We start from the raw sequence: 57671 nt of genomic DNA, 5'->3' as shown, positions 1-57671 counted from the left end.
GTTGGCCCTGCTGATGGGAAAATCGCCAGTGCGCAATCTTCTTTAGCAGCAGCGCTAGACGAGCAAAAGGCAGACCGCTGGGTTAAACACCCGATCAAGTCTGGTTCTCAGTACTTTGAGTGGACCTTCACAGCTAACCACAAGACTCGCGATTGGAAATATTACATTACTCAACCCGACTGGAATCCAAACCAGCCTTTGGCTCGCAGCTCTTTTGACTTAACGCCATTCTGTGTTGTTGAAGGCAATATGGAACAGCCACCGATGCAAGTAAGCCACTTGTGTAATGTGCCAGAGCGCGAAGGCTATCAAGTGATCCTTGCGGTATGGGATGTAGGTGACACTGCAGCGGCTTTCTACAACGTTATCGATGTGAAGTTTGATGGCGACGGCCCTATCATTCCTGATTGGGATCAAGGTGGTCAAATCAACCCAACACAAGACCTGAATGTTGGTGACGCTGTTTACACTCGTGTATTCGACCAATCTGGTGAGAATGCTTCATACAGCACTGAGCTTGTGATTCAAAGTTCAGAGCAAGGCAAAGCCAATAACTGGTCTTACGCGCTTGCTTCTAAGATCAACCAAGAGCAGACGCAAATCAAAGCAGGCCAATTGAACGACCAAGGCGATTTCGCCCCCGTTTACGGCACTAACCCTGTTTATATAAAAGCAGGCTCTGGCTTTAACAGTGTAGAAATCGGCTACAAGATTGATACTCCAGAACCCGAGCATGAGCTTGAAGTAACGGGCTTAGAATCAGAGTATATTATCGATGAGAGCCAACCTACTCATCTTGATCTTACGTTAGCGGCAACAGGTGATATCCAAGCTGAGCTTACCGTGTACAACCACCATCGTGAAGCACTTGCATCTCAGAAATCGGTTCTAACAGACGGACAAGTTGAAGATGTTCAACTGACTCTTTCTAAGTCTGAAGCTGGCCACCACATGCTTGTGGTTGTGACGAAAGATGACCAAGGCAACTTAGTGGATCAGAACACACTTGATTTCCATCTAATGGACGAGCAAACACCGCCACCAGCAGGCGATTACGACTTTGTGTTCCCAGAAAGCATTGAATCTTACACTGCAGGAACAAAGGTTCTGAGCAGCGATGGTGGTGTTTATCAGTGTAAAGAGTTCCCATACTCTGGTTACTGTGTTCAATGGGCTCCAACAGCAACTCAGTACGAACCAGGTGTAGGTTCACACTGGCAAGATGCTTGGAACAAAGTGGACTAATTGTTAGCGAGTTACTTACTTTCAAGTATGTGAGCTTGTGTAATTAGCCAAACAAAAACGGATGCTCAGAGCATCCGTTTTCTTATTCAGCAACAGCAGAAATGGGGTTATCAAAGTAGATAGTGGTCTGCCAACAGAGCCACAAACAAGATCATGAGATGATAGATGGAGAACTTAAAGGTTTTCATGGCCATATTGGGTTCATCACGATATTTAAGTATCCAAGCGTGATAAACAAACCCGCCGTTGAGCACCAATGAAGCGCTAAGATATATCCAGCTGCTCATGCCAACCAATACAGGCAATATACACACGATGCTAAGCAACAAGGTATACAGAAGAATAGACGTCTTGGTGTATTCGATTCCGTGAGTCACAGGCAACATGGGGATGTTCACTTTGGCATACTCGTCACGACGATGAATTGCCAACGCCCAGAAATGAGGAGGTGTCCAAATAAAGATGATCATCACCAACAACCAAGCATTTGAATGCAGCTCGTTGGTGACTGCCGTCCAGCCCAATAACGGTGGCATTGCGCCAGCTATCCCTGCAATTACGATGTTCTGTGGCGTCGCTCGCTTCAAGTACATGGTATAGATGACCGCATAGCCCAATAAGCTTGCAAAGGTTAACCAAGCCGTGAGTTGATTGACCCACACCACTAACGTAGCGAACCCAAATAAGCCGATACCTGCTGCAAAGCTGAATACGCGCACACTGCTGAGCTCACCGGATGGTAAAGGACGTCGATTTGTTCGAGACATCTGGCCGTCGATCTTTTTATCGATCAAATGGTTAAACGCAGCCGCTGAACCTGCCATTAACCCTATCCCAATCATTCCGAACAGAGTTTGTTGCAAAGGTAATCCATTCGGCACGGCCAAACACATCCCAACCAATGCCGTCAGTAACATCAAAGCAACCACTTTAGGCTTTGTCAGCGTTAAATAAACCTTCCAAGTGGCTTTGTTTTTTTCAGCCTTTTCTTTACTTAACGTTATGTCATTGTTGGCGGTCACCTTATGAGTTAAGGCTGCGTCTTGAGCCACCACTTCATACTGTGTTGACGTTCTACTGACCATGATTACCTCCTTGTAATACACTGTTCTTCACCAAGCTCTCACTCGGTTTGCGTTGCCACACCACAAAATTGGTTACAACCATGCTGATGAGCAACATTGCTGCGACTAGGTTATGCAAAACCGCAACTGAGATTGGCAAGTGAAACCATACATTACTGATCCCAAGGCTGATTTGAGTACACAGCACTATTGCCACAATCACGCTCAACTTTTGGTGAGGTGCTTGGCCAAACTTCCATAACTGGTACACAACCATCAGCACCGTTAATGTCGCCACAATAGCCCCGAACCTGTGCATGACATGGATGGTGAGCCTCGCGGGATACTCCAACACGCCAAACTCATAGTTATCGTGTCCGTGTTGAGCAAAATCGAACGCATTTTTGAAATCGAGGTAGCTCATCCAGTTACCTTCACAAATAGGCAGTTGGGTACACACCAAAGCGGCATAGTTTGACGATGTCCAACCACCAAGCAGTATCTGCCCAATCACAATGAGTAACCCAAAGAGCGCCCAAACTTTAAGTGTTGGAGAATAAGAAGCCTCGCCAAAACGGCTTTGGAATTGAGACAAGCGACAGTAGAGCAGACACAACAGTGACAGCAACGTAAAGCCCCCCATCAAATGCGCCATAACCACAACGGGCATCAACTTGAGAGTCACCGTCCACATTCCAAGCAAGGCCTGAAAGATCACAGTGGCTGAGATAAGCAGTGGAAGACCAACTGGTGTGATGTTCTTTTTAATACACCAAGCTACAACGACAAAGATGAGCAGTCCTAACGTTCCTGCAAAGTAGCGATGTATCATCTCTATCCAAGCTTTGTCTGCTTCGAGAGCTCGCTCAGGAAATTGCAGATTGGCTTGATTCACCGCTTGGGCATCAGAAGGAACCGTGATCTTCCCATAACACCCAGGCCAATCAGGACAACCAAGACCAGCATCAGACAAACGTGTATAAGCGCCGAGAACAATCACGGTAAGGGTTAACAAGATAGTCGCTCGCATCACGAGCATCAGTAAATCAGGGGCTTTATTCTGCATCACTTATCTCCCTATACTTATTCCCTTTCGCTTCTTACACTCAAGCACTCGCGCCATCAACTACCCAACTCGTGACAGCTTGAGTAGCTTTCTTAGATCATGAATCATGCCTTTGGATTGCCCGACTAACTGCGACGGTTCCGAAACGCTTTTGTACTCCATAACCAGCTGACCTAGCGGGTCAATAATGACAATGGAAGCCGGCGCAAACTCGGTGCTTAACTGATCGCCACCAGCTAACAAAGACAAATCCGGCTTATCAAGCGAGCCCGTTAACGAGTTACCTTCCGATACAAAAACTACGGCGGTCACGCGCTCTTTGTTTTTACCTAACGCCAAGTAGCTTTGATTCAAATAATGGAGCTGTTGTTCACACAAGCTTTCGCACTCCATCGGTGCGATATAACCCACAACCCAACCCTCTCCTGCCATGGGTACCGTTACGCCGAAATCCGCTAGTGTGGTTCTTGGTTCGACCAATTCGCCGGAGTTAGTGACACCTGAGGTGTACCAATTCTGGTCCAACACGGTTTTGGCAATAATCGCAGGCAAAGCAAAAATCAAAACTAATCCGATTAATACCAGACGCCCCTTAGTTCTTCGGTTTTTAAGCTCGGCCATGTTTGCATCGGTACTTTCCCTGTTCATTTGTGCTTGAGATTTATCCATCTTTCTTCCTTGTTGTAGGCGCTGCCTTTCAATCGCTATTTCAAGTGCCTACTTCTTATTGATGTGGCTATTTTTCTTAAAATATTGGAACCCAATCAACAACATCAAAAACAGAAGTACAGCAGCCATTACAAACCATTGAAACGAGTAACCAAAGTGCTTCTCAGATTTCATCGCCGTCGGTCGCCATAACAACTCATAAGGCCAGGAATCTAAGCTCTGAGGTTGGAAGACAAAAGGCAGCACTTCTTGCCCTGTGTACTTTGATAACGCTGCTATGTTTAGGTTTTGGATTCTATTCGGTGTCGTATTTTCTAAACCCAACTCATGACTTAAAGGATTAACCGAGCGTGTATACATGCGCCCTGACATTTTGGTTGGTACAGTGATGCTTCCTAATTGCGGTAGTTCTCTTCTGTCATTACTTGCCGGAACAAACCCAAGATCGATCAACAACTGTTTTTCAGCCACTAAGGACTGGTTTTCATCTTCAAGACGAACCTTACCCAACATGTAAATCACATACCCTACCGTTCCTTGGTTTATCTGGTTGTCTAACAAGAGTAACAAACCACTCGTATTGACTAATTCAACATCAGCCTTTAGCCCGTTTAGGGTTTGAGGATTTAATGACTCTTGAGAAGATAAACCCAGCTCTCGCAACTCAGAAATAACGACACCTAAAGGTTGTGACGATAGCTGTGCTCTCTCAGCTAATTGCTGTTCATAACGTAATTTCTCGTTACCACGATCGAGTTGCCATAAACCTAACTTGATTAAAGCGCCGACTGAAACCACAGTTAAAACAACCGCTATCCAAAAACCTTTACTGCGGAACTTGTGTTCATCATCAATCAATCGGTTTGGAGTTGTCACTATGGCGTCATCTACCTATGTACTGTTATTTAAAGTCGTATTGGTCGCTTTGCTGTTTTTTATCGCTTTCAATTTGATGAAAGGTCTAATCCAAATCGCCTCTGGTAAACACAATGGAAAAAGGCTCAGTCACTTCTTGGGTCGTCGTGTGATGTGGTCAGCCGTTGTCGTGCTACTTTTATTACTTGCTTTGGGAGCAGGAGTGATAACTCCTAACCCTCGCCCCTATTAATCCCCTGTAGGCTCCACCTTTAAAGCACATAGACAAATACAAACAGGCCCAACCAAACCACATCAACAAAGTGCCAATACCAACTGCCCGCTTGGAACGCAAAGTGGTCTTTCGGAGTGAAGTGGTCTTTCGCAACCCTTGCCAACAACACGATCAAAAAGATCGTTCCTAAACAGACATGTAAACCATGAAACCCAGTCAGCAAGAAGAAGGTATTGCCGTAGATGCCAGACTGAAGTGTCAGCCCCATCTCTTGATAAGCATGAAGATACTCTTCAACTTGGAAGAACAAGAAGAAGCCAGCCAGAACAATGGTTATCTCCAACCAGACGATCAAAGCCATACGCTTATTTTGCTCAAGACTGATATGTGCCATGTGCAGCGTCACAGAGGAAAGCAGCAGAATAATGGTGTTCTTAAGCGGGATACCTTGCCAAGGCATGGCTTGTGTCGTCACACCATCAGGGGTAGTCGTTAGTGGCCATATTGATTGGAACATCGGCCACAATACTTCATGGGTCATTTCATTATTACCCGCACCACCAATCCAAGGCACAGAAATCATGCGTGCATAGAAAAGCGCGCCAAAGAAAGCGCCGAAGAACATGATTTCGGAGAAAATAAACCAGCTCATTCCTTGTCTAAAAGAACGAGATATCTGCTCAGAATAGAGACCACTCAATGATTCTGTGATCACATTGCTAAACCAACCTGCAAGCATGTAAAGCAGCACAGCAAACCCGACTAACAACACCGCTTTGCCAAATACTCCACCTGCGGCGTCGGTTCCCATGTTTTGCACCGTCAAGCCAGCGCCAACCGCGACCAAAAACAGTGCTACAGCACCCACTAATGGCCAGTGACTTTGATGTGGAACGAAATAAACTTCCTTTTTAGAACTCATCGCTCAACTCCTTATGTTGATACTGGTTCTGTAAATCCCTAGTTACTTGCGAGTACGTTAGGCTCAGATTTATTGGCCGCTGCACCCACCTCATTCGTGATATTGAATAACGTGTAAGAGAGCGTAAGCGTATGTATCGATTCTGGAATATCTGGCTCAATGTAAAATATCAATCCCATTTCGGCACTCTTGTGCCCGTCCAATGGCTGTTGATTAAAGCAAAAGCATTCCATCTTATTGAAATAAGTTGCCCCCATACCTGGAGAAACCGATGGTACGGCTTGGCCAACCAATGAAGATCCAGAAAGGTTTTTGGCAATGTAGTTAGTTTGCACCACCTCACCAGGATGAACCTCTAACACTCGAACCTCAGGCGAAAACTGCCATGGCATATCTGGCTTGATGTGGGACATGAATTCAACTCGGACCGTACGAGAATAGTCAGGCTGCATTCCCTGAGGTTGAACTGCGGAAACGGTATTGGTTTTACCATTGATCCCTAAGGCCTCACACATCACATCGTAGAGCGGCACCAAAGCGAAACCGAAGCCAAACATCGCAACCACGCTCAACACCAAGTAGCCCGTCAGCTTTTTGGTCGATCGCTTATTAGACAGGCGCTTTGGTTGTTTTTTATCTTGATTAGGATCGCTTTGCTTATCACTCATGGTTCTGTCCTCTAATCCACTTTAGGTGGATGAGTAAAGGTGTGGTGAGGCGCAGGGCTTGGTACTGTCCATTCAAGACCTTCAGCTCTATCCCAAGGCTTGCTTGGTGCAGGCTCTCCCCCTCTTACGCACTTAATCGCTAGCCATAAGAAAATCAGCTGAGACAATCCAAAGGCAAAGCCACCAATCGACACGACTTGGTTAACATCAGCAAACTGAATGGCGTAATCTGGAATACGACGCGGCATACCCGCTAACCCTAAAAAGTGCATAGGAAAGAACAGTACATTGACTGAAATCACCGACGTCCAGAAATGCCACAGGCTGAGCTTGTGGTCGTACATATGTCCGGTCCACTTAGGTAGCCAATAATAGGCGGCAGCCATAATCGAGAACACGGCACCTGTTACCAAAACATAATGGAAGTGAGCCACAACAAAATAAGTATCGTGATATTGGAAATCAGCTGGCACGATAGCGAGCATCAATCCAGATAACCCACCAATCGTAAACAGAACAATAAAGGCAATCGCAAACAGCATTGGGGTTTCAAAGGTCAAAGCCCCCCGCCACATGGTCGCCACCCAGTTGAAGACTTTCACACCGGTCGGCACCGCTATCAACATGGTGCAATACATGAAAAACAGTTCAGCAAATACTGGCATACCCGTGGTGAACATGTGGTGTGCCCAAACCAAGAATGACAACAGTGCGATACTACAGGTCGCATAAACCATCGAGTGATAACCAAACAGGCGCTTACCACTGAATGCAGGGATGATGGCTGAGACAATACCAAAAGACGGCAAGATCATGATGTACACTTCGGGATGCCCAAAGAACCAGAATATGTGCTGGAACATCACCGGGTCCCCACCACCGGCGGCATCAAAGAAGCTGGTCCCAAAGTATTTGTCAGTCAGTACCATGGTCACCGCACCCGCGAGCACGGGCATCACGGCTATCAGCAAGAAAGCGGTAATTAACCATGTCCATACGAACATCGGTAGCTTGAACCAAGTCATACCCGGCGCGCGCATGTTCACTATGGTTACGATCACGTTAATCGCCCCCATGATCGAACTGATCCCCATAATATGGACTGAGAATACGAATAGCGCGGTACTGTCTGGGCCATAAGTTGTCGAGAGTGGCGCGTAGAAGGTCCAACCAAAGCTCGGGCCGCCTCCTTCTGTAAACAAAGATCCGATTAAGATTAGAAACGCAAAAGGCAAGATCCAGAAACTGAGGTTGTTCATTCTCGGCAACGCCATATCTGGAGCACCGATCATCATCGGAATCATCCAGTTAGCCAAACCCGTAAATGCAGGCATCACGGCACCGAATACCATGATTAAACCATGGACAGTAGTCATCTGATTGAAGAAATCTGGCTCAACAAGTTGTAAACCCGGTTGGAACAGCTCAGCACGGATCACCATCGCCATTGCTCCGCCCGTTAAGAACATTGCAAAGCTGAACCACAAATAAAGTGTACCAATGTCTTTATGATTGGTTGAATACAGCCAACGAGCCCAGCCTTTAGGTGTCGCATGTGAGTCGTGATCATCAACAGGCAAATCATTATTGCCCAAGGTGCCTTCCGCAGAATGGCTCAGTACTTGATCTTCTGCTGGAGCCGATTTCACCGGCTTATTGATTGGTGAACTCATAACTGATCCTTAGCATCATTTTGTGCATCATCCGTTGAGCTTTCAGAGCCGCCTTCTTGCTTCGCCTTATAAGCGTTGATATCTGAGGCCTGAACAATATCGCCGGTATCATTACCCCAAGCATTTCGTTGATAAGTTACTACCGCTGCGATCTCTTTCTCAGTTAACTGATTATCGAACGCTTGCATCGCCGTACCGCCACGACCATAAACAATGGTGTCGATGTGAACATCCACATCACCAAGGGCAATAGGACTTCCTTTGATGGCAGGGAATGCTCCGGAAATGCCCTCACCGTTTGCTTGGTGACAAACCGCACATCGAGTTTTGTAAACCTCTTCACCGATGGTATTCAACTCCGCCAAGGAAAGTGACGCACCTAATGCTTCTTTCGCGGCTTGTTGTTCAGCTATCGCTAACTCTTTCTGCTCTGCTAGCCATGTGTCAAACTCGGCTTCTTCCATGGCATGTACCACTATCGGCATGAAACCATGAGCGCGGCCACACAACTCTGCACACTGCCCGCGGTAGACACCGGGCTCATCTATCTTTGTCCAAGCCTCATTGATAAAACCTGGAATGGTATCTTTCTTAACGGCGAATGCTGGCACCCACCATGAGTGAATCACATCGTCAGAAGTCATCAAGAAACGGACTTTACGATCAACAGGCAGTACAAGTGGCTTATCAACTTCTAGCAAGTAATGCGCGCCTTTCACTTCAATGCCTTCAATCTCTTTATCACTGGTCGCTAAAAGGCTGAAAAATTCGACGTCTTCACCAAAATAGCTGTAATGCCATTTCCATTGTGATCCAGTGATTTTAACGGTCAGATCTGATTGGGAGGTATCTTCCATCGCTATCAAAGTTTTGGTGGCGGGTATCGCCATAGCGATGAGGATGATAATAGGGATGATGGTCCAAAGAATTTCGACTTTCGTGCTTTCGTGAAAATGTGCAGCAACTGCGCCCTTCGATTTCCTGTGCCTCAAAATCGAATAAAACATCACACCAAAAACAACAAAGGCAATTGCACAGCAGATGTAGAAGATCAGCATATGAAGTTCATACACCTTACCACTGATCTCAGTGACGCCTTGAGTCATGTTGTAATCACTGCTTGCGTACACTAAAGGCGATACTAAAAGCACAACAAAACTCTTCAAAAGCCACGCTAGCCTAACCAGTAATCTTTTCAAAAGATCTCTCCTTATCCTTCCAAATTGGATACTTGCGACCTAAATGTCGTTGCGAGCTGGACAACATTCATTGTTATTCCGGCTACACATGAAAAGGCTGAATCTCAATCTACAACTCACATGGAACTAGCCTGTGATCAGGCTACTGACCTCATATAACCTAAGAACTAATACGGTTCAAAAGCGTTGGAGGTTTCCATAAAAGATTCAAAACGGCGAATTTGTTAAATTTTGTTATATTTATGTAAAAGGCTAGTTAGTGATATCCAATTGTTCAAGGTAAGTTTACTTACTAAACAGTCAATTATTTGAAGTGGCTTAATCTACGTGCCCTCTTGCCGTTGGAATTTATTTTATATCGAGTTTTACGATTGCTTTCATGGAAATGATAATCAATATCACTTAAATTAAATCAACAGTAAGTCATACAGACATTAAAAGGTTTAGTGATTATGCAAGATGCAATGAATTGGTTAGCGAGAGACCCAGACCCAAGAACTCGTGAAGAACTTCAACACCTCATCGATGAGGGAATGCACAACGAACTTGAAGACCGTTTTACCCAACGATTAGAGTTCGGAACGGCAGGACTTAGAGGTAAAGTTGGATGCGGGCCAAATCGAATGAATCGTTTAGTCATACAGGAAACCGCAACCGGGCTCGGCCACTACTTAATCGAACATGTCGCTAATGCGACCATTCGCGGTGTGGTCGTCGGTTATGACGGCCGTTTAGATTCCAAGCAGTTCGCGATTGATACCGCTTCCGTGCTCACGGCTTTAGGTATTAAGGTTTATCTAACCTCGAATGTCGCAGCGACCCCTATCGTTGCCTTTGGTATTGAGCACTTCAACGCCGCAGCTGCCGTTGTGGTGACGGCCAGCCACAACCCGCCGGAATACAATGGTTTTAAAGTGTACTGGGAGAATGGCGCTCAAATCATTCCTCCTCACGATGCAGGCATTGCCGCTGAAATCGATATCGCATCAACTAAGCCGCTCCCTTTAATGAGCTTAAGTGATGCTGAAACACAAGGTAAGTTGGTTTGGTTGACTGAAGGCTATTATCAAACGTACCGCGCTGCGATCAATCAGAGCCCATACGTGAGTAAAGAGATCGAATCGGCGAACACCACCATCACCTATACCGCAATGCATGGTGTCGGCGCACAAATGGCTGAGGATCTACTTCACGATTCTGGTTTCCATAAGGTTTTCAGCGTTGCAGAACAAAGAGAGCCCGATGGTAACTTCCCGACCGTCAACTTCCCGAATCCGGAAGAAAAAGGTGCGATGGATCTGGTGGTTAACTTAGCAAAAAGTGTCGATGCCGACATTGCTTGTGCCAACGATCCAGATGCAGACCGATTTGCTGTTGCAGTGAGAACAGATGACGCCTCATACAAAATGCTAACAGGTGACCAAGTCGGCGTGCTATTCGCTCATTATCTACTCTCAAAGCCGCATACCAAAAACCAATTAGTTGGTAACAGTATCGTATCTTCAACATTGCTTGAAAAAGTAGCTCAATCCCACGGGGCGACTTATTTCCAAACGCTGACAGGCTTTAAATGGTTAGCGAATATTGGCATGCAATTAGAAGATGAGCAGAACGAGTTCTTGTTCGCCTATGAAGAAGCGTTAGGCTACACAATTGGTACTCAGGTACGAGACAAAGATGGGCTGTCTGCTATCGTCGTGTTTGCTCAATTGGTTGAGGAGTTAAAATCTCAAGGCCGAACCGTTTGGGATCTTCTCGCTCAGATTTCATTTGAACATGGGGTTCACACCAACGCTCAACGAAGTATTGCCCTTAACCCAGACTCACCATCGATTGGTTCTAAGCTCCGCTCAGCACAGCCTAAAGCAATCAACGGTGTCGCTATCTCTGTGATTGAAGACCTGCAGTCGTCTTTACGCTTCGTCATTGGGGGCAATACTGAAGCCATCAACCTGCCCGCGAGTGACGTACTCATTTATCATCTAAAGGACGGCTCACGCATCATCGTAAGACCTTCAGGCACAGAGCCAAAAGTGAAGGTCTATTATGAAACGGTGACAAAGTTTGAAGGGACAGAAACCTATGAAGACACTCGCCTGCGCGGTGAGCAGTACATGGAGAAACTGATTGAGCAGCACCAACAAGAGTTGAATTCATAGCGATTTAGCGCGTTCAACATGTAACGGTTAAATATAAAAATGGACGCTCGAAGCGTCCATTTTTGTCTCAGCGGCTAACCACGAGAAGATGTCTGATTTGAGTCGTCTACGAAGTAAAGAAAGAAGACAACATCCAGATAGCTAACACGATGAAAACTCCGCCCATGACTTTCTGTTGATAGGTACGAAACTTCGCGTTTTCTACGAGAGATTTACCAATCGTACCCACTAACGCCACCAGCAAAAAGTTAAACGTTAAGCCGAGAACATTCAGTAATAAACCCAGAACGAGCATCTGCTCACCAGAAGTCGCTTCAATATTCGTCGACACGAACTGAGGCAGAAACATCACAAAGAAAACCAACGCTTTAGGATTAAGCAGGTTACTGATTAGCGCTCTTTGATAGTAGGCTTTTGCTGCAAAGTTATCGCTTAACTCAGGCGCGTTACCCTGTTCTGTTCGAAGGCAATCCCACCCCATTTTCAATAAGTAGGTTCCGCCTAAGAGGTGAAGGGCTTTTAGAGCGACGGGGCTCATTGCGATCAATGCTGAAACACCCATCGCTGCCAATACTGTCAGGATGATTCCGGAAGTTGCGTTACCTAAACTTGCGAACACACCTACCTTGCGGCCATAGCTCATACTTGAGCTCGCGATAAGTAACATATCAGGGCCAGGTAAAAGAAGAAGTGCAACAACGGCTGTCAGGTAAACAGGTAAGATGGCTAAGTCGATCATGGGTTTCAGTATTGATAAAAACGGAGGCGGATTTTATATCAATTACCAACACCCTTCCAGATGCAATTAGTTGTAAGGTGGTAAATTGTACGAATTAAAAACTAACTTTAACCATTCAAACCAATTTATTAACTAAACATAGAGTATTAATTAACTCGCTACCCACTCAATCTCAATCAATGTCGTTTCACCACACTTTAGACGGCCAAGGAAGATATCACCTCGATGGACCTCACCAACACCTTTAGGTGTGCCTGTCATTACAACATCACCATCGAGCAAAGTCGTGTAAGAAGATAACTCTTCGAGAATAGTTTGTGGAGAGTAAAGCATCTGCTCTACGTGTCCTTTTTGGACGCGAACACAGTTAATAAATAGCTCTAGATTTAAGTCAGAGAGATCTAAGTTATCAATGGGTACAAAACGGCTCAAGACAGCGGAACCATCAAACGCCTTGGCGCGCTCCCAAGGTAGGCCTTTCGCTTTTAAGCTACTTTGTAATTCACGTTTGGTGAGATCTAGTCCTAAACCCACAGCGGAGTACTGGCTATTTTCAACGATAAAACAGATTTCTGCTTCGTAGTGCAGCGCTTCTTGATGAAAAGAAGATAGAGATGACGTAACACTGGTGCTCGGTTTATTGAAAACCACCATAGAGTCTGGGATTGCGTTATTGAGTTCTTCGATGTGATCGACATAGTTACGCCCAACACACAGCACCTTGGTGGGGGTTGCTGTTCGTTTCGAATTCATCAACTGTTCCTGATCGACAACACTGCTCATAGTTTATCCCTGAACTATTTTTTTGGAGTGAAGAGTTTAACGCATCATAAAATGAGAGTCTTCGACAAGATGGTTACCAATATCTAAATTCTGATCTTTAGCTCAATTAAATGATTTAAATACTTTTATCCGAAGATCGCGACATGTAATACTAATGACAAGAGCCATAGCTACGTAGACAAAATGAATAGCAAGGGAACATGAAGGAAAAGCTAAAACAGGTGCGTATAGAACGAAAGAAGCCCTCTCAAACCAAAAGGCTTGAGAGGGCTTAGCATGGTGTCTAGGACAGTATCCGAAAAGGTAAACTTAAGGAGTAAACACTATGCTAAATAAGTCTGCGACTTATAGGTAGTAACGACCACCGATAGTCCACTTATCATCAGTATTACGACCGTTGTCGTCGTTTAGGTCGAACTGGTAACCAGCGTAACCAACAAACTTAGGAGTGAAGTTGTACTCAGTTTGAAGAGCTAGCTCTTCACGAGCTGTGTCTTTTGACTCGCCTGTAGCTACACGACCTTCAACCATCTCGTAGTTGATGATGAAGTTTAGGCTGTTGTCTAGTGCGTATGCAGCCAATAGCTCGTATGCATCACTTTCAGCTAGAAGGCCAGTTAGCGTCGCATCTACACCGTTAAATGCACCAGTACTTGAAGTAGAGTTCATGTACTCGTTAGAAGCGTAAACACCCGCAAGGTAAAGACCTGTGCCGTATGAACCATATGCTGCAGAGAATACGTGAGATGATGCTGTTTCAGTGTCGCCAGAAATCTTGATGTCACCAGTGTTGTAACCGTAACCAAGTTTAGCACCCATGATCTCGTAACCAAGTGTAACTTGTGTGCGGTCTTTAACTTCAGTGTTGATACCAATTGTTTGAGACGCATCAGTCAAACCAGAATCATCGCTAATAGTTGCAGTGTAGATGTCAGATGCAGTTTGAGTACCCTGCCAACCTAGACCGATAGTAACTTTACCAGCTTCACCTAGTTCAAAACCGTTGCGGTAAGAAACCATTTTGTCTGCACGACCAGTACCAAGAGCACCGTGGTTGTCGTAAATAAAGTCATTCGCGAATGCGATTGGCATATCCGCAACACCCGCTACGTCGTAGTAAGGAGCCCATTGAGTACCCACTACTGCGCGACCAAAGTTATCGTGAGTAAGACCGACGTAACCTAGACGAGTTGTAAACGTCTCTTCACCACCTTCAAGGTAGTTAAGTGCCCATTCGCCTTTAGCGTCAGCAGTAAAGCCGTTACTCAGTTCTTGAGTAGCGTTAAAGTTGATACGTGGTGAGTTAGCACCTACATCTGTATCGCCGTTCTCAGAACCATTTAGGTTTACTGAAACGTGGCCGCCAACAGAGAATGTTGTGCCGTCTTCGTTGTAAAGTTCTACTGCAACTGCCTGTGTACCAAATACTGCACCAGAAATTGCTAGCGCTAAAAGTTTCTTATTCATTGTCATATCCATTATGTAACTGGGTGAGTTATTCACTAACAACCTCGTGCTTACGGAGAAGTTGTTACCTGCATTTAACAAGCAGCCCAACCCTAATATACGAATGGCAGGAAAGTTGCATTAAAATATATAAAATAAAAAAAATCGACCTATAAAAAATAAAAATACCTTTAAAACAAAATGATAGATGAGAATCCACTGACGAACCCTTTCATCTTTTTAGACAAATGCTTTGATTATTTTTGATTTTTTAGTCACTAATAAAGCATTAAAAATCGAACCGACGGTTCACTCATCAGACCATTGAGGTACACACCCTTACCATTGAAATACTTTGTAACATGCAGAACTCAACTGAAATATTTAGCTTTGTGAAACAAATCCTAATTTGAGCTAGGAAAAATCGCTCAATAGAAAGTTCATTAGAGAAAAAACAAAAAAAGGGCAACCAATCAGCGACTGGTTGCCCTTCATAACTCACCAATGGACTCTTATTTAAAGCAAACCTCGGCCCAACGAGCTAACCCTGCAGTTACTGAACCGAAGTAATTACCACTCACAATCGGTACGTTCGGCACAGCTTGTTGTACGGCTTCACGAAGTATCGGTGAACGAGCTGAACCACCCGTCATGTAGATTACGTCTGGCTTTTTCTGGCCTTGTTGAATCGCCTCTTTAACCAACTCAACCATCTTAGACTTTGGTGTTTCAATCGCTTCAACCATCTGTTCGACTGAGATATCTACCTCGACCAGTTCAGAGGCAACATTAATCGCAGCACGATATTGAGAGGATTCTGCCAGCGCAATCTTGGCTTCTTCCGCTCTGCGCACAATACCGTAGCCCAAGGTGTCGTGATAAACCTTCATCAAACGTTCTAGCTTTTGAGGCTCTGACGCTTCTTTACGAAGTAATTTCAATGCTGCTAAGTTTTCTCTCGAATAGAAATTCTTTTGAGCTTCAACATTATTAATCGCAATTGGGTTCCAGAATTGAGTCAGTGGCATATCGATACCCGAAATGCCTTTGCTGCCCATACCAAAAGGTGACATCAGTTGTTTGAATGCAAGATAGATATCGAGGTCATTACCCCCTACCCTTTGTCCACTGTGTGCCAACAAGCTCTGGGTACGATCCGCTTTACCAGACCAACTTGGTCCCATTTCTAATAATGAGCAATCGGTGGTACCACCGCCAATATCGACAACCAATACTGTTTGGTTTTCAGTTAATGTACTTTCGTAATCAAGACCTGCGGCTACGGGCTCAAATTGAAAAGCGATATCAAGGAAACCTGCACGCCTAGCTGCGCGAGTGAGGATGTCTTCAGCTTGTCTGTTCGCCTCTTCACCACCTCGACCGTGGAAGTTAATTGGTCGGCCGATAACAGCTTGCTTGATCTGCTCTTGAGTCGTGAGTTCGGCTTGATGCTTGATATTTGCCATCATGGCACACACTAAATCTTCGAAGAAACTCACCTGAACATCATGCAGTCCACTCGCGCCAAGGAAAGACTTAGGAGACTTAACGTAATAAACATCGCGAGGATCTTCTAAATATAAGTCCAATGCAGCCTGACCAAATGCCATGTCTTCTGGCACTAAGTCGATACTCTCTTCTCTGTTCAGAGCGATCGCACGTCGTAATACTTGCTCACCGATCGCATCACTCGGCTTGATATTCAAGTGACGGAAGAGGTGTTCAGAAACACTCTCACGGGTAGGCGCAAACACGGTTGAGGGAATATAGTGGTTGTTACCTTCGAGCGGTAACAGGCTTGGCTCTCCATTAACCATCGCCGCGACAGAACAGTTCGCTGTTCCATAATCAAATCCAATAAACATAATATCCCCCACTCAACAAAAGGGGCGAGATGCTACATGAAAAGCCTAAAAATTACGAGGTCATTTCTAAATTTAACTGAGTAATTTCTTAGCCTAACGGCTCTTCAAGAGTAAACAAATATGCTACATTTCAGCCCAAATGAATCACAGGTTAAATAAATGAAAACACCTTGCCGAGCGGCTTGTAAAAATAATGGCGGAATGTGTAGTGGCTGCTTTCGAACAATGGATGAGATTATAGGCTGGAAAGGCTTATCTGAAAACGAACGAACGTCAGTCATGGATAACCTTAGTGGCGAGAGTTCGACTCACCAGTGTCCACAGTGTAATGAGCAAGCTCAATGCGATATCAGTGCGGGTAAAGATACGTGCTGGTGTTTTGAGCTAGAAAAACGAGATACTAGCGATATTCCAAAAGCTGGGGTTTGCATGTGTCGTAAGTGCTTGTCTGCCTTGCCTGTTCAGTAGTTTAGAACCTATTCAGCTCGTTACTAGTTATCAAGTTACAAGCTGGTTCAACATAGACAAAAAAGCGAGAGGTTGTTTTCTCGCTTCAAAATACTGAGATTAAGTTTCGACCTGATCGCTACCTGGTTAGTGTCTACTTCGCTTTTGCAACCAGCGCAGGCTGAGAAAACTGGATACCATTCCAGCCATGAACCATAAAGTTACGAATATTTTGATGGTCGCTGTTATCAGGAAAACCTAACACGTCGTTACGATAAAATTGACCAAAACAAGCAAGTGTTTGCTCCGCTGATAAACCTTGCTCTAAACCAAAAGCAAAAATCTTACACGAACCATTATTCTGCCCTGCAGCGTTCACTACCTCACCATTGCGAAACTCGCTCTCAGAAAAATCATAGTGGGCTTCGATCACTTGCATTGTATCTTCAAATTGCACGGCTTCTGGGGTTTCAGCCAAAGTATTCAATAACGTTTCCAGTTCCATTTACTATTTCTCCATTAAGTATATATCTGTCAGCAGTGTATCTTGTTTTACGACAAGAGTAAGCCGTTGTTTACTTGAGACAGCGATTCATTTTTTGTTGTACGCCGCTAATTACTTCAATGAAACTAATGACATAGTTTTATCAGGACGTTATATTATTTTATCAAACGATTAACATTGTTCAGTAACGAATATGCATAAAGATAAAAAATTAGAACTGTTCAGATACCTAAAGCCAGGTACAAAAACAGCAGGTGTATTAGAATTTGGCCCAGACGACTCAATCCAGATCAGTACGCTTTATATCGGACACAAAGAAGATCAGTACCTTATCCTAGAGCTTACGCAAAAAGCGACAGAAGCACTGACACTGAGAAAGCTCACAAACGTTGATATTATTGTTCGTGCGATTACCGACACCGAACTTGGGCACATTGTCGCGTTCAAAACCAATGTACTGGCTCATATCACCTCACCAGCACATCTAATCTTCCTTCGCCCCCCCTCAAACTTTGCAACCAAGCCTATTCGTGAACACGAAAGGTATAAAGTACGTCTCAGCTGTGAAGTCACCTTTGATACCTTGTCGCTGGATGCCACACTGATCGATTTTTCAGCTTCAGGCTGCGGCATCTATCTTACCCAGCAATCAGATATTGATGTCGGCTGGAAGATTAAAGTTAATTCTGACTTAAATGAGTTCTTAGATGACGATCTGGTCTACAAAGTGGTGAGTAAGAAAAGACAAAGACAAGGCTGGTTGTTAGGTGTCCAATTCCCTGAACACCTAGATATGAGTGATGAGTTGAAAACGCTACTGTTGGAACAAGCCTTTGTCGCTGGCTCGATATAAAGGCAGCAAATTAGTTACTTATCTTCAATAGAGTCCATTTAAGAGCACTAAGTTAAAGCCTAGTGCTCTGTGTCATTCCAGTATGAGTTTTTGAAATGAACAAATGCTTGATGTAGCGACTCTTCTTTAATCGGTTTTACAATCACGTAATTCGCCCCTGCGGCCATAAAACTATCTCTTGTTGACTCTTGAGCATCAGCGGTACACGCATAAATTGGGGCTGACACACCAATCTCACCTCTTAGTTGCTGAGTGGTTTCAACACCACCGAGATTAGGAAGTTGGTTATCCATCAAGATTAAGTCATAGGTTATCGTCTTAGCCATCTCAATCGCTTCTAAGCCATCTTTTGCCCAAGTGACGACCATGCCATATTTCTTACAGAAAGCCTGAGCAATAAAGGCGTTGGTGTGATTGTCTTCCACCAGCAACACATTCAAAGGTCGACTAAACAACGCCTCTGGCTCAACCTCAGCTTGTTTCTTAGCATCGACTAATAGCGGCTTGGCGTGTACGACCACTGGAATTTCTATCGTGAACTCTGAGCCTTGACCTATCACACTGCGGACTTGAATGTCCCCCTCCAGCATATCGACCAGATTTTTTACAATCGTAAGTCCTAAACCAGTACCGCCATATTCACGAGTGGTGGTCTCTTCAGCTTGAACAAAGGGTTCAAAAACAGCATCAATCTTGCTTTCATCAATACCAATACCGGAATCTTTCACTCGAACGATTAAGCTGGCGTGATCAGAGTTAAAGATACTCTCGAGCTCAAAGCTGACGGAGATACCGCCTTGATGAGTGAACTTAAGGGCGTTGCTCAACAGATTAAACATGATCTGGTTGAGGCGCACTTGGTCGGTGTTGATTTCGATGTCATCAACCAAGTGGTTCACAATAGTAAATTCGACGGATTTATCTTCACACAACGGGCGATAGATGCTGTCTAAGGTATTAACTAACTCCCCCAAGCGGAAGTCTTTCTTTTGAATATTAAACTGCCCTTGCTCAATCTTTGAGAAGTCCAAGATATCATTAAGTACCGCCAGTAAATGTTCCGCACTATTACACAGTACATCCACTTGCTCGCGGTTATCTTCATTGCGCATAGAGCGCTTGAGCAGCTGAGACACACCGAGAATACCGTTGAGCGGCGTGCGAATCTCGTGACTCATCTTAGCTAGGAAGTCTGCACGTACATTCGCAAGATGCTCGGCTTCTTCTCTTGCTCGATCAGCCTGCCTTTCCGCCTCGATAAGCTTAGTAATATCTTGCCCTTGTACTACAACACCTGTGATGCCGTGTTCCACGCGAATAGCAGACATGTTCCAACGAAACACCTTTTCACCAATGGGTACGTTAATACCCGTCAGTTTAGAGCCTTGAACCACCATTTGAATATTAGGCAGCATACGATGCTCAAACTCTTGAGCGATTGGGCCATAATTGTCATCAGCATCGAACAGCGCCATACGAGCGGCGGGGTTCATCTGAATCAAGTCGCCTTTCTCAGACCAAACCAAAATAGGTGAATGAGCAAAGTTAAAGAGGTCTTGGAACTTTTGATTCTGTTCCGATAAACGCTCAAAGGTGTCTTCAAGGGTACAACCAATATGGTGGAATTCGAAAATGTTAGAGCCATCAAACTTGTTGTACTCTTCGCCATCGCTTGCGGAGCGAGTGAAATCCATCAGCTTATCTAGCTCAGCAGCAACCCTTCTTTGAATCCAAGTTCGCGCAAAGAAAGACATCAATATAATCACCACAATCACCACGATGATCGCGCGTTGATAATTCTCTTCTAACGCAATGAAGTTATTGTTCTTTTGAACGGCTCGAATGATTAAAGGGGTTTCAACCGCGTTGATCTTAATGGTTGCGATGGTGACGAAATGACGAGGCAACTGTTCGTACATTTGATAATTGAGGATGTCAGTAATGGTGTAGCTTTCATCACCACTGAATGTCGATGTCACCGGTGTACCGTGCGCTTCAATAACGATATTTTCGCAGTTACTGCCTTGTTGGATTGACTCAGCCAAAGAGAAGTTATTATCAAGCACAATGGCGATATAGAGCTGTCCAAGCACTTCCCCGGTGGCGTTATCAACGATAGGGGTACGGCGAGCCAACAAGTGACGCTTACCTATATCTGTCCTCAGTTTAATAAAATGCCAATTACTGCTGAATGAAACCTCATCAGAAATATGCTTTAAGTTGGACTCATCTAAACCATAGAATTGACTGTTGCCATCTTCCCAAGCCAAACCATCGTGGGTAGAGACAAAGCGTAAATCTGGCGCATGATCAGGTTCACGTTGGTCAACACCAAAGAAAAAGTAGCTCAGAATCTCGTCATTACCGGTATCAAAATACTCTCTGAGAGTTTCACTGTGTGAGCTACTGTCTTGATGGATTTGCAGCACCGACAAACGATAATCAAACATGTTTTGGATCAGGCTAGAGGTTTGCTGAACCGTTCGATTCGTCTCTTGCTGTACGATGTTACTGCTCGTTTCATAATTATGAATAAGCACGCCAAGTGCCATCACGCCTATCACCAAAATAACGATACGCGTAATGAGTCTAGCTAAAGTGTTTCTAGGTGTACTGGCGTAGCTTTTCTTCATTATTGACCTGAGTACCTAAATGCTCGCTGTTTAAGTTCTGAAATACGTTCTGGGGAATCTTCCTTGGTCACAATTTCAAATTCACCAGAGTAAACGGTAGGCACTTCCAAACCGGCTAGATCCCACTTAATCGCCTCTGCCATCGCAATGCCCGTATCGTCGTTCATACGCATGACAGTGACATCTAGGTCGCCCCTTGCAATGGCTTCAAGTTCAGCAGAACCGCCTCCCCAACCATTCACTAAGATGTCTTGGCCCGATTCACGAATCGCTTCCATTGCACCGAGAGCGACATCCGTTGAGCATGCATAGATAAAGTCTAGATCCTTATCGTTCTCTATGCTGATTTTAGCCGCTTGGTAGCCACTGTCTTTGTTTGATTTAGTGTAAAACGAAGACTTAAGGGTAAAGTTGGTATCCGTATTCACTTCATGGATAAAAGTATCTCCACGCGCATCACTAATATAGCCTTGTGAGTAATACAAAACAGAATACTTACTGTCTGGTGGACTTACTTGTTTAAAATAGTCCGCCAGTTTTAAGCTGCCTGTCGCATGGTCAAAACCCACATACATAAATGGCTGTCTATCTGCCCAAGCTCGCACTGGCGTCGTGATATTTTGAAGAATCAGTTTGGTGTCCGTAGAGGTCAACACGTGTTCAATAAACTTGCGGTGGCGCGTGGTATCTAGCGTGAAAATCAAATAATCCGTCTTGTTTTCAATCGCTTCTTGCAACGAAATACTCTGCTGCGCGAGATCGGCATTAATACGGGTAAATACTTGATTTATTTGGTAGCGGATCTTCAGCCTATCGAGACGTTTCTCAAAAGCTTGAATATTACGAACCCAGTAATCCGAGATCTGTTGACCCGGATACACCACGGAAATCGTAATCGGCTCGTCTTGGATTCTTCTCAGTGGCACAGGGTGATTTTGTACAGCCTCGACCATTTTATCGGTCAATGCTCTTTGTTCTGGAAAAGTGGAAAGATAATCTTGGTATTCCCAGTACCCATTGAGGACATGAGTACCATGGGAGAGAGCGGACGCAGAAAATACGGCAAGTCCAAACAACATCAGTAAACGTTTCATATTTTTCTCGTTTTATATGAGCTACTTTGGCTCATTTTTTTAACCTAGCATGACACCATCTCTTTGTATGGCTAATGGATATTATGTAGGACAACGATGATAAATGATAGCGTCTAACACTAATTAGAACGACATTCTAAATGAGCAATATGTTAATTTGGAATGGAGATTATGAACAACGAGTTCAATCATGATTTCAGCCCATTCACGGTAAGAGTAATTACCATTTAAATTCATAAGCTTAGCTTAATTTATTATAGGCCCTTACATTATTAAGATTTAATCAATAACAAACATTTTGGCTATGAATTATGAGACTTCGATATATTGAATTTTGTCTTTTTTCCACTCAATAATCAATTTGAGTGATACCAATTTTTCTTTGCGGGATTTGGGCAATTGCTTGATCGCGTATTCGGTTTTCAATGCTTCACTTTTTGAGCCAACATCAAAACTCCAAACCAACTTAAGCGGGCCTTTACCTTTTAAAGCTTTGGCGCCTTTACCGGTTTGATGTTGTTCAAATCGACGTTCTAGATTGTTCGTTACGCCACAATAAAGGGCATTGTGGCGATTGCGGATCAAGTACACGACCCAATCAGCATTTTTATCAGCGTCTGACATTTAAAGCAGTGATTCAACCAGAGCCTTAAGCTCTGCCACTTCTGCTCTTAGGCTTGCAACTTCAGACTCAAGCTCTTCAAACTTTTCACTCGTTGCAGAGGGGGCAGCCGCGCTTACTGATGCCATCGCAAACGCTTCAACATCCACTTCACCGCTCAACAAGTGCTGGTAGCGTGATTCACGTTTACCCGCTTCACGTGGCAGCTTAACCACTAAGGCACCTGCTTCTCTTGCAGCTAGCTTATCTAATGTTGCTTCTACTTCTTTCACATCACTAAAGTTTGCAAGGCGACCCGTTCGAGTACGAAGTTCACCCGGTGTTTGCGCGCCGCGCAGTAACATACAACAGATGATTGCACGCTCTTGCTCTGTAAATTGCAGATCACCGAACTCAGTGTTGCAGAAACGATGCTGATACTTATTAACACGGCTATTGAAGCTGCTCTCATCGCTCACCATGCGACGTCCGATTAAACCATCAACCGCATCTAAAACATCTGACTCAGAAAGAGAGAGAACAGGTTCACGGTTACTCTTTTGATTACATGCCGTGGTTAAACTGTTCAGTGTCAGTGGGTAATGATCGGGAGTAGTGACTTCTTTCTCGATCAAACAACCGATAATTCTCGCTTCAATTGGGGAAAGTACTGTGTTCATCGTTTTTCCTTTTTATTATTTTGATAATTTCATCTCAACACCTAACAATGCAGTAACTAGTGTTCAGACAAAATTGGTACTCGTTTCTTTCTGCCCTGTTCATCAATCATTATGATCTTAGAACGGTTTAGCTCTATTTCCACGACTTCCAAATAAGTACGCTCTTGTACATACGCATCACGAAGCTTGTTTTGTTCTGCTGAAGATTCAGTGACATTGTCGTCCAATTCTTCGTTTTCCAATTGTTGTTGATTCATTTCACATTTCGTATCAATGCAGTATCTACATGGGATACTAACTTGAACGGTAAGATAAAAACAATCACACATCAGCGAGAGTGACGAATAATTAAACAACCTTACTTTTGCTTTGATCTAAAGACTGTTACATCATCAATTGATGTGCTTTAATCAGAACCAGACAACGTATTTGACGAATAGGAAAAGGAATCTATGAGCAGCGTATTTGAAATTGTTAACCAAGCACGACGTAAGAACAAACTTAAGCGTGAACTTTTAGACAACGAAAAGAAAGTTCGTGACAACCGCAAGCGTGTCGACCTTCTTGATAACCTACTTGATTACATCAAGCCAGAGATGACTCACGACGAGATCCTAGGCATTATCAAAAATATGAAAGCTGACTACGAAGACCGTGTTGATGACCACATCATCAAGAGCGCCGAGATTTCTAAAGCTCGCCGTGACATCAGCCGTCGCATTCGTGAACTGACAGAAGAAGACAAGCAAATCCAAGGTAAGAAATAATCTCACCTAGTTGATTAACTTGTAATAATGTTAGTAACCCACTCTTTGTAGTGGGTTTTTTTGTACCTAAATTCTAGCGTCTATACTTAAGCGTACCTAAGTAACCGCATGAACTGAACAACTATAGAACACTGAACCATTAGAGAAAACAGAGCAACCGTAGGAAGAAAAATAACTAGGTGAACATCAGCGATGGAGAGACCGTATGTACGCAAGTATTCTGATTACCTTAGCCTTATCAACCGCACAACCCTACCCTGAAGAATTTGAACGACTGTATACCGAAGAGACGGAAATTACTTATGACGATCTCTTGGTCGATGTTCATGGCTACAAAGTCCCGACTCGTTCAGCGTTTAGAGGTTGGATGCTTCTAAATCACGCAGAAGACCAAGTAAGAGAGATCGGCCAGCAACTCAAAGACGCCGGCATTACGCAGAGTATGCCTTTGCATCTCGTTCTGCTGCAAGGGACAGACTGGGCGATGAGCAACACCACCTTGTTTACCCTGCCCGATAACAAAAACGTACCCAACATGATCAAGACGTTGAATTACATACAACAATACATTGAACCTGAAATTGGCGTCGTGATCCCCGTGTCTGGTGAACGCTCTAAGCTCTACAATCAACAAGCTGGCGGCGCACTGCGAAGCAAGCACTTAGAGTTCTGTGCCTTAGACCTGGTGCCTGCAAATGATATTACTCGTGAAGATCTACACGTGAAACTCAAAAAGATTCATTCGGAATTCGGGCAAAAAAATAACGTTGGGCTGGGTTTATATTCTGGTGTTCGATTCCACATCGATACGTGTGGGTTTAGACAATGGTAAAGAAACACGATCGAGTCATAAAGACTTACAATTAGTACGTGTCATTTAGACTCCAAAAATAAGTGGAATTACATAAGATTTTGATTTTAAATTTAAATTAAAACTGGAACGCTAATTGCTATTAATAACAAGTATCATAATTATTAATAGCAATTAGGAATTCAATATGAAGACGATGACTCAACGCTTTCAAACTCTGCTTTCTGTTTCAAACTTCAGTCTAGCTATCACAACCTTGCTTATGCTTCTCAGTATTATCGTTGCTTATCCAATGGCCGATCACTTCTCACTGCCAATTCAAATCGTCGCCCACATCAGCACCATCTTAGTCGCAGCCTTGTTGAAAATCAGCTATGTCGGTCGTTGCCTTGCACAATACAACCTTGGATTGGAAGTTCGTTAAGTAGCGTCGCGCTAGCCTTGATAAGGGAGCCCTTAGACAATATCAAGGCTACTGAAAAGATCGTACAGCTGATGAGATTTATAGGGTTTCGGTAAGTAGGCGTTCATACCGGCTTCAAAACAGTCTTTGATGTCTTCTTCTAGAACACTGGCGGTTAAAGCTATGATGGGTAATGGTGTGACTTGTTGATCGGCTTCCCACTGACGAATCGCACGAGTCGCCGTTATACCGTCCATAACAGGCATCATGCAGTCCATTAAGACCGCATCAAACTGAGCTCCCTGAGTAATGACATCCACCGCTTCTTGGCCATTACTGGCAATCAAATATTCATAACCCGCTTGCTCAAGGAAGAAGCTCGCTATTTTTTGATTCATCAGATTGTCTTCAACGATCAAAATGCGTCGATTCAGAGAGCGAACCTCTTCATCTTTTGCTTCCACTTGAGGAGTTTGCTCTTCGCCGACATCGAGAGATTGTAAGCTAGTTAAGAAACGTCGGCCCAAGAATGGCAAGGTATGAGTCGAGTGGACCGTCTCTGTGATTAGGTTGGTTTTAAATAGGTGATGCTGACACACGATGACGCGAGCAAGAGGATATATCGCCTTCAATGTCACAAGATCTTTCTCCATAGAGTGATGCAAGGTATGACAATAAAGTATGAAGTCGCTTTCTTTTACACTTTCACTAAGGGCTGCAATGGATGACACCACATTGGCTCGAACATTCAAACGCTCACACTCTTTAACAAGCTGATCAAGGTAATTGAAAGAGTTCGATATGATGGTCGCTCGGCTCAGGTTATCGAAAGTTTGAACAGGCGCTTCTACAACATCGACATACAAACAAAACGTGAATGTAGAGCCCTCTCCTTTCACTGAACGCGCGGTAATGTAACCACCCATCAAATCAACAAGCTGTCGACAAATCGCAAGCCCTAGCCCCGTACCACCAAATTGACGGGTAATGCTGCCATCTTCTTGAGTGAAAGGTTCAAATATGGACTCTAGCTTCTCAGGCTCAATCCCAATACCGGTATCAGACACGCTGCATTCAAGTTTACCTCTGCCCATAGACATAGGTGTGTAAGCTATGTCTGTGGTAATTGTGCCCTTGGACGTAAACTTGATGGCATTAGAAAGCAGATTGGTTAGCACCTGTCGCACACGGTACTCATCGAAAAACAGTTGTGCCGGCGTTTGATAGTCGATATTGATGTCGAGCTCAATATCCTTACTGATCGCTTTCGACTGAATCACACTCACGGAGTCATAGACCGCTTCTCGCAAATCAGCATTGTGTGGTGACAACATCAAGTTACCCGACTCGATTTTAGACAGATCGAGGATGTCATTCAGCAGCACCAGCAAAGAGTGAGAGGACGATTCGATATCCCCCAGTACTTCTTGTTGATTTGGGCTCAGTTGGCTTTGAGATAAGATCTCAGCCATGCCAATGATCCCGTTAAGTGGCGTGCGTATTTCATGTGACATATTGGCTAAGAATGCGCTTTTGGCTTTGTTAGCCGAAATCGCGTCTTCTTTTGCTGTTATCAACTCTTTGTTGTGCAGATAGTTGCGCTCCATCACTCGATTTAGGGTTTCAGTGAACTCGGCAAGCTCATCGTTCCCTTGGATATGAATCACCTTTGGCTGGCCGTAGCTATCAGCGCATTCCGACACACCTTTCAAGATAATCGACAGGTTTTTGTTTAAACGCAGAGACGTCGCAACCCCGAGCCACATCAGAACCCCAGAAGCGATGAGGATAAGCAACGTCATGACCAAGGTTTGTCTTTTCTGCAACGCGATATTCTTGGTCAGTTCAAACTGTATTTGATTAGTGTAAGCGCCAATCGCGTTTGAAATAGCGCGTTTTTTGACCTCTAAGCTTTTCAAGTGTTGATATATTTCGGGTGATGAAAAGTCCCCTTTGAGGATTCGAGATGTAAATTTGTCTTGGAATTCATCTTTGGCGACAGCGTTTAGCAACTGTCTAATGTTTGGAGAACGCGTATCCGAACGGAAAAAGGTATCTAATAGCTGTTGCTGCCTCTCTAGAGCACCAACATAGCTCAGCAAGTATTGATTTTTAAACTCTGGGGAGCGATACAAGCTGAAGCTTAACCACGCTTCTCTCTGAGTCCAAAACACGTAATGCGTAAGATTGATGAACATCGCTTCCGCTTGACCAATATTGTCATCGACTAAGGCCATACGATATTCAGACAGCTCCATTAACACGTCTTTTAACAAGTCGAAAGCGCGCTCTGTCAATTGTCTGCTGTCTGTTGTTTCAGTTGTACTAGCAAGGCTCATCAACAGCTTTTTCAATTCAGCTAACTGAGGTTCAATGCTCCAATTGCTGTCGAACTGTTGAAGTCGCATTCCATACTGAGTCAGTCTATCCAGCTCTGATTGCAGTGTTAAAAGCAACTGACCTTTCTCAGGGGAATCATTAGACAGCACCAACCATCGATAAGCATCACTTGAAACCGTATTAAAAGATTGAAGCGCTTCGACCTTAATACGCGTTGTTTCAAGGTGATTCATCTTCTCATCGTTCTTAAGCACTTCATTCACTGTAAACCCAAACATAATGAGTACAGAAACCGTGGAAAGAAAAATAAGACGCCATCTAATTGACATGTTTATCATTTTTATAACTACTCCCTTCCCGAAAGTAATTTACCTAGCCCAAATTAAGAATAGGACATTAACAGGGGGTTATTGATCAAATTGGATATGAACAAACGATACTCTGAGCCCAGAACGAAAAATTAGAGCCACTGGTATCCAGAAAAATGCTTTAAAGCAGAAAGGCGTGCTTTTATTAAGACTGGTTTAAACAAGCGAGGTTTCAGTAAGCAAAATGTAAACAAAAGACGTTTTCTCCAGTTATTATCACCCGCATAACAAGTGAACATCCACATTCTACGGCTCAACTAGACTGTGAATAATGACTCTGCGCGCTAACAAAGCGGATAGTTAGGTTAAAATTGTGACATCCAATCGTTTGCGTGATGCACTTTTCACACTCAAGCTAGGCTTATTCAAAGGTCGAACAACAATACTGGTTGATTCCCTTATTTGTCGTTTACTGTTTACGTGTAACTTGAGTTAGCGATCACACCTTTAATGTTCAATATGACCTGTATTACATATTATCTTTTGAATTGAGTATTTTTTGACGAAAAATAAGTGCTACAGATTGTTAAAGTCAATAGTCTTTATTGACGTTCAAATCTTGATTTATGGCTAATATAGAGCCAATTTACAGATATTTTGTCTGCATTTATTTTTCCTAGCAGAATAACCCGTCGTACCTTACAATCCTGCCACATAAAAATTACAAGTTACACACAAGGTATATCAGCACATTTAAGTGGCAATAAAGACCGCAGCCTGATGCCTCAAATCCCCTATGCTGATTGGCTTCCCTACAACCGCCATGAATGCAGAAACTTAACGTGAAAGGTCCCGAGTAAAGATGAGTCCCGAAAAGCACCTCCTAGATTGGCAAACTAGTCAAACCATTGCTGAATCCATCGCTCCAACTTTAGGTCAGTTATACCGTCAAAAAGGCGTAGAAGTTATCCTCTTTGGTAAGACCCTAGTTAACGCGACAACTATCGACATCATCAAAGCTCACCGTATCGCAAAACGTTACACTGGTTCTCCTCTTACAGCAGAACAGACTCAACCTATCATTCAACACCTTCTCTCTATGGACTTGTCTCCATGTCGTATTGATGTTGGTCGCCTTGCGCATTCATTCTGGCAAGATCGCGAAGACACACACGGGTTGGATGATTTCCTACAAACTGCGCTTATCGAATCGCTTGAAGGCGATGCGATGACAGAGCCTCGAGACGTTGTATTATACGGTTTTGGTCGTATTGGCCGACTGCTCACTCGTCTGTTGATCGAGAAAAGTGGCCCGGGTTACCCACTGCGTTTGCGTGCCATCGTTGTACGTGGCGGCAAAGATGGCGACCTAGAGAAACGTGCAAGCCTGCTTCGTCGTGACTCTGTACACGGCCAATTCAACGGCAGCATTGTTGTAGACCAAGAACGCAAAGCGATCATCGTTAACGGTAACTTCATCCAAGTTATCTACGCAAACAAACCAGAAGAAGTGGATTACACGGCTTACGGTATTGAAAACGCACTTGTGGTTGATAACACAGGCGTATGGCGTGACGCGGAAGGCCTGAGCCAACACGTTGCGTGTAACGGTGCGAAGAAAGTGCTACTGACTGCGCCTGGTAAAGGCGACATCAAGAACGTGGTATTTGGTGTGAATGAAAATGTTATTCAGCCAGAAGACACCATCATCTCTGCAGCAAGCTGTACTACCAACGCAATCACGCCAGTATTGAAAGCGGTTCACGACAAGTTTGGCGTGCTGTCTGGTCACATCGAAACGGTGCACTCATTTACCAATGATCAAAACCTAATCGATAACTTCCACTCGGGTGATCGTCGTGGTCGTGCTGCGTCACTGAACATGGTTTTGACATCGACTGGCGCTGCTAAAGCTGTATCAAAAGCGATGCCGGAAATGGAAGGTAAGCTAACAGGAAATGCGATTCGCGTACCTACGCCAAACGTTTCAATGGCAGTTGCGAACCTAAACCTTGAGAAAGGCACAAACAAAGAAGAGTTGAACGAGTACCTGCGTGAAATGGCGCTGTCTTCTGCTTTGTCTGCACAAATCGATTACACAGACTCGACTGAGATTGTATCTACGGACTTGGTTGGCTCTCGTCACCCAGGTGTGGTTGACGGTGTGGCGACTATCGCACAAGACAACCGTGCCGTGCTGTACATTTGGTACGATAACGAGTTTGGCTACAGCTGCCAAGTTGTTCACTGTATGGAACAGATGATGGGTGTACGCTACAAGACATACCCTGAAGTTTAATCAACTTCGCTCTTGTAGATACGTCCATCGCAACAAGCTCCACAACATAATAACTATATCTGCGAAGTCTGTATGGGCTTCGCAACCCCTTTTGTTTTACTCCCCCGTATAAACAAAAGGGTTGCCACTTAGATCTGCTCTCTCTAACTGATCTAGGTGGCCTTTTTACATCTAGCGCCCTAACTTTTATCGCGATGACAAGACCTTGTCTTCATCACTCTTGCACAGCTTCACGTCTGTTATAACTCAACCTCAACATCCGACTGAATCGAACTTGAACATGCAAGCACGTACCCCTGTTCAATCTGGTCTGGCGTCAATGTTTCTTGGCTGCTTGATTCCACAGATCCTTTAGTCACTTTGCATTTACACGAACCACAAATCCCACTACGACAAGCGATAATAATTGGAACGCCTGCTTTTTCTAATGAATCCGCCAATGGGGTTCCCGCTTCTGCTTCAACTTCAGCGCCGAACGCATGCACAAATACCTTAACAGCACTATTCGTATCGTCAGCAACTTCGGCTTTTAACACTTCTGATTGAGCATTCTGAGTAGCAGGAGTAAAGCTTTCTTGATAGAAGTTATCCATGTTGAACTCAAGTTCTTTCAGATAACTCTCAATATCTTGCATGAAGCCGACAGGCCCACATAGGTAAACCGTTCTGTCTAAGATATCTGGGCTCAGTTTCACCAACCAATTTTTATCTAAACGGCCTTGAGGAGCCATTGTCCCTTCATTGTCTTTCAGCAGCAGTTTTAAGTTGAAATTGGCATGTAATTCATCGAGTTGATGAAGTTCTTGAAAGTAGATAGTCTCAAGCTTGTTGCGTGCCATGTGGACGAAATCAATCTCGATGTCACTGTCTTGAGACAACCAATATTTTACCATCGCCATTACGGGTGTAATGCCACAGCCTGCACTCACTAGCGTTACTTTCTTTGTTGCCGTTGGCATGCAATCAATACAGTTAAACGCGCCTGCCGGCTTCAACACAGAAACCTCGTCACCTTCATCAAGCTCATCAACAATAAAGTTCGAAACCAAGCCACCTTCCACACGCTTGACCGTCAACTTCAGGCGGTTATCTTCGGGGCAAGAAGCCACTGAATAAGCACGGTAATCGGTTTTCGTCGGCATATCTAAACCCAAGGTGATGAACTGACCGGGCTTAAAATTGAAATGTAAGTCTTGTGGAATACTGCCAAGCTCAAAGCTGACCGTATCTGGCGTCTCGTGCCATTTCTTTAAACACACTAAATTGATTGAATCGCTATCCGACCATGCATACATAGTTCACACACCTTACTGATACTAAAGAATTAAATCTAGAAAGCCCCGCCGCTGCACGTTCTTAGAGAACAGCAACAACGGGGCTTGGGAGTGGGCTTAGATTAAGCCGCTAAGATTGTTTTAAGATCTTGCTCTGGCGTTGAGATAGAACGCATATCGAACTCGTCTTGAATAATCTTTAGTAGGTTCTCTGTTAGGAAAGCCGGTGCTGTTGGGCCGGTGTAGATGCCTTTCACACCAAGAGCAAACAGAGTAAGCAGGATAACGATCGCTTTTTGCTCGAACCAAGAAAGAACCAGTGTTAGCGGTAGTTCGTTGATGCCACAATCAAACTCTTGAGACAGCGCAAGAGCAAGCTGAATCGCCGAGTAAGCATCGTTACATTGACCAACATCGAGCAGACGTGGAATACCGTTAATGTCGCCAAATTGGTTTTTGTTGAAACGGAATTTACCACATGCCAATGTCAGGATTACTGAATCTTCTGGCGCTTGCGCTGTGAAATCTGTGTAGTAGCTACGCTCAGATTTGTCGCCGTCACAACCACCCACAAGGAAGAAGTGCTTGATGTTGCCTTCTTTCACTTGTTCAACAACCGCAGGCGCAGCTTCCATCAAGGCGTTACGACCAAAACCGACAGTGATCATTTGCTCGATCTCGTCATGCTTAAAGCCTTCTTGCGCAAGAGCACAATCGATCACTGCACTGAAATCATCACCTTCAAGATGAGCAACACCCGGCCAGCCAACGATGCTACGCGTAAACAGGCGGTCAGCGTACGAGCCCACATCTGGGTTAAGCAGACAGTTAGATGTCATTACGATCGCACCAGGGAAGTTCGCAAATTCTTTTTGCTGGTTCTGCCAAGCGCTGCCGTAGTTACCCGCAAGGTGTGGGTACTTGTTCAGTTCAGGGTAGCCATGCGCGGGTAGCATCTCACCGTTGGTGTAAACGTTAATGCCCTTGCCTTCCGTTTGTTGAAGGATCTTTTCTAGATCATGCAGGTCGTGACCAGAAACAAGGATACAGTGACCTTGCTTCGTCTTCACATTCACGGTTGTTGGTTGAGGGTGACCAAATGTATCTGTCTCGCCTTTATCCAACATTTCCATGACTTTGTAGTTCATTAAGCCAATCTGCATAGACGTATCTAACAGTTGTTTTAGGTCTGATGGATCTGTACCTAGGAACGCCATGATTTCATGGTATTCAGCAAAGATAGCATTGTCAGTTTGACCAAGAACACGAGCGTGCTCCATGTATGCTGCCGCACCTTTTAGCCCGTAAAGACAAAGAAGGCGAAGACCAATCACATCTTCGTGTTGAGAGTCGTGACCACGGTTTACCGCCGCTTGAGGGGCAAGCGCCAGTAACTCTGAAGAGTCCGTTGGAAGGTCGAATTGAGCAGCAGCAGAAAGCGCTGGGATCTCAAAACCAATCAACGTCGCTGCAGCGCGAACTTGTTGTTCTAAGCGCTGCTTAAATTCATGAGATTGCTGTGCAAATTCAATGATACGAGCAGGGTCGAAGTTTACGTTAGTCAGTGTTGCGAAAAACGCTTTTGGCGCCCACTCGTCGATTTCAGTATCAATAACATCACAAGCACGGCCCAAATTGGCCCAAAAAGAAACACCTTGAAGAGAATGCACCAACACGTCTTGAAGGTCGGATACTTCCGAAGTTTTACCACACATACCTTGTGCGAAAGAACAGCCTTTTACGGTTGGGGTTTGAATTGTTTGTTCACATTGAATACAGAACATATAAGGGCTCCAGTAATTTTTATTAACTGTAAGTACTTTGCTTACAGTGACTTATTCCAAACCCTATAGAGCATCAAGCGTGCCAACTTTTAACTTGCTGATTTTATTGAACTTAGTTTTATTCCATATTTTTAGTGCGTGATTATGACTACATATAAACTCCCTAACAGCACACATCCGTGTCATAGTGACTCTCAGAGATTTATTAACGGCGTTCATGTTTCGTTCAGAATAGAAGCGATAAAGTAACAACATAGAAAAAGAGGAATGAATATGAAAAATATATTAGTTACGATTGTTGCATTGTTTACTGGCCTTTTGGCGTTATTCACAAGCTTGATCCTTGCTATTCCTTTGGCTATTGCAGCTTTAATTACCGGCAAGCGCATTCAGAATCAAATGAAGAAACAAGGTTTCGCAGCTCATATGAACACTCGTCAATCATCAAGCAATGATGCCGGTGTTATTGAAGGTGAATACGAAGACCTTTCAAGCAAAAAGTAACCTAAACTTTAGTTTCAGACATAGTGAAAGCACAACAGAGACAAGATTACATAATGCAAATAAAGCCCCTCCTAGCACTACTGGCCTTAACGACTTTAAGTCTCGTTGGTTGTTCCAACGAGACACCGATACCCGCTTACGAAACTTCTCCAGACTTGCCTAGCTATCAGCAAGACAGCTTTGACGCCTATGTTAATGACACCCAAGATTGGTTATTGAAAAACCGTGTGTTCATGACAGAAGACAAGCAACTCGAGATCCAACTCAATTCACCAACCGAGTATCAACCAACCTCGCCAAACGGCAAGGCGGTATTATTGGTTCATGGATTAGGCGACTCACCTTACTCATTTAAAGACATCGCTACCCATTTGGCAGAGCAAGGTTACTTAGTGAGAACCGTATTGCTTCCGGGTCACGGCAGTCGCGTGGGTGATTTAATGCAGCCGAGCCTAGAAGATTGGCAAGGGGTGGTGGCTCATCATACGAAGTTACTTGAGCAAGAGTATGATTCTGTTTGGCTAGGCGGCTATTCAACCGGCGCGAACCTCGTGACTTCACAGGCGATGAACGATCCAAAGATCTCTGGGTTACTGTTATTTTCTCCTGCGTTTCAACCGAGCTCGTCTGCTGTTCAATACGCAGGGCTAGCAAGCTACTTTGTCACTTGGGCTGATCAAGATCCTGAAGACAATGTGTTGCGTTACAACTCACTGCCAATGAATGGTGCCTCGGTTTACTATGAGACATCAGAAGTGGTTCGTGAAGACTTACAAGATAAGCACTTCGACAAACCAGTGTTTATTATGATGAGTGAAGGCGACAGTGTGATTGACACCAGCTTCGTTCAACAAGCATTTACGGAGTCCATGCCAAACCCAAATAACGTGTTGATTTGGCAAGGGGAAACCACACTCGACGATCCTCGTGCTGTTCAGTACAGCATGAAAATCCCAGAGCAACGTATCTCGAACGGCTCTCACATGGGCTTACTGTTCTCGCCAAGCAATCCTTACTACGGGATCAATGGTAGCGAGAAGATCTGCTCCAATGGTCAGGCAGAAGGCTTTGAAGAGCAATGCAACGCAACCAGTGAGGTTTGGTACTCAGCTTGGGGCTATCGTGAAGAAGGGAAGAACCATGCGCGTTTGACCTACAACCCCTACTTCTCAGACTCGATGGCGAAGTTAGATGCCGTGCTGAACTCTGAAGGCTAATACGCTCAAGCCTTTCGAAACCAATCCATAGAACTCAAAAAGGCTCACTAGATAACGTCTAGTGAGCCTTTTTTAATGAGTGTCGTTTCTGGTGAACGTCTAGGGTCTGTTGACCTTTAGAGCTGATTTTTGCAGCACTTTGTGGGAAATTTCTACAAGGCAGAGGCTTTGAAGTGTAGCTAGCCTACATGAGAAGCCGATAACGCAGTAGAAATGAACCACAAAGGCTGCCCGAAGGGTTCGGCTAGAATCGTTTTATGCTTTGTTAAGAAGTATTAACTTAGAATGACTAGGCTACATACTCCTTGCCGCGCCTAAAACGATTCTATCTCGAACAAAATTTAACCTCTAAAAGTTAACAGACCCTAGTTACTTATTCTTATCGTTTACTGCTATATCGTCCACACCACGCGAACAGCAAGTAAGATCAACACCACGCCAGATAGTCGATCAATCAGCTGCGCTTTCGAGCGAATGCGTTCAACAATCAACGGGCTAGACAATACCAAGGTGATAAAGGTGTACCAAAGGCCGTCGACAATCAGCGGCGTTGAGACAATGATAACCTGATTGGTCAGTTCATTACCTAGCGCAACAAATTGGCTAAACAGAGCGATGAAGAACAATGCGATCTTTGGGCTCAAGATAGAGATCAAGAAAGCCTCACGAGCAGACTGCATGTAGCTCATCTTTTCACCCGCTTCTAATTTCGCAGCAACACCACCTTTCGAACGCAACGCATTAACGCCGAGATAAAGCAGATAAGCAGCACCCGCTAAGCTAATACCTTTAAACAACATTGGGGATTGCTCAAGCACAACAGCTAAACCAACAATGGTTGCGAACGCATAAATACCGATGCCAGCAGCGTGTGACCAAGCTGCGATAAGCCCGTTCATACGGCCACCAGCCAAACTGTGTTTAGCGATCATCGCCAAACTTGGGCCCGGAGACATTGCACCCAATAAGCAAATCGCTAATAAAGAAAACCAAATTGTTACTGTCATCATTCCATTCCTAATAAATAAAGCGTTCCAGTTGAATGCTCTACGCTTAATACTCAATACTTGGCACTTACCATAATTCGCAGAAGGTATTATTTGAAATCAAAGATTATCATTACACCTATGATTTCAAGTCATACTGATATTGTAACTCGACTTTTGCATGGCTTGGAATGCTTTTTCTCGCGCCCATTTGTGGGCAGAGTCGTTGTCATATTTAGGATGCCACATTAACCAATAGGTGTGTATTTCCGTATCAAATGGCAACGAAAAGTAGGTAGTATCGAGGTGTCGACCTAGGTTGTAGGCGATATGTTCTGGCACGATCATCAAGTAGTCGTCTTGCATTAACACAGTGCCAGCGGATGAAAAGAACGGGACCTGTAAAGCCACTCTTCGCTTCAGCCCTTGCTTCTTCAATGCTATGTCCGCGTAGCTGTCTTTATCTCCGCCCCCCGTCACTTTGATGTGAGAGTAGTGAACAATATCTTCTGCACTCAAAACAGCTTGTTGAGCCAATGGGTGCGACTTGCGCATCAAACACACCGACTTATCTTCGCCAAGTTTGATGCTTGAGACATGTTCAGGCTTCGTGGGAAACATGCTGGAAGCCAAGTGAATCCCCGACTCATTCAGTGCTTCAAGGTAGTTTGGCTGCCACAAGCGATAAGCCAAATTAATGTTCGGCGCTTCAGCGGACACCTCTGCAACAATCACAGGAAGAATATACTGAGCCACATAATCACTCGAAGACAACACCAATTCACCCTGCCAGTCTTGCGGCTCGAAGGGTTTATCATCTAACAGGTGGTCAAACTCGCCAAGCAGGTCGGCGAGTTTGCCTTTGAGTAGCAATGCACGGTTGGTCGGCACCAGTTTATTGCCGTCACGGACCAGCAAAGGGTCGCCACACAAATCTCGTAACTGGCTGAGCTGACGGCTCACCGCGGATTGTGTGATATGCAGCCGTTGAGCGGCGCGGCTTACATGACACTCTTCAAGAAGTACATGTAGTGAACGCAGTAGGTTTAAGTTGATATTGCCTAACATGAATGCACCGTCGCATTCTGTTTGTTGAAAAACTCGGTCAAAACCGTATGAGTCATTAAGTGGCGAAGATCTGGGTAGCTTTGCAGCTGATCGCGAACTCGGTTCAGGCTCTCCATGCTGTCCACTTCCACGTACAGCATCATGTCGGTCTCACCGCTAATCGAGTGGCACCATTGCACCTCATCGATACTCTGGATTTGTTTCGCGTAAGACTCACAACTATGGTCACTACTCGACATATCGAACTTCAACAAGATATAAGCGCACACATTCTTCGTTTGGTTAGGCTCTGCAACTTGAGCGCAGTAGCCCGTAATCACTTTGTCGCTTTCCAGTTTCTTGATTCTGGCGTTCACAGCCGAGCGCGAGAGACTGACATCTCGGGCGATATCGCTCACTGAGCATCGTGCATTAGTTTTGAGAATATCCAAAATCTGGCGATCAAATTTATCCATGCTTCTGATTCTTTCCATTTATTGTTCTATTTATAACGCCTAATTTGACACAACTTTCCTACATATAACAGCCATTCTGACAGCCGACACTTTCACGCTGAATCGGATTAATACCGTTAAAATGACGGTGTCTTACGACGTTTCGCTAGCTGTATTATTGATGTCGACAATGTATGCTCTCAATCATAACTTCACACACACCAGAAGAAAGTTACTGGAAGACCGTGACCAGAATCAAATAGCTAGGAGAGCGAATGACACAACTCAAACAAGAAATCACGCTTATTTCAGGAATCGGACAACTCTCGACGACCTTGCTAGGCACGGGATTATTTATGATCCCTGCGATCGCAGCAGGCATCGCTGGGCAGTTGTCTCTTCTCGCTTGGTTAATCCTATTTATCGCTATTTGCCCGATTGCACTGACCTTCGCAGCATTAGGAAAACGCTACCCGAATGCAGGCGGTACTGCCTATTTTGTGCGTCAGGCGTTTAACGAGCGATTAGAAACAAGCGTGGCGTGGTTGTTTGTGAGTGTTATTCCTGTCGGTATTCCAGCGGCCATTGCACTGGCAGGTGGTTTTGCTCAACAATTGTTACCCGCACCTCTCGACACTCCTCTGGGTGCTCAATCCTTTACCGTCGCCCTACTTATTGCCGTCAATTTGATGGGCAGTAAATCTTCTGGCCGACTGCAAACCGTGATCGCATTGTCGATTTTTGCCTTAGTCAGCGCTTTTGTTTGGAAAGCCGACATCACGGCAACCGATGTTGCTCTTCCTGCCATCTCATCCGATTCAATGTGGTCTATCGGCGCTGCTTTGGCTGTCATGTTTTGGTGCTTTGTCGGAATAGAAGCTTTTGCCCACATGGGAGAGGAGTTTAAAAATCCACAACGTGACTTCCCAATCGCCATCATTGCAGGCTGTTTTGTTGCGGGGTTAGTGTACTGGGCTTGTTCAGTGGTGATTCTTAAACTGGGTGCTTACGGTTCACCTGAATTCGACGCCACATCCATCCCTTGGGTAACAGAACAACTGTTTGGCAATGGCTTCAAAACTGTCATCAGCGTACTGGGGTTCTTTGCTTGCTTTGCCAGCCTAAACCTTTACACACAAAGCCTATCACGAATGATCTGGGCTCAAGCTCGCCAACACAGCCCTACAAGTCGAATGGCTCAACTGAACAGCCACGGCGTACCGCTTTACCCAACGTTAGCAATTGGCTTTGTCGTGCTTATTTCGTGTGTGATTGGTGAGCTGTCTAATTTAGACCTTGAGTTCTTTCTCAAGCTCGCCAACGGTATTTTTGTTCTGGTTTATCTGCTCGCAATGTTAGCCGCTTGCCGATTACTGACAGGCGCATCTAGATACACAGCCATGCTTTCATTGGTCATCTGTACCTTGGTGTTTATCTGTTTAAGTTGGTCGATGCTCTATGCCGTGACTATATTTGTGACATTGTCACTCCCTTGGCGAAAGTGGTTGGGTAAACCCACCGTTTCTGTCGACAAGCTGTAACTCGATAAATGATGAATCGACATACTGCAAACAAGCCCTTCCAGTATCACTGATAGAAAAGCCGAGCGATCTGTTTGATCTTCGGCTTTATCTCAGCCAAACGTATATTTCCAAACCCCAGCACCGCCCCACTCCAATCACGAGCATCACTCGAACCGTATTCATAAAAATCAAACGGACGAATGATGATATTTTCAAGCTCAGCTCTGCGGTTCCACTCATGTTCAGATATTCCATTGGACCACTTCACGGTCACATGTAGCCCCGCCGCCTGACTGATCACTTCAAGATCACCGTTAAACTCGCTTTCAATCGCTTCTATCATGGCTTCATACTTGAGTTTGTATGACCGGCGCATCTTTCTAATATGACGCAATAAGTCGCCTTCTCGAACAAAATCCGCCAAAGCTTCCTGTGTGTGGGACGCCGTGTCTCCAGTTAGCGCGTCTTTGATCTCAAGACACTTCACCACCAGACTTTCTGGCACCACTAAGTACCCTAATCGAAGGCCATTGAACATCACCTTACTCAGAGAGCCAACATAGATGATGCGATCATCGAATCCCAACTTACCCGCCAACCCTTGCATGCTGGTATAAGGGCGATGAGCAAACTGGAACTCACTGTCGTAGTCATCTTCAATGATCCAAGACTGATGTTGATTGGCCCAGTCGATCAGTTTAAGGCGTTGCTCAGTATTGAGGGTCGTGCCCATTGGGTATTGGTTACTCGGCGTGACATACAAAGCCTTAGCATTACTGGACAATACTTTTTCAATATCTAGCCCAGTCTTTTCACGCACACTCACACCATCCAGTTCTAGTCTCAACAGATCGATAATTTTATGCACTTGTCGATAACCGGGTTCCTCTACAAGGATTTTGTCGCCCATCGCTAACGTTGCCATTAATCCGATTGAGATGGCTTGCTGCGCACCTGCGGTAATGATGATTCTGTCGGCACTGCAATGAACCGAACGACTGCTTGCAAGGTACCCGCTCAGCGCTTCCCTCAAGACCAAGCTTCCCTGAACCTCTTGATTGCCCGCAATGTTCTGACGTGTAGAGTGGCGTTGCAACAGCCTCTGCCATTTCGCAAAAGGGAACGCATCTAAGTCAGGGACTCCGGGGGCAAAGCTGCGGTTAATGTCGTTAGGTGTCGCTATGTTTGTACTCGGTTGACTGACTGTTTGTTTGACCTTCGGATCCTGAACACTGTCTGGCTTAGACAAACTTAGAAAGTGTTCTGGTTGTTCAACCGAGACATAAAACCCTGAGCCTTGCTTACTCTCGATATAACCTTCAGTGACCAGCTGTTCGTACGCATAAATCACCGTATTTCGACTCACCGATAACTCGACGGCCAACTTACGTGTTGAAGGTAACTTACTGCCCTTGCTCCATAAATCTTGAACGATCTTCTCTCTGATCGCGTGGAATAAGGCGGTTTGACGCGTGTCGTGTTGTTCGTCTAACTGTAGATCACCGACATCGATAGGCTGCATAACTGGATCCAAATAGTGTTTAAAAGTGGCTCTATTTAATAGACCAGTTAATCGCTACATTAATCAAAAGGCAATGATTAAGGAGCGATTATGTTATCTAACACGAAAAGAACCACGATTAAGAAAGGGGCTCATAAAGCGGTATTTGAACAAGAGAAACTTCACCAAATTATTGATGAGAGCTTAATCGCACACATTGCATTGCAGGGCGAACAAGGCCCAATGGTTATCCCGATGCTCGCGTGGCGAGTGGATGATATGGTCTACATTCATGGGGCTAAAAACAGTCGCCTACTAAAAGGGCTAAAAAAGGGAGAGCCAACCTGTTTAACGTTCACCTTGTTCGATGGTTGGGTGTTGGCTCGTTCGGCATTTCATCACAGTGCGCATTATCGTTCTGCTGTGGTATTGGGGTCATTTTCAGTCATCGATGACAACCAAGAAAAGGATCGCTTGTTGAATATCTTTATTGATCAAATCGCGCCGGGCAGAACCGATGAAGTCAGGCTCAGTAATGAAAAGGAACTCACCGCAACCGAGTTATTAGCGATCCCTTTAACGGAAGCCTCTGTGAAGATTGGTAAACATGGTGTGAATGATGATAAAGCTGATATGGATATCCCAGTATGGGCTGGCGTATTGCCTTATCGTACGGTTGTTGGGCCATTAGAAACCGTTCCAGAGCAAGAAGGCATCATTGAAACACCAGATTACCAACAAGCTTATGGTGAACGCTGGTATCAGAATTAACACTCGAAGATGGTGAACTTGATAAAATTGTATACAATCTGACTTACAAAATTTTAACATGACTCAATAATGTAATCAGACGATGAAAACGAACAAGGATATTCTGCCATTTCAAGGCTTGCTCAATGGCATTGGGCAAGTCTATTTCACACCGTCTGTCATGACGTCGACTTTGCTGTTGCTTGCCATTTCTATTGAGTCACTTGCACTGGCTTTTCTTACCTTACTTGGCGCCAGTTGTAGCTTTGCATTGGCCTTCTATTCCTATATCTACGCCAGCACCAACAAGTTAGCTGAAGATATTGATAGTGGAATGTACGCGCTAAATGGGGCTTTAATTGGCTTATTTATCGGTAACTTTTTTGGTGTGACACCATTATTGGCTTTAGTGACTGTATTAGGTGCATTACTCACAGTGCCGATTGCCCACATCGTATTCAGTTTTGAGAAATATCGCGGTTACACTAGCGCTTTTATCCTCACCACTTGGTTGATTTATATTATCCAATCGACCTTTGAGCTATCAGCGTTCTCTGCACCTGATTCCGCACTGATGCCACTCATCAGTATTGAGGCTAGCTCATGGTTCAACCTACCGACAATGGTGATCCCGTTGTTAAAAGGGATAAGCCAAGTCAGCTTCATCGAAAATGCGTTGTCGGGGCTCGTTATCTTAGTCGCCATCGCACTCAACAATATCAAGCATGCCATTTGGATTATGCTCGCAATAATAATTAGCACCGTATTTAGCGATTTGATTGGCGCTTCTAACGAACTGGTAGCGCAAGGACTTTACGGGTACAACGCCATCCTTGCCACTCTAGCACTTGTGATCTATCCGCGAATCCCTTGGCCGTTAACCCTATTAGGCATGCTGTTAAGCTGTCTCATCACACTTGGTTTTCATGAACTGTCACTACTGCCACTCACCGCCCCTTTCATTTTGAGTACTTGGGCTATGGTTTACTTGTCCAGCCTACTCCATAAGCGAACCATAAGTTAGCTCAGTATAGTTACAGGCCGGTTTTTAAGCGCTCAACATATTGCTTGGGTGTCAAACCTCGATGTTTCTTAAACATCCGATTAAAACTCGCGACATTGGTATAACCTAGCCTCGTCGCGACTTCTTTTATTGGCACTGAATACATCAACAACTCCACCGCCACGTTACTTAACGCATAGCCCATAATGGTAGAAAAGTTGATACCTAGGTTATGCAATCGACGTTGAAATTGCTGTTCAGATAACCCAAGCAAACTCGATACTTTATGCAGCGTTGGCAGGCCGAAATGACGACTGTAATTGATCATCTCATAGGTCACCTTATGCTCATCCGCGGCATCCGGCATGTTGAGATAATTATCTAAGTCATGAAAGTTCATTGCCAAGCTCATCTTGCCGCTCGAAGGGGCTTGATTGCTCGATAACCTCAACTGGCTTGGTATCCAGATCTCAGTTCGTGGCTGGCCCCACTGAATATTGCACCCAAAATACTCTTGATAGAGTTGAGTGTTTTCGCGATAACCTGCGATCGAGACGGCTGCGGGGGTAAAGTCGTCTCCCAAGTAACGTCTTAATATCTTCATCATAAAGATGGCAACTCGAATCGAGTCATGAACCTTACCCGCTTCGGTGTAAGCAGGGTTGTCGTAGCACCACTTGATGAAATTACCGACTTGGGCACCATACAGGAAAGCGCCAGACTGCAAACAGTGCAACCCGATGTTCACTCGGCGTATGGACGACGCCAGATCGTGCCCCGAGAAAAACCAGTTAGAGAGAGGACCTAGCCTTTCAATATCGACCCTATCAGCCAACTTCAAGATAATATCTGGGTCACCGGCTTGCTGTTCAAGCAAGCCATACCATTTGTCCACTTCACTTACGGGAATAAGGTTCATCGGGTTATTAAACACCGATTTAGGAATGCCTAATTGCTCAGTATTCACCGCCTTATTGGTCGTTGCGTATTGGTAAATACCCAAAATACCTAATGCTCTTAAGAAGTTACAATTGTTCATTAGCCACCATACTTAGAAGTCACTATTACAGATCAAATCATAATGACATCATTATTAAAGTAATTGGTAAAATTTCAACTTCTAAATCTGATATCAATCACACTCGGCGCTCAATTTAACCTAGGGTATATCAATGAGTTTAGTTAGTGTCCCATTTGTCGGAACCGGCGCAGATACCGCACTACACGTAGTTGCAGGCGTAGTGTTGGTCGCAACCATCGCTGCTGCATGTTACGGCTTCTGGCGTGTACATGAATTACCAATCAACAAGGCTCACAGTAAAGAGCATCAACAACTCGGTTTGATCACCGCATTAACATGGATTGGTTTTGTATGGCACTGGGTATGGGTACTAGCAGTAATTTTGGCCTTCGTTGATATGGAAAAAGCCATCATCAATCTAAGAGACACATGGAAGTCACCGACCACAACCAAGGAGCAAACAACTTCCGACAAGCAAGATGGGGAGAGCCAAACATGTTAGAAGGCTTGGCAATTTGGGCACTATTCATTTACTTACTCAGACTTGTTGGTATGCCTTGGAACAAAGGCACCAAGGCGTTTGCATACCTAGGGGGTACATCTTGGTTGCTGTTTGTATGGGTTGGCCTACTCAACTTTACTCCGATGGATCTATCGGGAGGCTCAGTGGTTCAGTCTCCACATATTCAGTTGCGTCCAGACTCCACTAATGTGTCGGGAAAAACCTCCAAAGTCCACATCCACCCGAACCAAGATGTGACTGAAGGACAGCTAATTTACGAGATTGATGACACCAAATATGTCATCGCAAGAGACAAAGCCAGCGTTCAACTTGAGTCTGCAGAGGTCGCTTTAGACACAGCTCGCCAAGAAGTGAGCATTGCAAAAGTCAGCTATCAATCGGCGCTTGAAGACATCAAAGCTTCAGTTGCACAAATAGATTCGGCTAAAACAGACTTGGTGCTGCAATCAAAGACACTTGATCGTTACCAGAAACAAAACAAAGTGGTAGAACATACGATAACTGAAACTGACATCGACCAACAAACAGCAAAGGTAGACTTAGCGACGTATAACGTTACGACGCTGGAATCTCAGCTTAGCAAGAAAGAAGTCGACGCCGAGAATGCGAAATTAAACATCCACAAAGCTGAAACCAATGTGAGCAAGAAGCAGACAGAGGTCGATTCAGCAAAGGCAACACTGGCACAAGCACAATGGGACTTGAACAGCACCAAAGTCACGGCACCGACTGACGGCTTTGTAACGAACTTTATTCTTCGTGAAGGTCAGCGCGTTTCAATGATGCCTCGTATCCAGATGTATACCGAAGAGAAGTACGTGCTGATGCGAGTGAACCACCAAGCGATTCGTAATATTAAGGTCGGTCAACCTGCGGAATTTGCGACAGCGGTATACCCAGGAAAAGTGTTCTCTGCAACCGTAGAAGGTATTGTAGAAGCCACTGGTGAAGCGCAAGCAAGCTTGCTGGGTATTGATGAGCAGGTTCGTGTTACTACAGGCAAAAACCTTCAGAACAAGCACCACTTTGTTCGTTTAAAAATTGATGAGGCAGAGGGTTACGATATTCCTGTTGGCTCTGTCGGATTAGCGTGGGTAAGCGGTGAGAAGCCTATCAGCTTTATGGCGTTCCTAGACGTAATACGCGGGATCATCATTAGAATGAAGTCTCAACTGTACTTCTTCTACTCCATCTAATACTTCCTATTGGTGAAGCAATACCCAAGCCCGTGCGCTCTTAGATCGCACGGGCTTTTTGTTTATTTCACTATTCGTCGCCAGAAAGAACACAAACTCGAAAAACGAATCAACACTCTAAAGTTGCAAATCGCAATTGCATTTTGCAATTAGGTATTGCAAAAACGCAAATCAAACGCTCAAATACGCACCAGATTGCTATAAAACTGCCGTTTTACGTGGTTTTGAAAGTTGGCACACTAACTGCAATGTTTATATTGACCCTTCTTAAGCCGAGGGTCACCTAGCCAACTGACGTTGTTAGTGAACCTATTCTTGTTCACAAAATATATAAGCCAATTGCGATTATTGCGATTGGCTATTTTTTTGCCTGCAGTTTGGCCGACCACCCTCCTTTTCGATACAGACACCCATTCAAACGTATAATAATCAACATTCATAGCCAACCAAGAACAGCAGATAACCAACGCGTTATAGAAAACGTTTTCTATTTATTTTTTTAAAATAAACTCAGAAAATAACCTTATGTTTTACAAGATAATTACTGCAATAACTGATTTTAAATCGCCCTTATTGACAAAATTAGCATTGACTATGTGATTTATATCACCATAATGCGCACGTTTGCCTGCAATACGGCGACCGTTAATTTTAATTTTGATCATTTGCGGAGGTAAAAAATGGCTGCTGATAATAACTACAGTCTAGGGCCGGTTCCTACATCGGCTAGGAAAGGAGTCGCTTCACTCACCATGGTAATGCTTGGACTCACTTTCTTCTCTGCAAGTATGTGGACAGGTGGTTCACTCGGGACAGGTCTTTCATTCAACGATTTCTTCCTCGCCGTTCTCATCGGTAACCTAATCCTCGGTATTTACACTTCTTTTCTTGGCTACATCGGCTCATCTACTGGCCTCTCTACTCACCTTCTTGCTCGTTTCTCTTTCGGTACTAAAGGCTCATGGCTTCCTTCTGCTCTACTTGGTGGTACACAAGTCGGTTGGTTTGGTGTAGGTGTTGCGATGTTTGCGATTCCAGTACAAAAAGCAACGGGCATTGATACCAACACCTTGATTATCGTATCTGGCTTGTTGATGACGGGTACGGTGTACTTCGGCATTAAAGCGCTAATGGTGCTTTCAGCGATTGCAGTACCTGCGATTGCGATTCTGGGTGGTTACTCAGTACTGACTGCCGTAGACAGTGTTGGTGGACTAGAGCAACTGCAACTTATTAAACCAGAGACGCCAATGGACTTCTCAATGGCGCTAGCAATGGTTGTAGGTTCGTTTGTAAGTGCGGGTACGTTGACTGCCGATTTCGTTCGCTTTGGTAAAAAGCCAGCAAGCGCGGTATTGATTACTATGGTTGCGTTCTTTATCGGTAACTCGCTGATGTTTATCTTCGGCGCTGCAGGCGCAGCAGCAACCGGTCAGGCTGATATTTCAGATGTGATGATCGCGCAAGGTTTACTGCTTCCAGCCATCATCGTGCTTGGATTGAATATCTGGACAACCAATGAAAATGCACTTTATGCATCTGGTCTGGGTTTATCTAACATCACTGGTCGCTCAAGTACTACAATGTCTATCATTAACGGCATTATCGGTACGATTTTCGCGCTTTGGTTATACAACAACTTCGTTGGTTGGTTAACCTTCCTTTCGCTGGCAATTCCACCAATTGGTGGCGTAATCATCGCCGACTTCTTCGCGAACCGTAAACGTTACAAAGATTTTGCAAATGCAGAGTTCCAAACCGTTAACTGGGCTGGCATTATCGCGGTAGCAACTGGCGTAGCCGCTGGTCACTTCCTACCTGGCGTTGTTCCTTTGAACGCAGTGTTAGGTGGTGCAATCAGTTACCTCGTGCTTAATCCTCTATTGAACAAAAAAGCTCTGAAATCTCAGGCCGCTTAAGGACACACTATGACAACCTTATTAATCAAGAACGCGAAACTTCAAGACCAAGAGGGCTTGAAACAGATTCTGATTGAAAATGGTCAATTTTCTCGCATTCTCGATAATGACGCACAAATCAATCATCAAGGTGACATCCTTGATGCTGAAGGTGGCATTGCAGTTACTCCTTTCTGTGAACCGCACATCCACCTAGATACTACTCAAACTGCTGGTGAGCCTAATTGGAACATCTCTGGCACTTTGTTTGAAGGTATTGAGCGTTGGGCTGAGCGTAAAGAACTGCTATCAATCGAAGACGTAAAGTCTCGTGCCAAGCAAACACTGAAATGGCAGATAGCTAACGGTGTTCAACACGTTCGTACACACGTTGATGTATCTGACCCAACACTCGTTGCGTTAAGAGCGATGGTTGAAGTTCGTGAAGAGATGAAAGAGTGGGTCGACATCCAGATCGTTGCATTCCCTCAAGAAGGTATTCTTTCATACCCTAACGGCAAAGAGTTGCTTGAAGAAGCAGTGAAGATCGGCGCTGACGTTATCGGTGCAATTCCTCACTTCGAATTCACTCGTGAATACGGCGTTGAATCTCTGCATTATGTGTTTGAGCTTGCACGCAAGTACGACTGTCTGATCGACGTTCACTGTGATGAAATCGACGACGAACAGTCTCGCTTTGTGGAAACATTAGCAGCTCTTGCTCATAAGTTTGAAATGGGTGAGAAAGTAACCGCTAGCCACACCACTGCAATGGGCTCTTACAACGGTGCTTACGCATCTCGCTTGTTCCGTCTATTGAAGATGTCTGGTATCAACTTCGTGGCAAACCCGTTAGTGAACATTCACTTACAGGGCCGTTTCGACGATTACCCGAAACGCCGCGGTGTAACGCGCGTTAAAGAGATGCTAGCAGCAAACATCAACGTTTGTTTTGGCCACGATGATGTGTTTGACCCATGGTACCCACTAGGCACAGCGAACATGCTTCAAGTTCTGCACATGGGACTGCATGTGACACAGGTTATGGGCTACGACCAAATCAACAACTCACTTGATTTGATCAGCAAGAACTCTGCTCGCACATTGAATATTCAAGACAACTTCGGCATCGAAGAAGGCAAGCCAGGTAGCTTGCTGATTCTTCCTGCTGACAATGGCTTTGATGCAGTGCGCCGCCAAGTACCAGTGCAGTACTCAATACGCCGCGGTAAGGTGATTGCAGAGACTCAACCAGCGAAAACAAAAATAAATTTAGATCAAACTGAAGATATCAACTTCAAGCGTTAATATCGTCTATACTAATGATCAAAAGGAAGCTGAGATGCTTCCTTTTGTTGTGTTGGACGAAGCGACAAAACTATCACTAAATCAGTGTAAATCTTGTACATTCGCACGGTATGACAAAAAAAGCACAAATTTCTTAAGCAATGCGTGTACATCTCAAAAGACTGTGTTAACATGCTCTCGCTCTGTTAGCCGGAGTTATTTAAGTTAGATGAATAGTAAAAAATTGACATGTAAAATCGTTACCCGTTTTTGTAAGTAGTTTTTCCTTATTTCTTAGCAATATTAAATAATTCAATTATCAGCGCATTGCATTAAATGCAATCAACAACTTAGAAAATTTATGAATAAGGGACAAATTATGTCTAACACAAATACTGGCACTGTAAAATGGTTTAACGAAGAGAAAGGTTTCGGTTTCATTTCTCAAGACAACGGCGGCGCTGACGTATTCGTACACTTCCGTGCAATCGTTTCTGAAGGCTTCAAAACTCTGAAAGAAGGCCAAAAGGTTTCTTTCGAAGTTGAAAACGGTCAAAAAGGCCTACAAGCAGCAAACGTTGTTGCTCAATAATTAGCTCTTATAGCTAAAAAGAATTTTAAAGCGCTGATTTTTATCGGCGCTTTTTTATGCCTGCTCATAAACATTTCCCCTCTCGATGCAAGCTTCCCCCTTTAACTCTGAACCACTGAAAATCACCTGCAAAGCGTCCTCAATCTAACCACTCTCAGTTAAAGCTCGACGATCAATCCACTTCACTTTTTGTATGCACTTCCCTAAACAACAACACTCATTTCTCACTAATGTTTTGATACGAACTCACTCTATGCTGAAAGTTTGATAAGCCCAAATATGGTTAAAGAACAATCCATTAGATTGTACTTATGAATACGCAATCGATATTCATAATAAAAATGAGTTATTTATCCAATCCTCATCCACTAATCATATAATTTTTAAAGCAAAGACCTTCGAAATCCGCTAACCTTGTTCGCAAGTGGCTTAGTTGTTTTGGTATCTGCAGTAAAAATAATGAACAAAGACGAATTTCAGAAATCCACCGCAAATCTAAAAAAAGCGGTGCCTCTTATGATGAAGAACAGGGTGTCAACGACACCTGCAAATTACGCACTTTGGTACACCTATGTCGATAACGCTATTCCCCAGCTGACTCAAGACATGGATGGTGTTTTAGAACACTACGGTATTTGTCCTCCTGCCGTGGGTGAGCAGCTATACAACAATTATGTTGCCAGCAAATCCGAAACCAATATCAATGACCTTCGCGCTAATTTGGAACTGTTAGTTTCTGAAGTTTCCAATTCAATGAATGACACCCTGACCGACACCTCCGCTTTTTCTGACATGATCGATAAAAGCTTCGAGGACTTGGCTCGAGTTGATAATGAAAGCTTATCTATTGATGAAGTCATGTCGTTGGTTCGACAGCTGGTGTCTGAATCTCGTCATATTCGTCACTCTACTCAGTTTTTAAACTCTCAGTTGAACTCTGCAACTTCAGAGATCACCAAGCTAAAAACCCAGTTAGTAGAAGTTCAGAAAGATGCGCTCTTCGATAGTACAACCACACTCTATAACCGTCGCTCTTTCGACCGTGACATAGAAACCTTGTGTGAAGCACAACAATCTTTGTGTCTGATTCTTCTCGATATCGACCACTTTAAAAATTTCAACGACACCTATGGCCACTTGTTTGGTGATATGGTTCTTAAAGGGATCGCTCGTAAGCTGAAGTTAAGTTGCCGTGAAGGTATTTCTGCTTATCGATTTGGTGGTGAAGAGTTCGCACTGATTGTGCCTAACAAGTCTTTGCGTATTGCTCGTCAACTCGCTGATACCAATCGTCGCTCTTTAGAAAAGCTGTCGATTAAAGATCGCCGCAGTGGTGAACAAGTCGGCAGTATCACGGCATCGTTTGGTGTCGCTGAACTTGAACCCGGCGAATCAGCTCAATCGCTGATCGAACGTGCTGATAAACTACTTTACGAAGCGAAATCACTTGGCCGAAATCGAGTCATGCCTTTGTAAGACACACCAACAATGCTCTTATCGACATATTAGCCGGCCCGTATTGAAACTAGAAAGCCCCAAAGACATTATCTTCGGGGCTTTTTCTTTAGCTGTGTAAATTGATTTAGCTACCTAGGGTTCACCGTTAGATCTGGAAGCAATAATTCAGGCAGTAGTCTTCACCACTCTTTGCTCTGAACTCTTTATCTTCACTGCATGCCTTTGGTTTACCCTTTGCGTCACCTTGAATCAAACTGATCCAGTGGCGCATCGCTGCAATGGTCTCTTCACGCATTGTGGTTGTTGCTTCCATTGGCGATTGGCCAAACGTGGTGCATGATTCCAGCTGAATATCATCAATTTCTACTAGCTCAATACAACCTGTCCCTTTATGGCAACCAAACATCACCTCTAGGTGACTGCCACTGCCATCTCGGAACAAGATAGAGTCTGGGTCGTTCTTCTCACCCATATAAGCTACAAACTGCTTAGGGTGCTTCAAACCGCTGTGCTGACCATCTTTAAAGTAAGCCATAATATGGCGGTAATCGACTACGTAGCTGGTTACGTCTTGATGTGAGCCATTCTCTAGTGGGAATAGTCGATCAAGTAGCTGCTTTGCTTTCACTTGCTTTTCAGTTTGCTGATTGGCACTGATTGTCTCCACGGCAAAGACAGCTTCAGCGATAAACGGCTTTGATTGTTTTTGGATTTCTGTTTTATCGAATGTAAGCATATTCATAGTCTTTCCCTCTTGACCAGTCCGGTGATAACCACCGATTTCTACAGCAAAAATGTGTCCTAGAGCAATTATTCCAAACTAACGTTTAATTTATTTGTCATTTTGTGAATTGCTTAGTTTGTAGATTAGCGCTTTTTTACATACAATTTCACAACAAAAATTTTACAATGTGAATTTTACAAATATGGCCTTGTCAAAAAGTTTAGTTCGTCAGTCACATTTCCTAGGTACGAAGATACGTAACCTAAGAAAACGTAACCATTTAACGATGGAAGATCTGTCTGCGCGTTGTATTAGAATCGACCCAGAATGTGCCCCTTCCGTTTCTTACCTTTCAATGATTGAACGGGGAAAGCGGGTTCCAAGTATCGATATGCTGGAAGTGATTGCACAGGTCTTTCAGAAGAATCCGACGTGGTTCCTCGACGACGAATCTGAACAGCAAGCCATTGCTCCTGATAAAGGGAATCGTGGTGGGATAAGTGGCATGGCGCTCGAGCCGAGCTTCCTATTCTCAAACGACATCCTGCAAATTGCGATTCCTGAGATGCTGTCACAAACGGGCATTTCAGGCCGCCAGTTTGCGCACCTCTTGATTCGAGCACACCAAGAGAGCAATCAGAACCACTTCCCTGACCTTGAGCGCGCTGCGGAAGAAGTAGGCTTAAAACGTCTAAACCTCAGCGTCGAAGACCTGATAGACATCGCTAGAAGCCTAGGAATCAACATCCGCTGGGTGACGCGCACGCCGCAAGACGTAGTCGATGAGCTCGGAATTAACGCCAAGCAGCTAGTGACCTCCTTCTTTGAGCCTCCGGGTACTATCTTCTTAAACGAGATTCTTAAAGAGTATCCGACTCGCCTGAAATACGACCTTTCGGTTTATATCGGCCATTGCATTCTGCACAGCAAAGAAGGCCTAAAAAGTGTGTTGTCGGTCGGTAATAACAACACATGGGACGACAACCAGGTATCAGGCTCTTCACAGCTCAACTCCCAAGATATTCTTCAAGCATGGCGAGACTTTGAATCCAGCTTCTTTGCTGGCGCGCTACTGTGCCCGAAAGTCCCGTTTAGGCAGCTACTTGACCGTACTGGTTACGAAATCGACGTTCACAAAAGAGCAGGGGTTTCCCCCTCTGTTGCGATGCGTCGAATGACTGTAGTATCGCCCTACCCTCACTGGCACTACTTTGATGCTTATGGGCCGGGGAAACTCAAGGCGGTATATCGCGGGAACGGGATTCCGCTGCCTTGGGGAAATATGAGAACGGTCGCTGACCCATGTCAACATTGGGCTGTGTTCCGTCGATTATCAGAACCTCGAGCGGGAAGCTCGGCTCAAATCTCCATTTTGAATGTGGGTGATGAGCCAAGGATCTACTGCTGTGAATCCATCAACATGACGGATCCTGCGGGTAACAATCGTGTGTTGTGTGCTGGTATAGATCTCAACCCTGCGATTGATGCTCAAGGCGGTAATTCAAGAGACATAGCAGAGCAGCTTAAAGCGTCATGCGTTAACAATGGTGGCTCTGTGGCAATTCCGCGTAACATCAAGAAAGATCTCACAACAATAGCCAAGATTCTAAATATAAATTGGATTGAGCGTGGGATTGAGACAGAGGCGAGGCTTATCTGCTCCAGAGGTGGAGAATGCCCACGCCAGCCAAGCTGTTACTCGAAGTGTGGTGAGTAAAAAAGTAATAACAAAAAATAGAACCTAAAATTCAGGCAAAAAAAAACCAATCACAATAAGGGTGATTGGTCATATATTTTGTGTGAACAAAAAAGGTTCACTAACAACGTCAGTTGGCTAGGTGACCCTCGGCTTAAGAAGGGTCACCATTACTAATGCAGCATGCGTGCCAACTTTTAAAACACGTATTTACTACGCATCTGGACACGTATTGGCCGGATATCCTTGTTTGTTTTGCAAACTGGAATTGCAAATTGCGAAAGCCAACAAAAACGCTAGTGATTATGTTGTTATTAATAAATCATTAAAGATTCATTACCCTTCCCAAAAATGCCATATTTCTCTTACTTTCAATCACTTTAAACAGCAATAAACCTCTCCCTAGGTTACGCAACATAAACGGCTACTAAACATAAACAACACCCATAAAAAAACGCGAACATTGAAATTCAATATTCGCGCTTATTTGAGTTAGATAGTAGAAAGTCACTTGTCAACGAGAACTCTCCTGAAAAGCATCCTCGTTATTGGACCTCTATGGTCTATCTAATAATCTAATAGGCCCTACTTCTGAGGAGCTGGCTTAGAGCGGCTTCGAGACGGTTTGTTTGTCGAAGGCTTGCTTCCTGCTGGCTTGTTTGACGACTTGCTTGGGCCGTAGCTACCGCCGTAACCAGACTTCTTAGGCTTGCCTGCAGGTTTACCCGCGTTGTTTGGCTTGCCAGAACCATTTGCTTTACCTGCACCGCTTGGCTTGCTTAAAGTATTTTGGCTACCTGCTTTGTTCGCGGAAGGCTTATTGCCTGCACTACCGCGCTTGAAGTTGCTGCCGTTGTTTCTTACAGACTTATCTTCGCCCGCTGCTGCGTTATTTTCGGCGGGTTTCTTACCAGATGTCGGCTTACGCTTTGGCGCAGAACCTGTACCCGGTACGTGACGCTTGTTCTTACCTGCTGGCTTGTGCCCGCGAGCGTTATCACCAGAGCGTTGACCATCAGCATGCTCACGTGGCTGTTTTGCTTTCTTCGGTTTCTTAGGCTTGATTGGACGTGAATCCAAGCGAGACTCAGGTAACTTGTTTACTGGAGAGAAACCTTCCAGTTCACGACGCTCTAGCACTTGTTGAATCAGGCGTTCAATACCGAACAGCTCACCCACTTCATCAGCACAAACCAATGAAATCGCTTTACCTACTTCACCAGCACGGCCAGTACGACCGATACGGTGTACATAGTCTTCTGATACATGAGGAAGATCGAAGTTAACTACTTGAGGCAGTTGCGGGATATCGATACCACGAGCGGCGATATCAGTTGCAACAAGTACTCGTACCTTACCTGTTTTGAAGTTCTCTAAGGCTTTAGTACGTGCACCTTGGCTCTTGTTACCATGAATAGGTGCAGCAGTGATGTCTTGCTCCTCAAGGAAGCGAGCAAGCTTGTTCGCACCGTGTTTCGTCTTACTGAACACCAACACTTGTCGCCAATCGTTATCTTTGATTAGCTTCGCTAGCATTGCGCTCTTTTTCTTTTTGTCTACTGGGTAGATGCTTTGCTCAACCGTTTTTGCCGTTGAGTTTGCAGGGCTTACTGAAATCTCAACAGGATTGTTCACCAAGCCTTTCGCTAAGCTGCGGATATCATCAGAGAACGTCGCTGAGAACAGTAGGTTCTGACGCTTCTTAGGCAAGAAAGCTAAGATCTTACGGATATCGCGGATGAAACCCATATCTAGCATACGGTCCGCTTCATCTAACACTAGGATTTCTAGTTGGTCAAAACGCACTGCATTTTGGTTGTATAGGTCAAGTAGACGACCAGGTGTTGCCACCAACACGTCACTACCTTTACGCAGTTTTTGCATCTGAGGGTTAATCTTCACACCACCAAACACTACCGTCGAAGTCAGCGGTAAGTTAATACCGTACTTCACTACGCTGCCATTCACTTGCGCAGCAAGCTCACGAGTTGGCGTTAGCACGAGCGCACGAACTTGGTTCTGACGTACGCGAGTACCTTTCGATAACATTTCAAGAATAGGTAGCGTGAAGCCTGCAGTTTTACCTGTACCTGTTTGAGCAGCGGCCATAACATCTTTGCCCGTTAGGACAGCTGGCACGGCTTTCTCTTGTATTGGTGATGGCTTATCGTAACCTTGTGCTTCAATAGCTTTAAGGATCGGTTCAGAAAGGCCAAGGGAGGTAAAACTCATAGATTATTTTCTCAGTTGAATAACATTTAGTATGAGCAACACGTTAAAAGTGCGTTGCTTCAGCTTTTGCTCATCAAATACATTGATACGGAGCAAAGCGCGGTATTCTGAGGCTTTTCCCCACATTCAGCAACTAAATTCTAATCGCAGCTCAAATTCAACCTAGATAACTTGTCGCTTCTGTTCGTACATTTTTTCATCAGCGGCTTTTAAGAGCGCATCGACATCATTGTAGTTGTTATTGTGAATAACCCAACCCACACTGATTCTGAGATAAATAGAGTGCGCCTCGTACACAACTGGCGCCGAGCATAACGCCTTTCGTAGTTTAGTCACGATCGACGATACGTGTTGATCATCGATGATGCGTGGCAATAAGACCAAGAACTCATCACCGCCAATCCTTGCGACGATATCTGAAACACGCAGCTCACTTCTTATGCGGTTAGCACACTCGATCAATACCTGATCGCCTGCTGCGTGACCATAAGTGTCGTTGATTGCTTTAAACCCATCGAGGTCGATATTTACAACGGCAAAGGTTCTCGCTCTCTGTTTTTGAGTGTTTTTAAATGCCTGCTTGAGGCTATACATGAAGTATCGGCGATTCGGTAACATCGTTAGCTCATCATGCATAGAGCGGCTATCTGCAATGCGGTACAGGCGATAAATAGTAAAAAAGGCAAACGCCAGCACTAGTATAATGGAGTAGCCCACCAGCCTTACCGCTTGGATTCGATACCAAGGCTCATCCATTAATACGTGTTCGTTACCGGAGAGAGCAAGGTACCAACCCCCGTATGGGAAACTCACCTGTTCAGTGGCGAACGCATTATCGAACACATCCTGAGTACCATAAAAGACAGCGCCATCTTTACCTGAACTGTTTGCACCACGAATAGCGAGTTCATATTTATTCTCGATCTTACCGATTCCAACATCTTCAAACAGCTCATCTAAACCGATAACAGCACTAGAGACACCCCAGTAATCTTGGTTAAAAGGCGGGTCTCGGAAGATCGGAGTACGCGTAATAAGTGCTTGCCCACCTTGAAACAGCTCAAAAGGACCAGCAATAAAGGTGTTGCCAAGATTACGGGCTATCTCAACAGACTCCCATTGATTTGGGTGATCACGATAATTAATACCGAGAATCTGCTCATTACCTTCCATCGGGTAAACAAAGTTAAGAATGTCGTCTTTGGCGAGTCCGATAAGTCGAATATGGAAGCCATCTTGAATGATATTCTCAGCAATCTTATCCCAATTTTTCACCTCACCATCGGGGTTGATGGTCACTAAGGTTGAGAAATTATTGAGGATATACATATCTGACACGATCGCGGCTTCAATCCGAGAACGAATAATGGATAGTTGCTTTTTTGCCTCTGAATACGATTCGTTTTTAAGAAAAGTTAATTGCTTGGCATGAAAGAACTCAATTGCGCTTACTATCGCAAGGAAAAAAAGAAAAGCTACTACTCTGGCAGACCACTGCTTGCTAGAACCACTTGGCATTTACGAACCTCTAACACTATTGTTCTATATACTGCCTTATAACGGCTCATTTCTGGCTTATTGCCCCAGTATGCCGCTAAGTCATTAAAAATCCATACTAACGTCGACTAACTATCAAATATTGAGTGATCCATCACTTCAAACTTCTTTACTAAACGAATGGTTTAATCAAAAAGGGTTAGTGAACCTTATAAAGCTTACATTGTATTGACTCAACGCTTACATTAAAGGATTCATCAATGTTATTTTACATAGACTAATAATCAGCTTGGTACCTCACGACATGAAGTTAAAAACTATCACACTGTGTACATTGCTATCAGCCTCGGTTGCCGTTGCCGTTCACGCACAAGAAAACGTTCAAGCGCCAACCGCAGCGAGCGTTCAATCCCAAGCAGATTCGCTCAACTCTCAAGAACAATCTTTCAAGCAATCTGCTGACCTCATTCGCACCACCTACGAAAGCCAGCTTTACACTCTGCCTGCATTCAAAGAAGGCCACTACGGGCTGCGCATGTATCGCCAAACACTAGACGATAAGTATTCAGCGGCGGTGTGGAGTGATATGGCACGAGTGGCAAGCAAGCTCAGCACCCTGTCGAATGACGTTCAAACCATGGAACAAATCGTACTCTACTCAGAGAAGCGAGTTGCATCTTATATTGGTGATAACGATGAACGCAGTATTCGACGCTATAACATCACCAAACACATGCCTGAATACCTTTATCTTGGTGTTGACCTGCTAGGCTCCATGGCTCGTGCTAATGAATACGGTTTAGAACACAAGAACGATGCCAAGCTGCGCGAAATCATTCGTCGCTATGACTTCTCTCGATACGTGACCAATGAAGACATGGTGAAAGCATGGGCTGCTCAGTTAGCGAATCAGGTTTACTGGTTGCGCCAACTGGGTGAGCAGGATGTCGTTGATGAGTTTGTCGATACCTTCAAAAAAGCATACCCAGACGATAAAGACAGAAAGCTTTCAAGCCAGCAATACGGCAATAAGATCTATGGTATGACACATGTGATCTTTGGCGACTCCGAATACTATCAGCATCAAGTAAGCGAACAAGACCATCAATGGATCTACGATTACTTTAGAGAAAACATCGATACGATTCTGCTTCGTGCGAAAGAAGATGTGATT

At 44.5% G+C, this 57671-nt stretch carries 51 protein-coding genes (2 of these 51 running past the window's edge); 22 read left to right on the top strand and 29 right to left on the bottom strand.

Features of this window, described 5'->3' with window-relative positions:
- Nucleotides 1–1245: the 3' portion of an N-acetylglucosamine-binding protein GbpA gene (gbpA, locus tag AB4484_RS11660; protein WP_372078215.1), read on the top strand. Its footprint begins 222 nt before the window's first position; 1245 of the gene's 1467 nt are visible here — the last part of the coding sequence; its start codon lies off the left edge, out of view; the stop codon is at nucleotides 1243–1245.
- Nucleotides 1246–1355: 110 nt separating this feature from the next.
- Here gbpA and cyoE read toward each other — a convergent pair whose 3' ends face one another.
- From cyoE to AB4484_RS11640, 4 genes are read right to left on the bottom strand one after another with little or no spacing between them, the layout of a single operon-like run.
- A complete protein-coding gene (gene cyoE, locus AB4484_RS11655; protein WP_050633147.1) occupies nucleotides 1356–2330 on the bottom strand; it encodes a heme o synthase in 975 nt (324 codons plus the stop codon).
- Nucleotides 2320–3375 (bottom strand): heme A synthase, encoded by a 1056-nt coding sequence (locus AB4484_RS11650; RefSeq protein ID WP_050633148.1) that lies wholly within the window; start codon nucleotides 3373–3375, stop codon nucleotides 2320–2322. The genes cyoE and AB4484_RS11650 overlap by 11 nt, the downstream gene beginning before the upstream one ends.
- Before the next feature lie 60 nt (nucleotides 3376–3435).
- Nucleotides 3436–4044: a hypothetical protein gene (locus AB4484_RS11645; protein ID WP_061038468.1), complete on the bottom strand. Its 609-nt coding sequence runs from the start codon at nucleotides 4042–4044 to the stop codon at nucleotides 3436–3438.
- A gap of 48 nt (nucleotides 4045–4092) precedes the next feature.
- Nucleotides 4093–4923 carry an SURF1 family protein gene (locus AB4484_RS11640; RefSeq protein ID WP_372078234.1) on the bottom strand — a complete coding sequence of 277 codons (831 nt, stop codon included), beginning with the start codon at nucleotides 4921–4923 and terminating at the stop codon, nucleotides 4093–4095.
- Here AB4484_RS11640 and AB4484_RS11635 point away from each other — a divergent pair.
- Nucleotides 4922–5152, top strand: coding sequence for a DUF2909 family protein (locus AB4484_RS11635; protein ID WP_061038470.1), 231 nt, complete (start codon nucleotides 4922–4924; stop codon nucleotides 5150–5152). The genes AB4484_RS11640 and AB4484_RS11635 overlap by 2 nt on opposite strands.
- A gap of 19 nt (nucleotides 5153–5171) precedes the next feature.
- On the opposite strand, the gene AB4484_RS11630 is transcribed toward AB4484_RS11635, so the two are convergent.
- Genes AB4484_RS11630 through coxB form a run of 4 tightly spaced genes read right to left on the bottom strand, consistent with a single transcriptional unit; the run spans nucleotide 5172 to nucleotide 9596 of the window.
- Nucleotides 5172–6056 carry a cytochrome c oxidase subunit 3 gene (locus AB4484_RS11630; protein WP_009845661.1) on the bottom strand — a complete coding sequence of 295 codons (885 nt, stop codon included), beginning with the start codon at nucleotides 6054–6056 and terminating at the stop codon, nucleotides 5172–5174.
- A gap of 38 nt (nucleotides 6057–6094) precedes the next feature.
- Complete coding sequence (locus tag AB4484_RS11625) at nucleotides 6095–6724, bottom strand: cytochrome c oxidase assembly protein (protein ID WP_048612911.1); 630 nt, start codon at nucleotides 6722–6724, stop codon at nucleotides 6095–6097.
- A gap of 11 nt (nucleotides 6725–6735) precedes the next feature.
- A complete protein-coding gene (gene ctaD / locus AB4484_RS11620; RefSeq protein WP_372078212.1) occupies nucleotides 6736–8397 on the bottom strand; it encodes a cytochrome c oxidase subunit I in 1662 nt (553 codons plus the stop codon).
- A complete protein-coding gene (gene coxB / locus AB4484_RS11615; RefSeq protein ID WP_372078210.1) occupies nucleotides 8394–9596 on the bottom strand; it encodes a cytochrome c oxidase subunit II in 1203 nt (400 codons plus the stop codon). The genes ctaD and coxB overlap by 4 nt, the downstream gene beginning before the upstream one ends.
- 452 nt (nucleotides 9597–10048) lie before the next feature.
- Between coxB and AB4484_RS11610 the strand changes: the two genes are divergently transcribed.
- A complete protein-coding gene (locus AB4484_RS11610) occupies nucleotides 10049–11755 on the top strand; it encodes a phospho-sugar mutase (RefSeq protein ID WP_372078208.1) in 1707 nt (568 codons plus the stop codon).
- Between the two features lie 106 nt (nucleotides 11756–11861).
- Here the strand turns inward: AB4484_RS11610 and AB4484_RS11605 are convergent, their stop codons facing one another.
- The 4 genes from AB4484_RS11605 to yegD all read right to left on the bottom strand — a co-directional run bounded on the left by AB4484_RS11605 (nucleotide 11862) and on the right by yegD (nucleotide 16588).
- Nucleotides 11862–12494, bottom strand: coding sequence for a LysE family translocator (locus AB4484_RS11605; protein ID WP_004730073.1), 633 nt, complete (start codon nucleotides 12492–12494; stop codon nucleotides 11862–11864).
- Nucleotides 12495–12644: 150 nt separating this feature from the next.
- Nucleotides 12645–13277 (bottom strand): fumarylacetoacetate hydrolase family protein, encoded by a 633-nt coding sequence (locus AB4484_RS11600; RefSeq protein WP_048659076.1) that lies wholly within the window; start codon nucleotides 13275–13277, stop codon nucleotides 12645–12647.
- 345 nt (nucleotides 13278–13622) lie between these two features.
- Nucleotides 13623–14744 carry a porin gene (locus tag AB4484_RS11595; protein WP_372078205.1) on the bottom strand — a complete coding sequence of 374 codons (1122 nt, stop codon included), beginning with the start codon at nucleotides 14742–14744 and terminating at the stop codon, nucleotides 13623–13625.
- Between the two features lie 491 nt (nucleotides 14745–15235).
- The gene (gene yegD, locus AB4484_RS11590) at nucleotides 15236–16588 is read right to left on the bottom strand and encodes a molecular chaperone (protein WP_372078203.1); all 1353 of its coding nucleotides are present in this window, start codon (nucleotides 16586–16588) and stop codon (nucleotides 15236–15238) included.
- A gap of 159 nt (nucleotides 16589–16747) precedes the next feature.
- On the opposite strand from yegD, the gene AB4484_RS11585 reads away from it, so the two are divergent.
- Nucleotides 16748–17056, top strand: coding sequence for a DUF1289 domain-containing protein (locus AB4484_RS11585; RefSeq protein ID WP_372078202.1), 309 nt, complete (start codon nucleotides 16748–16750; stop codon nucleotides 17054–17056).
- A gap of 133 nt (nucleotides 17057–17189) precedes the next feature.
- Here AB4484_RS11585 and AB4484_RS11580 read toward each other — a convergent pair whose 3' ends face one another.
- Nucleotides 17190–17540: a HopJ type III effector protein gene (locus tag AB4484_RS11580; RefSeq protein WP_050644050.1), complete on the bottom strand. Its 351-nt coding sequence runs from the start codon at nucleotides 17538–17540 to the stop codon at nucleotides 17190–17192.
- Nucleotides 17541–17733: 193 nt separating this feature from the next.
- Here AB4484_RS11580 and AB4484_RS11575 point away from each other — a divergent pair, with 193 nt between their 5' ends.
- Nucleotides 17734–18393 (top strand): PilZ domain-containing protein, encoded by a 660-nt coding sequence (locus AB4484_RS11575; protein ID WP_372078200.1) that lies wholly within the window; start codon nucleotides 17734–17736, stop codon nucleotides 18391–18393.
- Nucleotides 18394–18452: 59 nt separating this feature from the next.
- On the opposite strand, the gene luxQ is transcribed toward AB4484_RS11575, so the two are convergent.
- From luxQ to AB4484_RS11550, 5 genes are all read right to left on the bottom strand, one after another.
- Nucleotides 18453–21026: a quorum-sensing autoinducer 2 sensor kinase/phosphatase LuxQ gene (luxQ, locus tag AB4484_RS11570; RefSeq protein WP_372078198.1), complete on the bottom strand. Its 2574-nt coding sequence runs from the start codon at nucleotides 21024–21026 to the stop codon at nucleotides 18453–18455.
- Entirely contained in the window at nucleotides 21026–22120 is a 1095-nt protein-coding gene (locus tag AB4484_RS11565) for an autoinducer 2-binding periplasmic protein LuxP (protein WP_048608893.1), read from the bottom strand. The genes luxQ and AB4484_RS11565 overlap by 1 nt, the downstream gene beginning before the upstream one ends.
- Before the next feature lie 309 nt (nucleotides 22121–22429).
- Nucleotides 22430–22744 carry a GIY-YIG nuclease family protein gene (locus AB4484_RS11560; protein WP_048608895.1) on the bottom strand — a complete coding sequence of 105 codons (315 nt, stop codon included), beginning with the start codon at nucleotides 22742–22744 and terminating at the stop codon, nucleotides 22430–22432.
- A complete protein-coding gene (locus AB4484_RS11555) occupies nucleotides 22745–23401 on the bottom strand; it encodes a YceH family protein (RefSeq protein ID WP_017061769.1) in 657 nt (218 codons plus the stop codon).
- A gap of 56 nt (nucleotides 23402–23457) precedes the next feature.
- Entirely contained in the window at nucleotides 23458–23658 is a 201-nt protein-coding gene (locus tag AB4484_RS11550) for a hypothetical protein (protein WP_017068647.1), read from the bottom strand.
- Nucleotides 23659–23853: 195 nt separating this feature from the next.
- Between AB4484_RS11550 and AB4484_RS11545 the strand changes: the two genes are divergently transcribed.
- From AB4484_RS11545 to AB4484_RS11535, 3 genes are all read left to right on the top strand, one after another.
- Nucleotides 23854–24168 carry a DUF496 family protein gene (locus AB4484_RS11545; RefSeq protein WP_004742367.1) on the top strand — a complete coding sequence of 105 codons (315 nt, stop codon included), beginning with the start codon at nucleotides 23854–23856 and terminating at the stop codon, nucleotides 24166–24168.
- Nucleotides 24169–24373: 205 nt separating this feature from the next.
- Nucleotides 24374–25000 (top strand): D-Ala-D-Ala carboxypeptidase family metallohydrolase, encoded by a 627-nt coding sequence (locus AB4484_RS11540; protein WP_372078195.1) that lies wholly within the window; start codon nucleotides 24374–24376, stop codon nucleotides 24998–25000.
- 166 nt (nucleotides 25001–25166) lie between these two features.
- A complete protein-coding gene (locus AB4484_RS11535; RefSeq protein WP_048608901.1) occupies nucleotides 25167–25403 on the top strand; it encodes a hypothetical protein in 237 nt (78 codons plus the stop codon).
- A 32-nt stretch (nucleotides 25404–25435) separates the two neighbouring features.
- On the opposite strand, the gene AB4484_RS11530 is transcribed toward AB4484_RS11535, so the two are convergent.
- Nucleotides 25436–28000, bottom strand: a complete 2565-nt coding sequence (locus AB4484_RS11530) for an ATP-binding protein (protein WP_372078232.1) — start codon at nucleotides 27998–28000, stop codon at nucleotides 25436–25438.
- An 892-nt stretch (nucleotides 28001–28892) separates the two neighbouring features.
- On the opposite strand from AB4484_RS11530, the gene AB4484_RS11525 reads away from it, so the two are divergent.
- Nucleotides 28893–30329 (top strand): glyceraldehyde-3-phosphate dehydrogenase, encoded by a 1437-nt coding sequence (locus AB4484_RS11525; protein WP_048612894.1) that lies wholly within the window; start codon nucleotides 28893–28895, stop codon nucleotides 30327–30329.
- Between the two features lie 239 nt (nucleotides 30330–30568).
- Here the strand turns inward: AB4484_RS11525 and AB4484_RS11520 are convergent, their stop codons facing one another.
- Entirely contained in the window at nucleotides 30569–31624 is a 1056-nt protein-coding gene (locus tag AB4484_RS11520; RefSeq protein WP_372078192.1) for a 2Fe-2S iron-sulfur cluster-binding protein, read from the bottom strand.
- 101 nt (nucleotides 31625–31725) lie between these two features.
- Entirely contained in the window at nucleotides 31726–33387 is a 1662-nt protein-coding gene (gene hcp / locus AB4484_RS11515; protein ID WP_048608912.1) for a hydroxylamine reductase, read from the bottom strand.
- 273 nt (nucleotides 33388–33660) lie between these two features.
- On the opposite strand from hcp, the gene AB4484_RS11510 reads away from it, so the two are divergent.
- Nucleotides 33661–33891: a hypothetical protein gene (locus AB4484_RS11510; RefSeq protein ID WP_372078191.1), complete on the top strand. Its 231-nt coding sequence runs from the start codon at nucleotides 33661–33663 to the stop codon at nucleotides 33889–33891.
- A gap of 53 nt (nucleotides 33892–33944) precedes the next feature.
- Nucleotides 33945–35108, top strand: a complete 1164-nt coding sequence (locus tag AB4484_RS11505) for an alpha/beta hydrolase (RefSeq protein ID WP_372078189.1) — start codon at nucleotides 33945–33947, stop codon at nucleotides 35106–35108.
- A 392-nt stretch (nucleotides 35109–35500) separates the two neighbouring features.
- On the opposite strand, the gene AB4484_RS11500 is transcribed toward AB4484_RS11505, so the two are convergent.
- The 3 genes from AB4484_RS11500 to AB4484_RS11490 form a co-directional block, all read right to left on the bottom strand.
- Complete coding sequence (locus tag AB4484_RS11500; RefSeq protein WP_017061779.1) at nucleotides 35501–36115, bottom strand: LysE family translocator; 615 nt, start codon at nucleotides 36113–36115, stop codon at nucleotides 35501–35503.
- A gap of 126 nt (nucleotides 36116–36241) precedes the next feature.
- Nucleotides 36242–37162, bottom strand: coding sequence for a LysR family transcriptional regulator (locus AB4484_RS11495; protein ID WP_372078187.1), 921 nt, complete (start codon nucleotides 37160–37162; stop codon nucleotides 36242–36244).
- Nucleotides 37156–37617 (bottom strand): Lrp/AsnC family transcriptional regulator, encoded by a 462-nt coding sequence (locus tag AB4484_RS11490; RefSeq protein ID WP_050644059.1) that lies wholly within the window; start codon nucleotides 37615–37617, stop codon nucleotides 37156–37158. Before AB4484_RS11490 ends, AB4484_RS11495 begins: the two co-directional genes overlap by 7 nt.
- Before the next feature lie 254 nt (nucleotides 37618–37871).
- Here AB4484_RS11490 and yjeH point away from each other — a divergent pair, with 254 nt between their 5' ends.
- A complete protein-coding gene (yjeH, locus tag AB4484_RS11485) occupies nucleotides 37872–39137 on the top strand; it encodes an L-methionine/branched-chain amino acid transporter (protein ID WP_372078185.1) in 1266 nt (421 codons plus the stop codon).
- 46 nt (nucleotides 39138–39183) lie between these two features.
- On the opposite strand, the gene AB4484_RS11480 is transcribed toward yjeH, so the two are convergent.
- Nucleotides 39184–40641 (bottom strand): PLP-dependent aminotransferase family protein, encoded by a 1458-nt coding sequence (locus AB4484_RS11480; protein ID WP_372078183.1) that lies wholly within the window; start codon nucleotides 40639–40641, stop codon nucleotides 39184–39186.
- A 90-nt stretch (nucleotides 40642–40731) separates the two neighbouring features.
- Between AB4484_RS11480 and AB4484_RS11475 the strand changes: the two genes are divergently transcribed.
- Both AB4484_RS11475 and AB4484_RS11470 read left to right on the top strand, forming a co-directional pair.
- On the top strand, nucleotides 40732–41391 hold the full coding sequence (locus tag AB4484_RS11475; RefSeq protein ID WP_050621735.1) for a pyridoxamine 5'-phosphate oxidase family protein: 660 nt from the start codon (nucleotides 40732–40734) through the stop codon (nucleotides 41389–41391).
- 82 nt (nucleotides 41392–41473) lie between these two features.
- Nucleotides 41474–42394 carry an urea transporter gene (locus tag AB4484_RS11470; protein ID WP_372078181.1) on the top strand — a complete coding sequence of 307 codons (921 nt, stop codon included), beginning with the start codon at nucleotides 41474–41476 and terminating at the stop codon, nucleotides 42392–42394.
- 10 nt (nucleotides 42395–42404) lie between these two features.
- Here the strand turns inward: AB4484_RS11470 and AB4484_RS11465 are convergent, their stop codons facing one another.
- Nucleotides 42405–43412: an AraC family transcriptional regulator ligand-binding domain-containing protein gene (locus tag AB4484_RS11465; RefSeq protein WP_372078179.1), complete on the bottom strand. Its 1008-nt coding sequence runs from the start codon at nucleotides 43410–43412 to the stop codon at nucleotides 42405–42407.
- A gap of 133 nt (nucleotides 43413–43545) precedes the next feature.
- Between AB4484_RS11465 and AB4484_RS11460 the strand changes: the two genes are divergently transcribed.
- The 6 genes from AB4484_RS11460 (at nucleotide 43546) to AB4484_RS11435 (ending at nucleotide 50366) form a co-directional block, all read left to right on the top strand.
- Nucleotides 43546–43896 (top strand): MFS transporter, encoded by a 351-nt coding sequence (locus AB4484_RS11460; RefSeq protein WP_372078177.1) that lies wholly within the window; start codon nucleotides 43546–43548, stop codon nucleotides 43894–43896.
- Nucleotides 43890–45113, top strand: coding sequence for an HlyD family secretion protein (locus tag AB4484_RS11455; RefSeq protein ID WP_048608932.1), 1224 nt, complete (start codon nucleotides 43890–43892; stop codon nucleotides 45111–45113). Before AB4484_RS11460 ends, AB4484_RS11455 begins: the two co-directional genes overlap by 7 nt.
- 680 nt (nucleotides 45114–45793) lie before the next feature.
- Nucleotides 45794–47032, top strand: coding sequence for a cytosine permease (codB, locus tag AB4484_RS11450; protein ID WP_032546874.1), 1239 nt, complete (start codon nucleotides 45794–45796; stop codon nucleotides 47030–47032).
- Between the two features lie 9 nt (nucleotides 47033–47041).
- Nucleotides 47042–48319 (top strand): cytosine deaminase, encoded by a 1278-nt coding sequence (locus tag AB4484_RS11445; protein ID WP_372078174.1) that lies wholly within the window; start codon nucleotides 47042–47044, stop codon nucleotides 48317–48319.
- A 358-nt stretch (nucleotides 48320–48677) separates the two neighbouring features.
- The gene (locus AB4484_RS11440; RefSeq protein ID WP_004740083.1) at nucleotides 48678–48890 is read left to right on the top strand and encodes a cold-shock protein; all 213 of its coding nucleotides are present in this window, start codon (nucleotides 48678–48680) and stop codon (nucleotides 48888–48890) included.
- A gap of 459 nt (nucleotides 48891–49349) precedes the next feature.
- Complete coding sequence (locus AB4484_RS11435) at nucleotides 49350–50366, top strand: GGDEF domain-containing protein (protein ID WP_048612880.1); 1017 nt, start codon at nucleotides 49350–49352, stop codon at nucleotides 50364–50366.
- A gap of 127 nt (nucleotides 50367–50493) precedes the next feature.
- Here AB4484_RS11435 and AB4484_RS11430 read toward each other — a convergent pair whose 3' ends face one another.
- Nucleotides 50494–51090, bottom strand: a complete 597-nt coding sequence (locus AB4484_RS11430; protein ID WP_048608941.1) for a malate synthase — start codon at nucleotides 51088–51090, stop codon at nucleotides 50494–50496.
- Nucleotides 51091–51259: 169 nt separating this feature from the next.
- Between AB4484_RS11430 and AB4484_RS11425 the strand changes: the two genes are divergently transcribed.
- On the top strand, nucleotides 51260–52789 hold the full coding sequence (locus tag AB4484_RS11425) for a DUF3612 domain-containing protein (protein ID WP_081090203.1): 1530 nt from the start codon (nucleotides 51260–51262) through the stop codon (nucleotides 52787–52789).
- A gap of 564 nt (nucleotides 52790–53353) precedes the next feature.
- On the opposite strand, the gene AB4484_RS11420 is transcribed toward AB4484_RS11425, so the two are convergent.
- Together AB4484_RS11420 and AB4484_RS11415 are read right to left on the bottom strand one after the other, a co-directional pair.
- Nucleotides 53354–55000 (bottom strand): DEAD/DEAH box helicase, encoded by a 1647-nt coding sequence (locus AB4484_RS11420; RefSeq protein WP_372078172.1) that lies wholly within the window; start codon nucleotides 54998–55000, stop codon nucleotides 53354–53356.
- A 162-nt stretch (nucleotides 55001–55162) separates the two neighbouring features.
- Nucleotides 55163–56518 (bottom strand): diguanylate cyclase domain-containing protein, encoded by a 1356-nt coding sequence (locus AB4484_RS11415; protein ID WP_372078170.1) that lies wholly within the window; start codon nucleotides 56516–56518, stop codon nucleotides 55163–55165.
- Between the two features lie 283 nt (nucleotides 56519–56801).
- Between AB4484_RS11415 and AB4484_RS11410 the strand changes: the two genes are divergently transcribed.
- On the top strand, nucleotides 56802–57671 hold the 5' portion of the coding sequence (locus AB4484_RS11410) for a DUF3541 domain-containing protein (RefSeq protein WP_372078168.1). 279 nt of this gene lie beyond the right edge of the window; the window shows 870 of its 1149 coding nt (coding positions 1–870); it begins with the start codon at nucleotides 56802–56804; its stop codon lies beyond the right edge, outside the window.

It is taken from the genome of Vibrio sp. 10N.261.46.A3 (genome assembly GCF_041472995.1).
Taxonomy (GTDB): domain Bacteria; phylum Pseudomonadota; class Gammaproteobacteria; order Enterobacterales; family Vibrionaceae; genus Vibrio; species Vibrio coralliirubri.
The sequence above is the reverse complement of the archived record's forward strand: the minus strand, read 5'-3'. Positions and strand labels throughout refer to the sequence as shown.

Excerpts from the sequence above, each read along its gene's own strand:
- cyoE (WP_050633147.1), bottom strand. The coding sequence starts at position 2,330 with ATGGTCAGTAGAACGTCAACACAGTATGAAGTGGTGGCTCAAGACGCA.
- AB4484_RS11650 (WP_050633148.1), bottom strand. The coding sequence starts at position 3,375 with ATGCAGAATAAAGCCCCTGATTTACTGATGCTCGTGATGCGAGCGACT.
- AB4484_RS11645 (WP_061038468.1), bottom strand. The coding sequence starts at position 4,044 with ATGGATAAATCTCAAGCACAAATGAACAGGGAAAGTACCGATGCAAAC.
- AB4484_RS11635 (WP_061038470.1), top strand. The coding sequence starts at position 4,922 with ATGGCGTCATCTACCTATGTACTGTTATTTAAAGTCGTATTGGTCGCT.
- AB4484_RS11630 (WP_009845661.1), bottom strand. The coding sequence starts at position 6,056 with ATGAGTTCTAAAAAGGAAGTTTATTTCGTTCCACATCAAAGTCACTGG.
- AB4484_RS11625 (WP_048612911.1), bottom strand. The coding sequence starts at position 6,724 with ATGAGTGATAAGCAAAGCGATCCTAATCAAGATAAAAAACAACCAAAG.
- ctaD (WP_372078212.1), bottom strand. The coding sequence starts at position 8,397 with ATGAGTTCACCAATCAATAAGCCGGTGAAATCGGCTCCAGCAGAAGAT.
- AB4484_RS11610 (WP_372078208.1), top strand. The coding sequence starts at position 10,049 with ATGCAAGATGCAATGAATTGGTTAGCGAGAGACCCAGACCCAAGAACT.
- AB4484_RS11605 (WP_004730073.1), bottom strand. The coding sequence starts at position 12,494 with ATGATCGACTTAGCCATCTTACCTGTTTACCTGACAGCCGTTGTTGCA.
- AB4484_RS11600 (WP_048659076.1), bottom strand. The coding sequence starts at position 13,277 with ATGAGCAGTGTTGTCGATCAGGAACAGTTGATGAATTCGAAACGAACA.
- AB4484_RS11595 (WP_372078205.1), bottom strand. The coding sequence starts at position 14,744 with ATGAATAAGAAACTTTTAGCGCTAGCAATTTCTGGTGCAGTATTTGGT.
- yegD (WP_372078203.1), bottom strand. The coding sequence starts at position 16,588 with ATGTTTATTGGATTTGATTATGGAACAGCGAACTGTTCTGTCGCGGCG.
- AB4484_RS11585 (WP_372078202.1), top strand. The coding sequence starts at position 16,748 with ATGAAAACACCTTGCCGAGCGGCTTGTAAAAATAATGGCGGAATGTGT.
- AB4484_RS11580 (WP_050644050.1), bottom strand. The coding sequence starts at position 17,540 with ATGGAACTGGAAACGTTATTGAATACTTTGGCTGAAACCCCAGAAGCC.
- AB4484_RS11575 (WP_372078200.1), top strand. The coding sequence starts at position 17,734 with ATGCATAAAGATAAAAAATTAGAACTGTTCAGATACCTAAAGCCAGGT.
- luxQ (WP_372078198.1), bottom strand. The coding sequence starts at position 21,026 with ATGAAGAAAAGCTACGCCAGTACACCTAGAAACACTTTAGCTAGACTC.
- AB4484_RS11565 (WP_048608893.1), bottom strand. The coding sequence starts at position 22,120 with ATGAAACGTTTACTGATGTTGTTTGGACTTGCCGTATTTTCTGCGTCC.
- AB4484_RS11560 (WP_048608895.1), bottom strand. The coding sequence starts at position 22,744 with ATGTCAGACGCTGATAAAAATGCTGATTGGGTCGTGTACTTGATCCGC.
- AB4484_RS11555 (WP_017061769.1), bottom strand. The coding sequence starts at position 23,401 with ATGAACACAGTACTTTCCCCAATTGAAGCGAGAATTATCGGTTGTTTG.
- AB4484_RS11550 (WP_017068647.1), bottom strand. The coding sequence starts at position 23,658 with ATGAATCAACAACAATTGGAAAACGAAGAATTGGACGACAATGTCACT.
- AB4484_RS11545 (WP_004742367.1), top strand. The coding sequence starts at position 23,854 with ATGAGCAGCGTATTTGAAATTGTTAACCAAGCACGACGTAAGAACAAA.
- AB4484_RS11540 (WP_372078195.1), top strand. The coding sequence starts at position 24,374 with ATGTACGCAAGTATTCTGATTACCTTAGCCTTATCAACCGCACAACCC.
- AB4484_RS11535 (WP_048608901.1), top strand. The coding sequence starts at position 25,167 with ATGAAGACGATGACTCAACGCTTTCAAACTCTGCTTTCTGTTTCAAAC.
- AB4484_RS11530 (WP_372078232.1), bottom strand. The coding sequence starts at position 28,000 with ATGTTTGGGTTTACAGTGAATGAAGTGCTTAAGAACGATGAGAAGATG.
- AB4484_RS11525 (WP_048612894.1), top strand. The coding sequence starts at position 28,893 with ATGAGTCCCGAAAAGCACCTCCTAGATTGGCAAACTAGTCAAACCATT.
- AB4484_RS11520 (WP_372078192.1), bottom strand. The coding sequence starts at position 31,624 with ATGTATGCATGGTCGGATAGCGATTCAATCAATTTAGTGTGTTTAAAG.
- hcp (WP_048608912.1), bottom strand. The coding sequence starts at position 33,387 with ATGTTCTGTATTCAATGTGAACAAACAATTCAAACCCCAACCGTAAAA.
- AB4484_RS11510 (WP_372078191.1), top strand. The coding sequence starts at position 33,661 with ATGAAAAATATATTAGTTACGATTGTTGCATTGTTTACTGGCCTTTTG.
- AB4484_RS11505 (WP_372078189.1), top strand. The coding sequence starts at position 33,945 with ATGCAAATAAAGCCCCTCCTAGCACTACTGGCCTTAACGACTTTAAGT.
- AB4484_RS11500 (WP_017061779.1), bottom strand. The coding sequence starts at position 36,115 with ATGACAGTAACAATTTGGTTTTCTTTATTAGCGATTTGCTTATTGGGT.
- AB4484_RS11495 (WP_372078187.1), bottom strand. The coding sequence starts at position 37,162 with ATGTTAGGCAATATCAACTTAAACCTACTGCGTTCACTACATGTACTT.
- AB4484_RS11490 (WP_050644059.1), bottom strand. The coding sequence starts at position 37,617 with ATGGATAAATTTGATCGCCAGATTTTGGATATTCTCAAAACTAATGCA.
- yjeH (WP_372078185.1), top strand. The coding sequence starts at position 37,872 with ATGACACAACTCAAACAAGAAATCACGCTTATTTCAGGAATCGGACAA.
- AB4484_RS11480 (WP_372078183.1), bottom strand. The coding sequence starts at position 40,641 with ATGCAGCCTATCGATGTCGGTGATCTACAGTTAGACGAACAACACGAC.
- AB4484_RS11475 (WP_050621735.1), top strand. The coding sequence starts at position 40,732 with ATGTTATCTAACACGAAAAGAACCACGATTAAGAAAGGGGCTCATAAA.
- AB4484_RS11470 (WP_372078181.1), top strand. The coding sequence starts at position 41,474 with ATGAAAACGAACAAGGATATTCTGCCATTTCAAGGCTTGCTCAATGGC.
- AB4484_RS11465 (WP_372078179.1), bottom strand. The coding sequence starts at position 43,412 with ATGAACAATTGTAACTTCTTAAGAGCATTAGGTATTTTGGGTATTTAC.
- AB4484_RS11460 (WP_372078177.1), top strand. The coding sequence starts at position 43,546 with ATGAGTTTAGTTAGTGTCCCATTTGTCGGAACCGGCGCAGATACCGCA.
- AB4484_RS11455 (WP_048608932.1), top strand. The coding sequence starts at position 43,890 with ATGTTAGAAGGCTTGGCAATTTGGGCACTATTCATTTACTTACTCAGA.
- codB (WP_032546874.1), top strand. The coding sequence starts at position 45,794 with ATGGCTGCTGATAATAACTACAGTCTAGGGCCGGTTCCTACATCGGCT.
- AB4484_RS11445 (WP_372078174.1), top strand. The coding sequence starts at position 47,042 with ATGACAACCTTATTAATCAAGAACGCGAAACTTCAAGACCAAGAGGGC.
- AB4484_RS11440 (WP_004740083.1), top strand. The coding sequence starts at position 48,678 with ATGTCTAACACAAATACTGGCACTGTAAAATGGTTTAACGAAGAGAAA.
- AB4484_RS11435 (WP_048612880.1), top strand. The coding sequence starts at position 49,350 with ATGAACAAAGACGAATTTCAGAAATCCACCGCAAATCTAAAAAAAGCG.
- AB4484_RS11430 (WP_048608941.1), bottom strand. The coding sequence starts at position 51,090 with ATGAATATGCTTACATTCGATAAAACAGAAATCCAAAAACAATCAAAG.
- AB4484_RS11420 (WP_372078172.1), bottom strand. The coding sequence starts at position 55,000 with ATGAGTTTTACCTCCCTTGGCCTTTCTGAACCGATCCTTAAAGCTATT.
- AB4484_RS11415 (WP_372078170.1), bottom strand. The coding sequence starts at position 56,518 with ATGCCAAGTGGTTCTAGCAAGCAGTGGTCTGCCAGAGTAGTAGCTTTT.